A 57,671-nucleotide genomic window follows, 5' to 3' on the forward strand; every position below is an offset into this window, starting at 1 on the left:
CGATCCTCCGCAACTGGTTGCCCCCGGCCCTCGACGACCTCTCCCTCGATGACCTCACCAACGACGGCCTGTACGCCGTCCTCCGCGCCCGCGGCATCCGCCCGACGGTCGCCCGGCAGCGGATCGGCGCCCGCAACGCGACCGCCGAGGAACGCCGCACCCTGCACATGTCCAAGGCCGAACCCCTGGTCACGATGACCCGCGCCGCCTACGCCGCCGACGGAACCCCGGTCGAATACGGCAGCCACTGCTACCGAGCCGACCAGTACTCCGTCGACGTCGTCGTCTCCGAACGCTAGAGGGCGTCCGAGCACCCCGCCCCGTAGCGAGGAGGTGCCGTGCCGAGCGCCCCGCAGTAGGCACGGGGTGCTCGGACGGCCTCTAAGCCTGGTTCGCCAGCAACGTGCGGACCAGGCGGAGGCCTACTGAGAGGTGGGCCAGTTCGGGACCTTCGATTTCTACGATTTCCTCGAGCATGGTGGCGGCTCGGGAGAGGGCTGCGGCGTTGCGGTCCTGCCAGGTGATGACGCGGTCCTCGGGTTCGGCGGCGGCGTCGGTGGTGGCGAGGACCTGGCGGGTGAGGCGGGCGTGGACCGAGTGCAGGTCGTCGCGGAGGGCGGCGCGGGCCATCGTCTGCCAGCGGTCGGTGCGGGGCAGGCCGATGATGCGTTCGAGGAAGCGGCCGAGTTGCAGGCGTTCGCCGAGCGCGAAGTGCACCTTGGCGACCTCGAGGATGTCGAGGTCGTCGGTGGACGCGGTCTCGACGATGCCGAGACCGGCGTACGCCGGCGGCAGCACCGCGATCCGGGTCGCGAAGTCCTCCGCGACCCCCTTCTGCACCAGGGCTTCCCGGCGTTGCTCGAACAGCGCCAGCTCCCGGCCGCGCAGCACCTCGGGCAGCGCCGCGGTCAGCTTCGCGATGCCGGGACCGAAGTACTCGATCAGCTCCTCGATGTCCACCGGAGGCCGCCGGTTCGACACCAGCCAGCGGGTCGCGCGTTCGACCAGCGTGCGGGTCTCCAGCCGCATCCCGGTCTGCGTCTCGGCGTCGACCACGTTGTCGAGCTCGGCATTCGCCGCGAGCAGTTCGGGCTGCGAGAAGATCCGCGAGGCCGCGAGGTTCGCGCGGACCACGTCCTCCTCGTTGCCGCCGGTCTCCAGCGAGAGCCGGTGGTACGCCGTGATGCCGGACGTGTTCACGAACTCGTTCACGACCTGCGTGGTGATGATCTCGCGGCGCAGCTGGTGGCTCTGGATCTGGTCCGCGAACCGTTCCTGGATCGCCTTCGGGAAGTAGCTGGCGAGCTTGTGCTTCAGGAACGGGTCGTCCGGCAGCGACGTCTTGAGCAGCTCGGCTTCCATCACGATCTTGGTGTACGCGATCAGCACCGACAGCTCCGGCGACGTCAGCCCGCGGCCCTCGGCCTTGCGGCGCTTGAACTCCGGGATGCTCGGCAGGAACTCCAGCTGCCGGTCGAGCAGCCCCTGGCGCTCCAGCCGCCGCACCCAGTCCTGGTGGACGTGCAGCAACGCCGGCGCCTGCGCGGTCGCGTTGGCGAGCGCGATGTTCTGCCGGTAGTTGCTCTTCAGCACCAGCGCGCCGACCTCGTCGGTCATCGACGCGATGATGTCGTTGCGCTGCTTCTCGGTCAGGTCGCCGTCCGCGACCACCTTGTCCAGCAGGACCTTGATGTTCACCTCGTGGTCGGAGGTGTCCACGCCGGCCACGTTATCGATGAAGTCGGTGTTGATCCGGCCGCCGCGCGCGGCGTACTCGATCCGGCCGAGCTGGGTGCAGCCGAGGTTGCCGCCCTCGCCGACGGCCCGGGCGCGCAGGTCGGCGCCGTTGACCCGGATCGCGTCGTTGGCCTTGTCACCGACGTCCGCGTTCGTCTCGTTCGACGACTTCACGTAGGTGCCGATGCCGCCGTTCCAGAACAGGTCGACCGGCGCCTTCAGGATCGCGTTCATCAGCTCGGTCGGCGTCAGCGTCGGCGAACCGCTCTCGATCCCGAGCACTTCCCGAACCTGCGCGGAGATCGGGATCGCCTTGTCGGTCCGCGGGTACACCCCGCCGCCGGTCGAGATCAGCGACGCGTCGTAGTCGGCCCACGACGACCGTGGCAGGTCGAACAGCCGCCGGCGCTCGGCGAAGGAAGCCGCAGCCTCCGGCGCCGGGTCCAGGAAGATGTGCCGGTGGTCGAAGGCGGCGACCAGCCGGATGTGCTCGGACAGCAGCATCCCGTTGCCGAACACGTCACCGGACATGTCGCCGACGCCGACGACGGTGAAGTCCTCGTGCTGGCAGTCGTGGCCCATCTCGCGGAAGTGCCGCTTGACGGACTCCCAGGCGCCGCGGGCGGTGATCCCCATCGCCTTGTGGTCGTACCCGACCGAGCCGCCGGACGCGAACGCGTCGCCCAGCCAGAACCCGTAGTCCTTCGCGACCCCGTTCGCGATGTCGGAGAACGTCGCCGTGCCCTTGTCCGCGGCGACCACCAGGTAGGCGTCGTCCCCGTCGTACCGGACCACGGAAGCAGGCGGAACGATGTCACCGGCAACGATGTTGTCGGTGATGTCCAGCAGCCCGGAGATGAACGTCTTGTACGACGCGATGCCCTCGGCCAGCCAGGCGTCCCGGTCGACCGACGGATCCGGCAACTGCTTGGCGTAGAACCCGCCCTTCGCGCCGACCGGCACGATCACCGAGTTCTTCACCATCTGCGCCTTGACCAGGCCGAGCACCTCGGTCCGGAAGTCCTCGCGCCGGTCCGACCAGCGCAGGCCGCCGCGGGCGACCGCACCGAACCGCAGGTGCACACCTTCGACCTGCGGCGAGTAGACGAAGATCTCGTACGCCGGCCGCGGCTGCGGCAGGTCCGGGATCGCCTTCGGCTCCAGCTTCAGCGAGATATACGACCGCGGCTGCCCGTCCGGACCCGGCTGGTAGTAGTTCGTCCGCAGGGTTGCCTTCATCACGGTCAGGTACGACCGCAGGATCCGGTCCTCGTCCAGGCTCTGCACCGTGTCCAGCGCGGCCAGGATCTCCTTCTCCAGCTGATCCGTCCGCATCGTCCGGTCCGGGTCGTCGGCCGCACCGCGGGCCGGGTCGAAGCTGGTCTCGAACAGCTGCACCAGGAGGCTCGCGACGTCCACGTGGTTCAGGAAGGTGTTCTCGATGTAGTCCTGGCTGAACGGCGTACCGCCCTGGCGCATGTACCGCTGGTAGGCGCGCAGGATCGACACCTGCCGCCAGCTGAGGCTGCCGCGCAGGACGAGCGCGTTCAGCCGATCGGACTCGGCCCGGCCCTCCCAGACCGCCTGGAACGTGTCGGAGAACAGCGCGCGCAGTTCCTCGCGCTCCTCGCTGTCTTCCGGCGCCCGCAGCCCGAAATCGTAGATGTAGGCCATGCTCCCGTCGGCGCGACGGATCTCGTACGGGCGTTCGTCGACGACCTCGACGCCCATCGCGGACAGGTGCGGCAGGACGTGCGACAGCGACAGCGCCGACCCGGTGCGGTACACCTTGAAGCGGCGCTCGCCCTCCCACTCCTCCTCGATCGGGCTGTACAGCGACATGGCCAGCCCGTTCTCCGCGGGCAGCCCGTCGAGAACGTGGGCGTCGTTGACCGCGACGCGCGCGTCGAAGTCTTCCTTGTACGCCTCCGGGAACGCGTCGGAGTACCGCCGGAGGAGCTTGGTGACCGCGACGTCGCCGCCCTGCGCGTGCAGCGCCGCGGTGAAGTCGTCCTCCCAGGCCCGGGTCGCCTCGACGACCTGCTGCTCCAGGGTGTCCGCGTCGAACTCGCCGACCGTCTCGCCCTGCTTCATCCGGACGACGAAGTGCACGCGGGCCAGCACGGACTCGGTGACGTACGCCGCGTACGTGACGCTCTCGGCGCCGATGGCGTCCTTGAGGATCTGCTGCATGCGCAGCCGGACCGCCGTGGTGTAGCGGTCCCGCGGCAGGTACACCAGGCAGGACAGGTACCGGTTGTAGACGTCGCGGCGGATGAACAGCTTGACCGCGCGCCGCTCCTGCAGGTGCAGGACGGACTGCACGATCGGCAGCAGGTCCTCGACGGGCGCCTGCAGCAGCTCGTCGCGCGGGTAGGTCTCCAGGACGTCGAGCAGGCCCTTGCCGCTGTGGCTGTTCGGGTCGAAGCCGGTCAGCCGGAACAGCTCCAGCGCCTTGCGCCGCAGCACCGGCACCTGCATGACGCTCTCGGTGTACGCCGTCGACGACAGCAGCCCGATGAACCGGCACTCGCGGACCGGGTCGCCGTTCGCGTCGAACTCCTTGATGCCGACGTAGTCCAGGTAGGTCGAGCGGTGCACGGTGGAGCGCGAGTTCGCCTTGGTGAGGATCATCAGCTTGCGCTCGCGCGCCTTGGCGCTCACCTCGGGCGGGAGCTTGCCGGAGCCCGGCTTCGGGTCCGGCCGGAGGATGCCGAGGCCCGTCCCGGGCGTGCCGCGCAGGATGCCCTGGTCGCCCTCCATGGTGAAGTCGTACTCGCGGTAGCCGAGGAAGGTGAAGTGCTCGTCGGCCAGCCACTCCAGCAGCTCGCGCGCCTCCTCCACCTCGCTCTCCGGCACCGGCAGGTCCGCGGCGTGCAGGCCGGCCGCGATGCTGACCGCCTTCTCGTGCATCTTCGGCCAGTCCTCGACGGCCTCGCGGACGTCGTTCAGCACCTTGAGCAGCCCCTGCTCGAGCGCGCGGTGCTCCGCGACGTCGGCGATCCGCTCGATCTCCAGGTGCATCCAGCTCTCGCGGACCAGGTCGTGCTCGTCCGCGGCGGTGGTGTCGTCCAGGACCTCCTGCAGCGTGCCGGCGACGTCGCGCCGGACCACGAACTGCGGGTGGATCAGCAGCTGCAGCTCGAGGTTCCGCTCGGTGATCACCATCGACGCGGTGTCGACCAGGAACGGCATGTCGTCGACCACGATCTCGACCACGGTGCGGCCGTCCGCGGACCAGCCGTACTCCTCCGGGGTCGGGGTGAACACGTGCACCTTCGCGGTGCCCTGCGGCCGGGACATGGCCGACTTGTAATGGTGCCGCGCGGCCCCCAGGCAGTCGTTCGGCTGCCGCTCGGCGACGTCCTCGGCGGCGACGTGCCGGTAGTACTGCTCGAGGAAGGTCTTCAGCTTGACCGGGTCGACCACTTTGTCGTGCCCATGGGTCCCCGTGGCCACCGCCTTCGCGATCACATCGGCCTTCAGGACGTCCAGCTTGCTCTGCATTCCCCACCGTCTCCACACGTGACGTCGGCGTCGGCTCCCGCCGGACCGCACGACATTGTGCGGTCACTCAGAGATTAGTCCACCTTTGTCACTGGTGTGGTGTCGGGACGGGCCTGTCATCGTTTGGTCAGGCGCAGTGCCAGGGCCGGGCAGGCGAGGACTGCGCGGCGCGCGTCCGGCAGCTCACCGGCGGTGATCTCGCGCCCTCTCAGGACCGGGAAACCCCACTCGTCGAGGGCGATGTCGTCGGCCAGCAGCCCAGCACACAGGCCATGTCCGTCACAGCGGGTCCAGTCGATCTCGAGCTTGCTCATCGCGCACCCCCGAGCACCCCGAGCACGGGCCGGCCGCACCCCTGGTGGTTGAGATGCCGGCGTACGTCGTCCTCGAACACCTCGAGCGCCGATGTGAGGAACCTCGCAGTCCCGTCCGGGTGCGCACAGGCCCCGCGGCCCGGAACCAGCCCGAGATGCCGCTGCGCGTCGTACCAGCCCTCCGGGTCGCCGACGGTGATCCGGGCGAAGTCGTCGACCAGTGCGCCGAGGCCGAACACACACGGGCCGCACTGCCCGGCCGACTGACCTCTCAACCACTCGGCGACCCTGGTGACCTCTCCCAGCGGGCAGGTGTCGGAGCAGAGCGCCAGGACGATGCCCGCGGACACCTCCGGCCGTTGGAGCATCACGCCGTCGGTGTACGGCAGCCAGCGCCCGTGGTATCCGCCAAGAAGGACAGGGCCCCGTTCGGCACCGGCGTACTGCAGCACTGTGTCCAGCGGGACACCGTTCGGTGCCTCGAGTACGCCGGGGTGCTGGACGGCCCCGCCGATCGTCAGGAGCTGCGTACCGGGCTCCGTACTCACGCCGGTGCTGCTGTACCCACGAGACCCGAGCCGCGCGAGTACAGCGAGCTGTGCGAACGTCTCCACGTTCGAGAGGAACGTGGGGCGCCGGTGGTACCCCTTACGCGTCGGCAGCACCCGACGGCCCGGTGGTACGGCGGTACCGCCCTCCAGCACGCTCAACACCGCACGGGCCTCCCCCGCGACGAACCGGCCCGGTGTCTCGCGTACCTCGATCGCCAACCGGTCATCACGCTCCATCAGCGCCTCCCGGAGCGACCTGGCCGCCTGTTGGTCGTGAACGGCGATTAGTACGTGCGGTGCCCGCAGTGCGTGCGCCAGACCGACAGCACCGTCCAGGACGAGGTGTGGCGCGCGTGTGAGCAACAGGCGGTCCTTACGGCTCGCCGGCTCGCTCTCGGAACCGTTGACCACAACAGCTTCCACACCGCGCTTCGGGAGGTCCTGGAGCTTCAAAGCGACCGGAAACGCGGCACCACCGCGCCCTCTGAGCCCTACTGCTTCACACAGCCGCAGGTACTCGTCACGGGTCAGCTCAGGCTGCTGTCCGTGCGTCAGCAGGTGCCGCTGGAAGTCCAGACGTCCCTGCTCGAGTCCGGCAAGGACCCTGGCCTCACCAATCACTCTGACGTCGTCAACGGTGATCACTGGGTCCTCCAAACCCTTGTAGGTAGTGCATTGAGCCGGTAGGCACCCGCGGTTGCCACCGCAGCCAGGCAGCCGAGCGTGATGCCGAGCATCCACGGCGTACTGCGGTCCGTACCGGCCAGCAGTGCGTGACCGATGGACAGGAGCCACCCGACCGACGCAGCGATGTGCAGCTTGCGCCAGACCTTCGTGAACTTCTCGGACACCGCCAGCCGGCCACGTGCAGCTCCCACGAGTGACGCGAACACCAGGCTGTACAGAGCGAGCACTCCGACGACCATGGCGAACGGCCGGTAGCTGGAGCCGAACGGCCACACCAGGACGGACAGGCCGATACTCACGTAGCTGTCGGCGATCACCGCGAGCACGTGCGTCGCCAGCAGCACCAGGCCGGTAACAGCAGCCGAGCGGTGCACGTACTGCAGCCAGAACCGCCACCCTGCCGACCGCACGCGCGGCATCACCATGCCGAGCACGGCGGACAGCGTGAACATCACCATCGTGACCACGCCGGCAGCACGGGCCAGGTACCAGAGCGTCATCAGGCGGCCCTGCTCGCTGTCGGCCAGCCCGACAACTCGGTGACCTCGCCGTCCTCGTCGATCAACCGCGCCGGGTGCCCGGCCAGCTTCAGCCGGCCGAGCGCGGCATCCCCGGTCGCCACAAGTGCCGTACTGAAGGTGTTCGCCCGTACGGCGGTCGGCGCCCACACCGACGCGGTGCGGTACTTCCCTTCCGCCGGGCGGCCGGTCCGCGGGTCGATGACGTGGTGGCCGTACCCGGTCGGCGTCTGCCAGCGCCGTACCGTCCGGGTCGAGGTGGTCAGCCCGCCGTGCGCGAGCGACACGAGCACGCCGGGCGTCCCGGCGCGTTCGGCGACCGTGATCACCCAGGGCTTCTTCGGTGCACCGGCCGCGCGCAGGTCGCCGCCGATCTCGACCAGCACCCCGCAGCCGTACCGCTTGCTCAGCACGTTGGCGGCGCGGTCCGCGGTCCACGCCTTCGCGATCGCGCCGAGGTCGAGCGCACAGTCCTTCGGTACGCCGAGCATCGCGAGCTTCCGGTTCAACCGGACCTGCTGCCAGCCGGCGACCGGCTTGGGCTCGCCCGGCTGCTGCGGGAACCGGCGCCGTACCGTCTCGATGTCGGCGTCGTACCCGGCCGCGATCACGGCCTGCCCGACCGTGGGGTCGACCGCGCCGCCGCTGACCTGCGCCGCGACCAGGCTGACGTCGACCAGGTCGACCAGCAGCCGCGACACCGGTACGAGCGCACCGGCGCGGGTGTTGACGGCCGACAGCTCGGAGTCCGGGCGGAACCGGCTCGCGGCCTTGTCGACGCGGTCCATCAGCGTCTTGAGTTCACCGCAGGCAGCGCCGAGTACGGCCGGATCGTCCACGGTCAGGCGGACCGTGCAGCTCCAGGCGGACCACGTGCGGGTGGCGGTCATGAGCCGTTGCTCCCACCCTGCGAGGTCGAGTTCGAGCTCGTCGAGCCGAGACCGCTGCCGCTCGAACTGTTGTTGCCGGAACCAGAGCTAGAGCCTGAGCTCGAGCCGGAACTGGAGCTGGAACCTGAGCTCGACGAGCTGCTGTCGTCCGAGCTGCTCGACGACGTCGTCCCGGACGTACCGGTGCTGGTGCCGGAGTGCTTCGCCGAGACGACCGCGACCGAGACCCCGGTCGCGCCGACGCCGAGCACGGCGGTGGCGATCGCGGCGGCCGACGCGCGCCGCAGCCAGCGCGGACGGTTGGGCTGGGATTCATCTGTTCTGACCATGCCCCCAGAGTCGGCCGGGGCGCTTCAGCCGCACTCCAAGAGAAGATCAAGCCACCGTCAAGTTCTGCTGAAAGGTCTCTGAGAACAGTTCTCAGGAGCCCAGCGCGCAGTCGTTGTCGCAGTGCCGGCCGACCGCCGCGACGACCTCGTCCGCGGCCGCACCGAGCATCGCGAACCGCTCCGGCCCGAACACGTCGACGAAGAACTCCCGGACTCGCGCGGCATGTGCCGGCGCGCACGCCCGGATCGCCGCCAGGCCCTCCTCGGTGACGACGATCTCCGGGTATCGCGACTCGCACGCCTCCTTGCGGATCAGGCCGCGCTTCTCCATCCGGGACAGGTGGTGCGACAGCCGGCTCTTCTCCCACTGCGTCGACCGGCCGAGCTCGAAGGCACGCATCCGGCCGTGCTCGGACTCGGACAGGTTCACCAGGATCTCGAAGTCGGACTTGGACAGCCCGAAGTCCCGCTGGAGGTGCCGCTCCAGGTGCGTCTCCAGCGTCCGCTGCATCAGCAGATAGCTCCGCCACGCCTTCTGCTCGTCGTCGTCGAGCCACGGTCCCTTGCCCACGTCCCCCATCCTACCCGATGGGTTGACACATCAACCTGACGCGCTAGGGTTGACACATCAACCTAACTCGTCTGGGGAGTGAACGGATATGAGCACGAAGCTGATCGCCGTCGTCGGAGCGACCGGAGCACAGGGCGGTGCGGTGGCGCGGGCGATCCTGGCGGACCGGTCCGGCGAGTACGCCGTCCGGGCACTGACCCGGAACCCGGAGTCCGCGAAGGCGCGTGAGCTCGCGGCGGCCGGCGCCGAGGTGGTGGCCGCCGACCTCGACGACGAGGCGAGCGTGCGGGCCGCGTTCGACGGCGCGTACGGCGCTTACGTGGTGACGAACTACTGGGCCCCGCTGACCCCGGAGCAGGAGGCCGCGCGAACCCGGGCCGAGATGGAACTGGAGCAGGCCGAGGCCGCGGCGCGGGCCGCCCGGGACGCCGGCGTACAGCACCTGGTGTGGTCGACGCTCGAGGACACGCGCCCGTTCTTCGCGGGACGGGACGACGTACCGAGCCTGGACGACGGGCGGTACAGGGTCCCGCACTTCGACGCGAAGGGCGAGGCGGACGCGCTGTTCACGAAGTACGGCGTACCGACGACGTTCCTGCGGACCACGTTCTACTTCGACGCGTTCCTCGAGGGCATGCCGCCGACCCGCAACGCCGACGGCGTCCTCACGATCTCGTTCCCGATGGGCGACCGGCGCCTGTCCGGCGTAGCGTCCGACGACATCGGCCGCAGCGCCTTCGCGATCCTGCAACACCCCGAACTCATTGGCTCCACCATCAGCATCGCCGGCGACCACCTGACCGGCCGGCAGTACGCCGACACGTTGTCCGAGGCCCTCGGCGAACAGGTCCGGTACCACGCGCCGACGGTCGAGGAGTTCCGCGAGTACCCGTTCCCGATGGCGGTCGAGATGGCCAACATGTTCCAGTTCTACGCCGAAGACCACGACCGCTTCACCGGCGACCGCGACCTGGAGAAGGTGCGCGCGTTGAACCCGGAGCTGGAGTCCTTCAGCGACTGGGTTGCGAAGCACCGCGACGAGCTTCGGGTTGAGTAGTTGTACAGATACCGCGGCTGACGGGCGGCGGCAGGATGCCTGCCATGGCGAAGATCTGGGTGGTGGGCGGGGCGCTGGTGGTGACCGTGGTGGCGGTCGTACTGGTGGCGGTGGCCGGAGTGTCGTTGCAGGAGATCCTGACGTTGTTCCTCGGGGTGTTGTGCCTGCTCTGGCTCATCCTGCTGCTGACCGTGCCGTGGAACCTGTCGTTCCAGGCACGTGCGCTGATCGATGAGATCCGGACGAGCCGGGCGCGCGGGATCGACGTACCGGCCGAGCGGGAGCCGGAGGCGCGCCGGATCGCGGTCCGGATGCGCTGGTTCGCGATCGGGGCGCACCTGGTGTCGGCCGGGATCGTTGCCCTGATCACCTATCTGTCCGGTGGCGCCTTCGGGTACTACGTCGCCGGGCTGTACCTGGTCAGCACGTTCTTCCGCCCGGCCGGCGCGTACTTCGCTTACCTGCGGGACCGGATGACGAGCATGCTGCGCGAGGTCGAACACCCGCGCGACGACCTGATCGAAACCCTCCGCCGTCTCGACGCGCTGAAGGAAGACCTCGACGTACTGGACGCCCGATCCGACGAGCGCACCCGCCGCCTCGCCCGCCTCGAGCAGGGCCTGGCCGCGGCCGGCACCCTCGCCGACACCCGCGACCGGGCCCTGCACGCCAAGGTCGACGCCCACGCCCGCCAGTTCGAGCACTCCCTGACCCGCCTCACCGACAACCAGGAAGTCATCGCCGGCCTGAAAGCCTTCCTCCGCCTGGTCCGCGAGGACCCCGCCCCGCTCTAGAGCCGGTGACGGACGGGCCGCGGTTGCCGTTGGCACCTATCGGGACGAGGGTGAAGGTTCGGCCGTTGGTGAGGGCGACGGATTCGGCGAAGAAGACGTCGCGGTGGACGCGGCCCAGCCAGTAGTTGTTCTGGAGGATGTCGTACGCCGTGGCGTCGGGCTGGAGGCGCCAGGCGAACGTGAGATGGCGGGTGGTGCCGGCGCCTTGGCCGGCGTCGGCGACGGTGAAGGTTCGGGGGCGGGACGGGGCGGTGTCGGCGGTCCGGGCGTCGTCGAGGAAGAGCTTGCCGAGGTGGCCGGATCCGCTGGTGCGTAAGGAGATCCGGGCGATGCGGTCGGGGTCGCGGGGGATGTTCGCGTGGTACTCGATCCAGCCGGACGACCGACGGACAGGTTTGAGACGGGTCCAGGAGATCTCGTCCGGCGTCGAACGACGGGTCAGGCCGACCTCGAGGGTGGACAGACCCTGCGCGGTGACCCGCACCGTGGTGGCGCTGCGTTGGATGATGTCGGTCTTGAACAGGTGCATCACACCCGTCCCCGACAAGGCGAGGCTGTGCGCTCCTTCGTACGCCGTGCTCTCGTCGAGCGTCACCGTGACGCCGTCGGTCCAGTACTGCCAGGTCAGCGATCGGTCCGCGCAGCCCTGGTTGTCCCAGCCGCCGTCGCGGACCCGCTTGCCGTCGAGGTAGAACGTGCCGCCGACGCCGATGGTGAACGTCGTCACGATCGGCAGCGCGCCGTACGGCGACCGCTCGACGATGCCGTGTGCGATGCCGTCCCACTTCTTGTAGTTCAGGACGTCCGTGCGGTACGGCGGTTTGCGCGGCTCGATCCGGCCGGAGGTCGCCGGGTTGCCGGTCGGGCCGGACCAGAAACGCTGCTCGAGGTCGCGGTACTTCGCGCGCCCTTCCGGCGTCGTGGTGGCACCGGCGTTCGCGGCGGTCGCCCAGTACTGGTCCTCGACGAACAGCCCGACCGAGACCGGGCCGGGGTGGCCCGGGTACGCGTAGTCGGTGAAGCACTCCTCCGGGTTGAAGCCGCCCTGCTGGTGCTCGACGCCGGCGAACGCGACCGCCCGCGGATCGAACCCGGCCGCGGTCGCGGTCTTCGCGCTGCCGCTGAGGTCGGCGTCGACGTACGGCCAGCCGTAGTTGACGAAGATCGAGTCGACGGTCGGGTCGCCGGGGGTGCCGAGCCACGGGACGTTCCGGGCGTTCAGGGTGTTCTGGTAGTCGAGGTCGCCGTTCGGCAGGTCGGCGTCGTAGTACTGCAGATAGAACGCGGGGTCCTGGGCCTTGATGTAGCGGAACAGGTCGCGCAGCCCGGCGGCCTGGCCGGCGGTGATCGTGGCCTCCTGGTTGATGAACAGGCCGTCGAACCCGAAGTACCGGCGGATCTCGATCAGCTTGTCGCCGACCGGGAACGAGCCGTCCGCGGCCCGGACCAGGAACTCGCCGAAGTCGACCCCGGTCCGCGGCCAGAACCAGCCGCCGATGGTCTTCACGCCGTTCTTGTGCGCGGCCTCGGTCCAGCCCGGGTTCGGGAGGTCGATGACGCCGTACGTACGGCCGGGCGCGCCTGGGTTCGCAACCACGTCGCTCGGGACCGACGGGAGCACCTGCCCGTGCCAGGTTCCCCAGACGTCGATGTACGGCCAGAACCGTTGTGTATACGTATGCCCTTCCAGTCCGATCGGCTGGTTGCGGCCTTCGTAGATCGTGCCGGCGTCGTCCAGGCTGAGCGTCGACAGCCGGACGCCGGGGTCCAGGTCCGGATGCGCCTGCGTCGCCGCGAACGGCGCGATCCGCGGCGCCAGCGGGACCAGGCAGCGCAGATGCCTGCCCCACGGATGGGTGGCCGGGTCGAAGGCGAGCAGATCCGCCGGATCCCAGCCGTACGTCGACGGCCCCGGCGGAATCCCACCCGACCCCGGCTTCGGCGCCGCCTGCGCCGAACCCGCAGCGCCCGCAGTGACCGGTGCCGCCGACGCCACCCCAGTTCCTCCGGCCAGCGCCGCCGCCAGCCCGGCCCCGCCCACCGTGATCACAGTCCTCCGGGAAACCCGCTCCGGAGCTGACATCGCCTCACACTCCTCAGATATACCGGTTTAGCTGAGCCAGCATCATAGGAGCGGGATCCCCGCGTGAGAAGAGCTGAACTGGTTTTGTACGACGCCTACTTCTTAGGCGGTTCGGTCAGTTCCGCGCGGTACGAGCCGAACGCCGCGATGGTCGCCGTCAGGTACCGCCGGACGACCTCGAGCTCGGCCGCGGTGAAGTCGCCGGTGGCCGACCGATGGTGGACGCCGAGCGGCTCGAAGAACTGCGTCGCCAACTCGCGCCCCGGTTCGCCGTACCGGAGGATCACCCGTCGCCGGTCCGCCGGATCACGTTCACGGCGGACGTGACCGGCCCGCTCGAGCCGGTCGATGAGGGTGGTCACGGATCCGGTGGTCAGCCCGAGCTCGGTCGACAACTGCCCCGCGGTCAGCGGTTGACCCCGCTCGCCGGCGACCAGGATCCGCACCAACGCTTCGACGTCCGTACCGTGCACGCCGTGCCGCTGCGCGAAGACATGCGCGATCCGCTGGCCTTCGGCGACCAGCATCTGCACCAGACCCACCAGCTCGTCCTGGACGGACCGGGACTTGCGTTCCGGCACACCCTCCTCCTAATGTCTTGATTGTCAAGATACTCGATTGTCGAGATTTTCTTCCGAGGTTGGAGTCACTGTGCCAGGTCTGGTCCGGTCGATGCGAAGCCGGCGTTCGGCCGCCCTCGTCGTCCTCGCCGCCGTCGTGCTCGCGGCGGTCGCGCTGCTGCTGCCCGAACCGACCGCCGCCGGACCACGATCCAGCACCGGACTGTCGACGTCCGCGGAGTCGGCCGAGGTCGAGCAGCTCCGCAAGCAACTCCCCCAGGCGGACGCGTCCACCGCGCTGATCGTGTTCAACCGGACCGACGGCGGCCTCCTGACAGCCACCGATCAGACCGCGGCGCAGGCCAAGGCGACCTCGCTGGGAGTCCGGGTACCGCTGCAGGTCTCGGAGACCAAACGCGTCGCCCTCGCGGTGCTCACATTGCCGCAGCAGGACGATGCCGCGACCGCGAAGACGGTCGGCCAGCTGCGCGAGAAGCTGACCGACCTGCCCGTCGGCCTGCAGACCGCGGTCACCGGTCCCGCGGCGTTCACCACCGATCTGACCAAGGTCTTCGACGGCGCAGACACCAAGCTGATCATCGTGACGGCCGCCGTGGTCGCCCTCCTGCTTCTGCTCACCTATCGCAGCCCCGGCCTGGTCCTGCTGCCGCTGATCGTGGTGGGACTCACCGAGCAGGTCACGACCAGCCTGGCCGGTCAGGTGCTGTCACTGCTCGGCATCCCCGGCGGCGGACAGGTCACCGGCATCGTCAGCGTCCTGGTCTTCGGCGCCGCCACGGACTACGCGCTACTACTGATCGCGCGCTATCGCGAGACCCTTCGGCACGAGGAGCAACCGGTCGTCGCGATGCGCATCGCCGTACGCCGGGTCGCCGAACCGATCCTGGCCAGCGGCGGAACGGTCATCGCCGCGCTCGGACTCCTGCTGCTCGCCAGCACCGAGACGCTGATGGGGATCGCGATCGGCTGCATCATCGGCATCGCGCTGGCCATGCTCGCAGGGCTCGTCGTACTGCCGGCTGTGCTGGTGTTGTTCGGCCGGCGGGTCTTCTGGCCGTTCGTGCCCCGGGTCGGCGACGCGACCACCGAGGGCAAGGTGTGGGGACGCCTCGGCGCGATCGTCGCGCGGCGGCCGGCCATCGTCCTCGTGCTGTCCACCGTCGTCCTCGCCGGGCTCGCGGCCGGTACGTTCGGCGTTCGCACCGGGCTCGCGCAGAACGAGCAGTTCCGGGTGAAGCCCGAGGCGGTGCGGGGTGCCGAGATCCTGGCCGAGGCCTTCCCTGCCGGTTCGACCGAGCCGTTGACGGTGATCGGCCCGGCGCAGAAGGCGGCAGCCATCGCCGCGGCGGTCAAGCAGGCGCCCGGCGTGGCCGAGTTCCGGCCCGGCGCGAAGGACGCGCAGCTCGCGTCGTACGACGTGGTCCTGACCGCCGAGCCCGGCAGCGCCGCGTCGTTCGCGGTGGTCCGTGACCTCCGGCAGCGCCTCGACCAGGTCGGGACCGACGTCCTGGTCGGCGGCAGCCCGGCCGAGGACCTGGACACGAACAATGCCGATCAGCGCGACCGGCTGCTGATCATGCCGCTCATCCTGCTGCTGGTCGGGGCGGTCCTGGTCGCCGTACTGCGGTCCGTCCTCGCGCCGGTACTGCTGCTGCTCACCGTCATCGCGTCGTTCTTCGCGAGCTTCGGGGCCAGCTGGCTGCTGTTCGATCACGTGCTGGGCTTCCCGGCGCTCGACGGGCAGGTGATCCTGCTGTCGTTCCTGTTCCTGGTCGCGCTGGGCGTCGACTACAACATCTTCCTGACCACGCGGGCTCGCGAGGAAGCGCGGGCCGTGGGGACGAGGGACGGCATGATGATCGGGCTGCGGGTGACCGGCGGCGTCATCACCAGCGCCGGACTCCTCCTCGCCTCCGTGTTCGCGGTGCTCGGCGTACTCCCGCTGATCACGCTCACCCAGGTCGGCGTGATCGTCTGCGTCGGAGTTCTCCTGGACACGCTGCTCGTCCGTACGGTCGTCGTACCGGCGCTCGCCTTCCTGCTCGGCGAGCGGTTCTGGTGGCCGGGTCAGGGCCAGGACGTGTCGAACAGGAAGCTTGCCAACGGGTAGTCCCGGAGTGCGCGGGCCAGCTCGTCGCGCAGGCCGGGCGCCAAGGTGGGCGGCAGGCCGCGGAAGTCCAGCAGCGCGGCGATCCAGCGGGCGGTCTGCGAGATCGGCCGCGGATCGGTGGTGATCAGCGCTGCCCAGACAGCGTGCAGCAGTTGCTCGACGCAGTCCTTGGCCAGGCTCGGATCCAGCGCGTACTCCGGACCCGGCCAGCTGGCCGGCAGCTCCGCGATCAGCGCCGGGTGCGCGAGTTCGAGGGCTGCCTGTTCGGCGGCCGCGTCCTCGGGAAGCGGCTCGGCCGCCGCGACCACCGGCGGCAGGGTTCGCATCGCCGCGATCGCCTGCCGCGCGTCGGCGGCCCACGCGGTCGCGCCGAGGCTGCGCGCCCGCAGGTCGTCCGTACCGAACGCGGGCCCGCCGACCAGAACCGGAATCCCCGCAGCCCGGGCCGCCTCGATGAACCGTCGCGTCGTCGGCAGCGAGCCGAGCACCGAGCAGCTGACGGCCAACGCGTCCGGGCCGAGGTCCTGCAGGTACTGACTCAGCCGCAACGCCGGGGTGGAGGCGCCGAGCAGCGTGGTGTCCCAGCCGTCGGAGCGCAGCGCGCAGTCGATCATCATCGCCGCCAGCGCATGCCATTCGCGCTCGGCGCAGGCCACCACGACGCGGCCGCGTTCGGTCGGCGTACGGCGTACCTCACGGGCGATGGACTCGGTCGCCGACATCGCCACCGCGGTCGCGGCATGCTCCTCCGCCACCGACCACTCGCCGCGCTGCCACCTGTCGCCGACGGCCCGCTGGGCCGGGCCGACGACGTCGGTGAGCAACGCGATCGGGTCGGCGCCGGAGCCCAGCGCCGAGTCCACCACCGCGATCGCGCCCGCGGCATCGACGTTCGCCACCGCGTCCTGGAACGCCGTCAGCGCCGGGGCGAGATCCATCGCCGTCATCCGTCGGCTCGCGCACAGCCGACGGACAGTACGGCGATGTCGTCGTGCGCACGACCCGCGAGATGCTCGAGCACGTCCTGCTCGACCGCGGCGCACACGACGTCCGGGGCGGCACCGGGGTACCGGGACAGCAGCTCGACCAGACGTTCGTACCCGTAGAAGCCGGTCGCGCCGCGCGCCTCCTCGACGCCGTCGGTGGACAGCACGAGCTGATCGCCGGGCGCCAACCGGACCGTGCTCGTCTCGTACTGCGCGTCCGCGACGACCCCGAGCACCGCACCCTCCGCGTCGACAGGCTCGACCTGTCCGCCGGTACGAACAACCAACGGCGGAGCGTGACCGGCCGCGGCGACCTCGACGATCAGGTCGCCGTCTGCTGCTCGGACGCGGAGGCAGAGCAGCGTGACGAAGCGGTGCGAGGTGTCGTCGTGCAGGACCGTACTCAAGGCCGACAGCAAGGCCCCCGGATCATGCTCGAAGTGTGCGGCAGTCCGGAGGCTCTGGCGGGCCCGGCCGGTCAGCACGGCCGCGTCGACCCCTTTGCCACACACGTCCCCGAGGGCGACGAACCAGTCGTCGCCGGAACGGAAGACGTCGTAGAAGTCGCCGCCGATGTCGAGTTGCTCGGCGGACGGGCGGTAGCGCGCGCCGAGTGCTGCGCCGGGGAGGTCGGGCAGCGGCGGCGGGATCAGGCTGTCGCAGAGGGCGGACGCGGTCTCGGCGCGTTGCTCGTACAGGCGGGCGGAGTCGAGGGCCAGCGAGGCCCGGACGGCGATGCGTTCGGCCTGGGTGATGTCGTCGGGGCTGAAGCCGCGGCCTTGTCCGCGGACCAGGATGAGTGCGCCGAGCGTCGTACCGCGTGCGGTCAGGCCGACGGCCAGGACGTCGGCGGGGCGTAGGGCGGCGGCTTGTTGGCGGAGGGCCGTGTGTGGGACGAGTGCTGCGAGGCCGTCTTCTCCGCCGGCGGCGACGTGGAGGAGTTCGCTGCGGCCGGTTGCGAGGACGCGCTCCAGGGCTCGGCCGGTGAGCTGGCGTTGGCTGACCGTTGCCTCGGCGGTGAGGTCGGTACCGCCGAACAGGTGGAGGCCGGTGCCGCGGGTGGTGGTGAGCGCGACCACGGCCCAATCGGCGACCTCGGGTTGGACGCCGTCGAGCAGTTGGAGGACGGAGCGCCGCAGATTCAGCGAACCGGCCATCGCCAGCGCGATGTCCTCCGCAAGCTCCGAGCGAACCTGTACGGGCGTGAGGGCTGTGGGGATGTTCGGTGTCTCGGTCACCGGGAGGCCGGGAGGGTGGCTTCGGCTGCTGCGGCTGGGGTGTCGTAGACGGCGAACACCTTGTGCAGCTTGGTGATCTTGAGGATCCGGTGCACCCGCGGACCGGGTGCGGCCAGCAGCAGCGCGCCGCCCTGCGCGGCCGCGGACTTGTGCGCACCGACCAGCACCCCGAGCCCGCTGGAGTCCATGAACTCGATCCCGCTCAGGTCCAGGACGATCGGGCGTGGACCGAGCCGCGCCTTCAGCTCGGCGGTCAGCGCGGGAGCGCTGTCCAGATCGAGGTCACCGACCACGCGGACGAGGACGTACGACTCCAGCTCGGCGGTTTCGATGACGAGTTCGGCACCTTCGTCGACCATCACGGCAGCAACTTCCTGCCGGGCGCCCTGTTCAACCGGAGATCAGGCAACCCGACGGCTCATCGCGCGCGACGGCGCGAACCAGCGGTCGGCTGCTGTCTAAACCGATCGACCTCGGCTAGATCTATCACCACGGCGTCCGGCGAGCAAGCCGCCACCGCCGGGGAGGTCAGTTCGACGCGAGCAGGTCGCGGTCGTCGACGACCCGGCGGGCGATCTCGCGGAGCCGGACCTTGTGCTGCAGTGAGACGTCGCTGAGGACGTCATACGCCTGCCGGCTGTCGATGCCGTACCGCTCCATCAGGATCCCGAGGCTCGAGCTCACCAGCCGGTGCGCGTCCATCGACGTCTGCAGGCGGGTCTGGTACCACAGCGACTCCATCGCGACCGCGACGTGCGTGCAGAACGGCCCGAGGTACGCCGGATCCGCGATCTCCCGCGACCAGTACAGCGACAGCACCCCGACCGCCCGGCCGCGACCGGGCACCAGCGGGACGTGGGTCGTCCCACCCGCCTCCGCGCCGGTCGTCATGGCCTCGTTGGCCTCGACCGAGCGGCGCCAGGCGCTCGCCGGATCCGCAACCTCCGTCCGGACCAGCTCCGCCGCCGGGCCGGCCACGTCGAGCAGGACCGCCCGCGGTCCCAGCGAGGCGACTCCGACCCGCGGGCAGCCGAAGAAGCCCGCGGCGACACCGGCGGTCACGGCCAGCAGGTCAGGCAGCTGTTCGGCGGCATGCAACTGCAGCGCGACCTGCCCGAGCTCGGCGGCGCGGCCCCGGGCCTGTTCGTCTCTGCGCACGGCGCACTCCCGTCGAGGTGATGGATCGGCGGTGGTGTGCCCGCTCGTGGATCTCGCCGGGATCATAGGCGATCCATCGCACCACCCAAGTGGGAACGGCAGTCCGGAAGACGCACAATAAGTCCAGCAGTCGGCGCCGCCGGCTCTTCGAGTTGAGGTACTGCGATGGAACTACCCGAGTTGGCCGACCTGATGACCACGGTGGCCGACACGCTGCGCGCACCGATCACGCCGGAGGAGTCGCTGCAGCTGATCACCGCGAACGCGATCGCGACCATCCCCGGCATCACCCGGGCGAGCATCTCGGTGACCGGCAGCGACCACACGATCGAGACGCTGGCGCCGACCGATCCGATCGCCGGCGAGGCCGACAAGCTGCAGTACGACCTCGGCGAGGGCCCTTGCCTCGACGCGACGCTGGCCGAACCGGTCGTGCAGGTCGACGACCTCGCCACCGACGGCCGCTGGCCGCAGTACGGTCCGAAGGCCGCGGCGCTCGGGCTGCGCTCGCAGCTGGCGTTCCAGTTCCAGGCGCCGCCGCGCGTCCGCGGCGCCCTCAACCTGTACGCCGAGGAGCCGCGGGCGTTCGACGCCGACGCCCGGTACGTCGCCGGGATGTATGCCGACTGGGCCGCCGTCCTGCTCGGCTGGAGCCGGCACGAGTCGACGATGACCGAGGCGCTGGAGAGCCGGACCACGATCGGTACCGCGATCGGGATCCTGATGGAGCGCTACCAGCTGGACGAGAACCGGGCCTTCACGTTCCTGGTCCGTACGTCGCAGACCGGCAATGTCAAGCTCCGCGAGGTGGCGGCCGGGGTGGTCGCGGACGTCACAAGGAAGGCCCGGTAACCGGCTAGGCGAGGTACGTGGCTGCCGCAACTCTGGAACACCTCGGGCGCCCAGAGCAACGGCTTGGCGGGGCCGCTGCAATCTAACGCCGCGACCGGGCCACCTGAAGCTCCAAGACCTCCACCTCACCATCGGTCACGAACAGCCCGACACGTCCGGAGGACTCGGTGCGGAAGCTGAGAGCTACGCGGTCGTCGACTACTGCTTGGGCTGTTGGCCCGTCCAACAGGACCTGGAGGGTGTGGCGGCCGGGTGCGAGAGGGCAGGACCGTTCGAGGTCTACGGCGTGGGGGACGTCGCCGTGGATCTGCCATTGGGCTGGGCCGGTCCGCCCACGCGGCCACTGGTCCACGACGAGGCGGTCCCGCTGCGGTTCGAGGCGGAGGATGGTCGCCTGCTCGCCGTCCTCGGAGGCGTGCAGCAGCAACCCGAAGGACTGGGTGCCGGGCGCGACGTCGAGGGTCAGCGTGATCAGACAGTGCGGCGGTACGACGTCCCCGATCCAGCCGGCGTACCGGTCGAGCGCTCCCTGGCCCGGCTCGGCCGCCGCGCCGGCGAGCGGTACGAGCTTCCCGTCCGCGACCTCGTCGTACGCCGCGACGACCGCCGCCGGGAACCCGAACCCGAGCGTCCCGTCCGCTTCCTGGTGCGCCTCGAGTACGGCGAGATCGCCCGCCCACTGCCACGCATCCCCTTGTTTCGTGGGGATCCAGCCGACGAAGAACCGGCGCCCGTGGTACTCGACCGTCTTCGCCGCGTAGAACGCCCGTCCGTCGACGGTGTCCCGAGCCGGCGCGCGCCACGGGCCGTCGGGGTCGCGGGCGATCCGGTACCGGGTCTGGAACGCGTCGGTGAACTCGGAGTACACGAGGTACCACCAGTCGCCCCACTGGAAGACGTCCGGGCATTCCTGGGTGAGGTAGCGGCGCGGCTCCCAGAGGGGTGCCGCCAGGTCCCAGTGCCGCAGATCGGTGGACGTCAGTCGCGCGACCACACCGGAGCGCCGGTCGGGGGCATCGGCGTAGCGGGCGGCGAGCACCATCTGCCAGGGCTGCTCAGGAGCGGTGCGGTAGACGAACGGATCGCGCCAGTCCTGCGGGACGAAACCGTTGGGGGCACCAAAGGTGTCGTCGGGGAGCTTGGTCCAGCGCGTCGGATCGCCGTCGCTGACCGCGTGGCAGACGACCTGGTACGAGCCGTCCGCCGAGCCGCGGCGCGGGTTGTGGCCGGTGTAGAACAAGTGCAGCCGATCTCCGTCCGCCACCACGCTGCCGGTGTAGCAGTCGAAGTCCACGGCATCGGGTCCGCCGGACGGGAGTACGACGCCGTGGTCGGTGTAGTTGACGAAGTCCGTGGTCGACACGAGCGCCCAGGGCATGCCGGTGGGCTCGTCCGCGCGGGTGTCGAGCAGGTAGAACAGCCAGATCCGGTCGTCGTGGCAGAACGGGATGACGTCCCCGACGACACCCGCGGCCGGTCGCCAGTGCATCACGTCGGGCTCACCGGCCGGCGCCGGCGCGGCGGGTCGCCGACCGAATCGCGTTCGATCAGCGTGCAGTCGACGACGACACGATCGGGGGCGTCCTCGGGCGCGGCCAGGACCAGTTCGCCGGCGCGGCGGCCGAGCATCAGGTGTGGAAGCGCGGCGGTGGTGAGACCTGGGCGGACCTGGTCGGCGACGTCGGGCTGGTCGTCGAAGCCGACGATGCTGACGTCGTCCGGGCAGTTCAGGCCGAGCGCGTGCAGGGCGAGCAGGGCGCCGATCGCCATCCGGTCGTTGCCGCAGACAAGGGCTGTCGAGCCGTGTTCGACAACCACCTCGGTCGCGAGGTCGTACCCGTTCCCGATCTGGTAGTTGCCGTACCGGTGCACGAGGTCCGCGGGCCGCAGACCCGCCGCCCGGGCGGCGTCGTCGAACCCACGCCGCCGTTCCTTGCAGGCGTAGTCGTTCCGCATGCCGCCGAGGAATGCGACGTCGCGGTGCCCGCGGTCGAACACCGACGCCGCGGCGGCGCGCCCACCGGCGTACTCGTCGGCCAGCAGCACCGTGTCGGCGTGCCCCTCCTCCGGCCAGCAGTTCACGAAGATCGTCCGGATGCCGTCGAGCCGCGGGCTCCGGTGCAACGGCTTCGGCGAGAGCGAGGCGTACACGATCGCGGCGACGCCCTGCGCGACCAGGCTGGCCACCGCGTCGTCGCCCTGTCCGGGGTCGCCGGTGGTGTCGACGACCATGCAGACGTAGCCGGCCGGCTGGACGACCTGTTGCAGGCCGAGCACGATCAGACCGGCGTACGGCTGGGAGACGATCCCGCTGGTCACGACGCCGATCGTGAAGGACCGGTTCGAGCGGAGCAGCTGGGCGGCTCGATTCGGCACGAAGTCGAGCTCGGCCGCGGCCTGGAGCACCCGGCGCCGGGTCTCCTCGGCGACCGCGACGTCGCGGCGGTCGTTCAGCACGAACGACACGGTCGGCTGCGAGACCCCCGCACGCCGCGCGACATCGGTCATCGTGACGCGTTTCGGCCCACCGGCTGCCTTCTTCGCCATCGGTCCCCCTTTACGAATCTCAGGCTCGTCGCTGCCGCTAACTAACTATCACAGATCGGGCCAATACGTATTGACCCCACTCTAGGCCGCTGCTACGGTCCCGAGTCAATACGTATTGGGTGCAAGGAGGAAACCCCATGTCAGGTATTCATCCGCCCGCCGGAACACTCGGCCGCCGGACTCTCCTGAAGGCCGGCGCCGGCGGTCTCAGCCTCGCCGCGCTCGCCGATCTGGCTGCCTGCAGCAAAGACGGCGGCAGCTCGTCGAAGTCGCTGAAGATGCTGTACTTCGGCGAGCAGGCGGCCGCCACCCAGCTGCAGAACCGGCTGCAGCCCCAGATCGCCAAGCTGGACGCGAGCATCAAGTTCGAGATCTCCGCGATCAACGGCACCGACTGGAACGACTTCCTGGCCAAGGTGCTGACCCAGATCGCCGCCGGCACCCCGCCGGACATCATCAGCGTCGCGACCGAGGGCCTGCAGCTGATGGCGTCGAAGGAGCTCGCGATCCCGCTCGACGACTACGTCACCAAGGACCTGTCGGCACTCAAGGAGTACTTCGCCGACATCCACCCCGCGCTGGTCGAGTCGATGATGTACCAAGGCCACCTGTGGGAGCTGCCGGACAGCTTCAACGCCGGGAACATGTTCTACAGCACCGAGCTGTTCCAGCGGGCCGGCGTCGCACCGCCGAGCGAGACCTGGACGCTCGGCGACTTCGAGTCCGCGGCCACCAAGATCGCCAAGTTCAAGGGCATCAACGCCTTCGGCTGGGTGGTCCGGCTGTGGGGCAGCTGGACGTCGTTCATGTACGCGAACAACGCCAACCTGCTCGAGGAGGGCAAGTACGACGGCGGCGACTGGCTGTGGAACAAGGCGTACGCCGGTGACGCTGCCGCCGCCGGGCGGAAGGGCGGCTGGAAGTGGGGCGCGCCGACGGCGAACTCCGACGCCACGGTCGAGGCGCTGAACTACATGATCGAGCTGACCAAGAAGGGCCTGTCGCCGTCGCCGGACGTCGGCGGTGGTGGCACGCTGCAGGGCCTGTTCGCGTCGAACCGGATCGGGATGTCGATCGGCGGCGGGTTCTGGGCCGGCGGCCTGGCGAACGCCGGGATGAAGAACGGCAGTTTCGACGTGACGATGTTCCCGAAGTGGCAGAGCCAGCGGCACCTGTTCGGCGCCGGCGGGTACGCGATCTTCAAGTCGTCGAAGAAGAAGGACCTGGCCTGGGAGGTCCTGAAGCTGCTGGTGCAGCCGGAGACGTTCGACCTGGTGTTCCCCGGCAACGTGACGACGCCCGGCCGGAAGTCCCTGGTGACGGCCGCTCGGTACGCGAAGACCGGGCCGAAGCACTGGCCGGTCTTCTACGACACGCTGACCAAGCATCCGGACACCGCGCCGATCCCGGCTCCGCCGTACTACAACGCGCTCGCGACCGCGCTGAACCAGCGGACCACCCAGGCGATCTCGTCGGGGAACGCGAAGGTGGCCCTCGACGGGCTGCAGGCCGATCTCGAGAAGGCCGCGGGGGCGAGCTGATGTCCGCCGCGACCGCCGCCGTGGCGAAGCCGGCGGTGAAACGCCGGAGCCACCCGGCCGCGCACGGCGAGGGGCGGTTCGGGTTCGCGATGATCGCGTTGTCGGTGCTGTTCGTCGCGGTCTTCACCGCGATCCCGATCCTCGCCTCGCTCGGCCTGTCGTTCTTCTCCTGGGACGTGATCTCGACCCCGCAGTACGTCGGGCTGAAGAACTACCAGCAGCTGTTCCACGACGGGCCGGTGCTGAAGTCGTTCGGCGTCACGCTCGGGATGGCGGTCGCGATCGTCGTCCTGCAGCTCACCATCGGCCTCGCGCTCGCGGTCCTGGTCAACCAGCGCAAGCTCGTCTGGGTCCGGACGCTGTTCCGGACCGTGTTCTACCTGCCGCTGCTGGCCTCGACCGCGGCCGTGTCGATCTTCATGGGCTACCTGTTCGACTACAAGTTCGGGGTCGTGAACTACTACCTCGGACTGCTCGGGATCCCGAACGTGCCGTGGCTGACCAGTGGCTTCGCGGCAGCGTCGACGATCGTGCTGATCGCGGTCTGGCAGCAGGTCGGGTTCACGTTCGTGCTGTTCGTCGCCTCGCTGATGTCGGTGCCGACCGACGTACTCGAGGCAGCCCAGATCGACGGGGCCGGGCCGCTGCGGACGCTGTTCCGGATCAAGATCCCGTTGATCAGCCCAACGATCCTGTTCGCCGCGGTCGTTGCCCTGATCAACGCGATGCAGCTGTTCGACCAGCCGTACATCATGACCAAGGGCGGCCCGGGATCGGCGACCACGACGGTGACGATCTCGATGTACCAGAAGGGCTTCCAGAACCTGCAGTTCGGGTACGGGTCGGCGATCGCGATCGTGCTGCTGGCGGCGATCCTGGTGATCACCGGGCTGCAGTTCCTCGCGGCACGAAAGCTGGTGTTCTACCAATGAGCCTCGCACGGATCGGCCGGATCACCGGCATCGTCGTCCTCGTCCTCGCCGCGATGGTTGCCCTCGGCCCGTTGCTGTGGACGGTCACCACCTCGCTCCGGACGCCCGCGGAGGCGTTCAGCAACCCGCCGCAGTGGTTGCCGCTGCACCCCGATTTCTCCAACTACAGCGCGGTCTTCGACCGGATCCCGATCGGCCGGTTCTTCGTGAACAGCGTGCTCGTCACCGGGCTGATCGTGGCCGGGCAGACGATCACCTGCACGCTGTCCGGGTACGCGTTCGCGATGGTCAGCTTCCCGGGCCGCTCGGTGATCTTCGGGATCTTTCTGGCCACGATGATGGTGCCGCTGCAGACGATCATCATCCCGGTGTTCGTGATCATCCGGTACCTCGGGCTCTCGGACAGCCCGCTGTCGCTGGTCGTTTCCGCGCTGGGTAGCGCTTTCGGAACGTTCCTGATGCGGCAGTACTTCCTGCAGATGCCTCGCGAACTGGGCGAGGCCGCACGGATCGACGGCGCCGGGCACTTCCAGACGTTCCTGATGATCTACGCCAAGATGGCCGGCCCGGCAATCGCGACGCTGGCGATCCTGAACTTCTCCGGCTTCTGGGCGGAGTTCTACCGGCCGCTGATCTTCCTGCAGTCGCAGGACAACTTCACCCTGCCGCTCGGACTGGTCGGCCTGCAGGGGAACCTCGGCACCGGGTCGATCTCGGTCGTACTGGCCGGCGTCGTGCTGGCGATCCTGCCGAGCGTAGTGCTGTTCGTCTTCGCCCAGAGGTACTTCATCGCAGGCATCACGGCAGGAGCATCCCGTTGACCCAGATCCACACCGGCCCCCGGACGGCCGCCCATCTCCGCCCCGCGTTCCACGTCCGGCCGCCGCGCGGATACCTGAACGACCCGAACGGCCCGATCGAGGTCGGTGACGACGTCCACCTGTACTTCCAGTCGCGCTCCACGCTCGACATGCACGTACCGGTCGAGTGGGGCCACGCGACGTCGACCGACTACGTCCGCTGGACGCTGCACCGCCCGGCGATGGCGCCGCAGCCGGGCGGGCCGGATACCGACGGCTGCTGGTCCGGCAACACGGTCCTCGACAACGGGCGGATCCGCGCGTTCTACTCCGGCCGGATCGACGAACGCCCGTACCAGTCCGTGCTGACGGCGGTGTCGGACGACGGCGGCGCGTCGTTCGGACCGGCCCGGCAGGTGGTCCCGGATCCGGTCGACGACGCGCTGATGTTCCGCGATCCCTTCGTCTGGCGGGAGAACGGCACCTGGTGGCTCGCCGTCGGCGCCGGGTACGCCGACCGCGGCGCGAGCATCACGCTCTACCGGTCCAGCAACCTGCAGGAGTGGGCGTACGTCGGACCGCTCGCCGAGCTGCCCCGCCGGGTCGCGGACGGCGAGGACACCGGCGCCGCGTGGGAGTGCCCGCAGGTGTTGACGCTCGACGGCCGCCGGATCGCGGTGGTCGCGTCCTGGTCGCCGGAGTCGGGCCCCGCGGAGGTGCTGTCGTTCGACGTCGACGGGCCGGTGACGCCGCGGCGGGTCGATCACGGGACGAACTTCTACGCCGCGTCGGCGATGCGCGACAGCCGGTTCGGGCCCATGCTCTTCGGGTGGCTGACCGAAGGGCGGGACCGCGGCGGCTGGGACGACTGGGCCGGGATCATCGCACTGCCCCGGGTCGTCCGGCTCGGCGCGGACGGGTCGGTGCGGAGCGCGCCGGTCCCGACAGTCGACACGCTGCGCACCGGCCCCGGCGTACCGGCCGATGGCTGTACGACGGGGCCGCAGTGCGAGATCGCCGTACCGGACGGATCCGGGCAGGTGGTGATCCGCTTCGGCGAGCAGGAGCGGGTGCTGATCGAACTGGACGCGGACACGCTGACGATCGACCGGACCGAGGCCAGCCTCTCGCCGTACGCCCATCGCGACCGGATGCGGGTGTCCGGCGCGTTCGACCCGTCGTCCGGCCGTCCCGCGGCGCGGATCTTCCTCGATGGGTCGGTGCTCGAGGTGTTCACCAGCGCGGGGCGGGTGCTCAGTACGCGCGTGTACCCGACCACGCCGCCGACCTGGCACGTCGAAGCACCGCCCAACGCCCGCTTCTGGACCCTCGACCGCTAGACCGGCAAGTCCACGACGGCTGCTCCTCGGGTGGTTGGGTCGATGTGGTTGAAGACGACGGAGCGGCCGTCCGGGGTGATGGACGGGTGCGGGTGGTAGGGGTGGTTCTCGTGGGTGGTGGTGGTCAGGACGGTGCGTTCGCCGGTTCGGGTGTCGATGGCAACGATCGAGCTGTTGTGCTCGGCATCCTCCCAGCCGCGACCGGGGGTGTCGGCGCGGCCGCTGGTGTCCACGACGGCCCAGCGGCCGTCCCGGCTGATCCCGCAGTGCCAGTCCCGCTCCCCCGCACTGACCAGACGGGCCGCGCCGTCGGGCAGTACCTCCCACAACCCGCGCGGCCCGACCGGGCTCACGCCGTACGCGACCACCAGCAGCCCGGGACGGTGGAACATCCACCGCTCGTGCCCGACCGCGACCGGCAGCCCGGGCTCCGCGGACATCGCGAACTGGTCGGCGACGGCAATCCCCTTCGGGGCGTGGACCGGGTGGTACGCCCAGACCCGGTCGGGGACCGTCGTCGTCGAACCCTCGTGGGAGAAGGCGATCCACTGCTCGTCGGCCGGGCAGTAGTGGGCGTGGTTGGCCCACCAGTCCACGGTGACCAGCGCTTCCGCCGTACCTGACGTGAGGTCGATCTCGATCAGCGTCCGCTCCTCGCCGGCGGTCAGGACCGTGACGGCGCGCCGGCCGTCCGCGGACACGCCGACCAGCCCGTCCATCGTCGAACCCTCCGGTGGCGTGTACGCGATCCGCGCCGGACCGTCGTCCCGCAACTCCTTCAGGACAAGCCGGTTCTGCCACGGGACGATCAGCGTCTCCGCGTCCAGCGCGATGTCGATCCACGGCGGCGTTCCATCGCCGTCGAGCTCCAGCAGGACGACCTCGTTGGTGCCGTCGAGCCCGATGCCGACGACCTCGAACCCGCGGTCGTTCTCCCGCACCAACGCGACACCGCCGTGCCAGTAGCCGTTGTTGTGCGGGTACGTCGCATACGCCCGTTCGACCAGTACGTTCATGATGCGGCTCCGACGATCTGTGCGGTGCGGAAGAGAGCGGGGTTCTTCGGGGCGCTCCCGACGCCCGCGCCCCATTCGAGCCAGCCCTTGCGGGCGTCGCCGTTCAGCCCGGAGTCGTCGTCGTTCACCAGGAACGACAGCCCGAAGACCCCGGGCGGCGGACCGGCGAAACCGAGCGACTTCCACGGGATCGTCAGGCGGTACGTCGTGACGCCGGTGCCGCGGGTGATGTCGGCGGTCGCACCGGGGGTCGGGCCAACGGTCTGACCCGTCGGCGCGGCGAACGTGTAGACCGCCGGACCGCTGTCGAGCAACGCCGCACCGATCTCGACCCGCTGGCCACCGAGCACCGTCGGCAGCCGGTCGTACGTGTCGAACTGAATCGAATCCGTCTGCCAGAGCAGGTCGTTGCTGCGGGCGCCGTGATGGACGTCGTCGGTGATCCGCGCGTCGACGACCAGCGCGTCCGTGGTGTGCGTGAACCGGACCGTGCCGCCGAGGTCGGCCGGGCCGGTCCGGGTACCGCCGCGGATCGCAACGAACTTGCTCTGCTTGTCGAGGTCGATCGGCGGAAGCGTCTGCGCCGCGTTCGGCTCGATCGGCGAGTACGCGACCGTACCGCTGATCGTCTTCGCGTCGACGGTGACCCGGTAGGCGAGGTTGTCGAAAAGGCTCACCGTGCTGACCGGCAGCGTGACGGCCGCCGTTCCGTTCGCCGGGACCTCGGGTGCGGCGGCCGATCCGCCGGCGGCGCCGACGGCGTACCGGATCGCGGTCGGGGTGACGGCGCGGGCACGGTTGTTGGTCAGGGTCACCCTCAGACCGTAGCCGTTGCCGATGACAGGTTCGGCGTTCACCAGGAGTGGTTCGACGACGGTGGTCGACGAGCGCAGGCCGGCGACGAGCTGGCGATCCTTGGTGCTCACGGCAACGGCCACCGGGCGGTCGCCCAGGACGGTTGTGGCCGGCAACTGCACGGTGACGGAGGTCTTCTGACCGGGCGCGGTCACCAGTTCCGCACCGCCCACCACGAGCTTGGCCGGCAAACCTGTGCCCGGCTTGGTCCGGTCCGCGGTGACAGTGACCGGTACGTTGTCACCGGCAACTGTGCTCGCACCGACCGAGACACTGAGCGGGGACGGCGCAACGGCGGCGTGTTGCACCGCGCCGGTCACGAACACCGGGCTGGCGTCGAGCGTCAGCGTCACCTTGCCGTCGTGCGGCGTGATCGTCCTGGCGGCGCCGAACTGGTCTGTCAGTCGCAGCGGGTTTGCCGCGGTCAGCTGCACCTGCTCGGATCCGGTCGACCACAGCACACGCGTCGTCTCACCGCCGCCGGCGTACGGATAGCTGTACGCGGTCGGCGAGCCGAGGTTCTCGCGGGACTGCAGCGTCTTGCCGGACACCATCCGGATCAGCGCCGCGTTCGAGATCGCACCCGGGCTTCGGCGCCACCCCGAGAACACCGTCGGTCGGCCGCCGGAACAGCCCGAACCGGTGCTCGCGCTCGCCCGGGTCGTCGCCGTCGTCCATCGCGTCGTACCAGATGTACTTGTCGACGCCGGCGGCCTTCGCGAGGACCTGGGCGCGGATCAGGTCGTCGGCCTGCTGCGGTTCGGTCGAGCCGGCGGTGTGGGTCGGCCAGCCGTTCTCGGTGATCCAGACCGGGAGGTTCCGGCCGCCATCGAGGCTGTGGATCTGCTGCACCAGTGCGGGAAGTTCCTTGGTCAGCACGGTCTGCTCGGGGACCGTGTTCGGGCCGAGGCTCGAGTAGCCGTACATGTTGGCCGCGAACGAGTCGACGTACTTCAGCCCGCCGAGCGCGAAGAACTGGTCGAGCCAGGTCTTGTCGATGCCCGCGGTCACCGGCCCGATCACGTTCGCGTTCGGGTTGCCTTCGTGGATCGGGGCGTAGACGGCCTTGAGCATGTCGAGGTAGCAGGCCGGCGTGATGCCGCAGGCGCCGTTGTTGAAGCCGGTGCCGTTGAACTCGTTGTAGATGCCGAAGTCGTTGGTCACCGGGGCGTAGAACTGCGCCGCCGCCTTCGCGTACCGGCCGAACGCGGCCAGGCCCTCCGGTGTACTCGGCGTCCGGCCGCCGTCGTAGAACTTGTTGTTGTAGGCAAGGTTCCCCATCGGGGAGATACCCAGGGCCTTGGCCTGACGGGCACGCGCGTCGAACGAGTACGCCGGGAAGTCGTACGTCCCGGGCGCGGTCTCGACCGCCGACCAGCTGATGTCCGAGCGCGTCTGCGCCCAGCCGACGTCGGCCATCGCCTGCGCGAGCCCGTCCTCGAAGCCGGTGTAGTGCCCGAAGTGCGTGTCGACACCGAAGAACGGGTCCCGGCTCGTCGGCGCGGGTGTGACGACGCCGAACGAGGTCGACCGGGTCAGCGTCTCACCGCCGACCGTGCCCGAGAACTTGAGCGTGTAGTACCCCGGCGCCAGATCGTGTGCCGCTACCGACACGTGCCCGGTCGCGTCGGGCGTCACGTGCCCGGTCCGCAGCGGTACGCCGTTCTCGTCGCCGATCGTGTAGTCCACCGTCGGCGCGAGCGTCGCGAACTGCAGGTCCGTCGTGCCCTGGAGGAACACCAGGTCCGAGTTCGTGATCGCCAACTGCGGGAGGTCCGTGAACGTGACCGCGACCCGGCTGATGCACACGTCCGGCATCGATCCCGCGGCGGACTTCACGTCCAGCCGGAAGTCGGCACCGTTCGACCGGTTCGCGAACTTGATCTTCGACAGCTCGAACGTGTGCGACAGCCACGTCCGCGTCCCCGTCAGCGGCTGGTTGGACGAGCCGGTCCACGGGTTGCTCACGCTGTCGTACTGGACGTCCATGTTCGTCGCGCCGGCGTCGTAGTAGTCGACGGTCACCAGCGCGCGGTCCGCGCCGGCCGGGATCGCGGCGTCCGCGACATCGACGTACAGGTAGCGGACGTACGGGTCGTTGGACAGCTGCCAGCACGGGCGGCCGTCCTTCTCGGTACTGGCGTGCGCCGGATCCTTGTCGGCGTCTCCCGGCCAGGCGCGGACGACACCGGAGTACGACGGGGTGCTGCCGAGGACTGCGACCGCGTCCGGTTCGACGGCGGTCGCGGTGAGTGGGGTGAGCGAGGCGGCGAGTAGGGCGGCGGCGACGATCGGGCCGGCCAGCCGGCGGAACGGGCGTGGATTCATCGAAACTCCTGACCGTGCGTGGGAGCGAGGGTTCCGGAACCTGAGGGCCCGGACGCTAGCCGATCCGAGTGGTTGTGGGCAAGCGCTTGCCGTCCGTTATTTTCGAAGTTCCCGATTAGCGCAGGGATTCGGGGTTGCGGAGGCTCCGGCAAGCTGGGACAGCGCTGTCCCAGGCGTGCGGATATCATGTCGGCGTGCCGAACGAACCGAAGGTGACCACCCGACTGGCCGATGTCGCCCGCGAGGCCGGGGTGTCGCCGTCGACCGCGTCCCGGGTGCTGAACGGCAGCGCCCGGCAGGTCGCCGACGAGTACCGCGAGCGGGTGCTGGCCGCCGCTGAGCGGGTCGGGTACACCACGAACCTCGCCGCCCAGGCGACCGCCCGCGGCCGGTATCCGGCGATCGCGCTGGTGGTCGGGGACATCCGCGACCAGTTCTTCGCGCGGATCGCGTTCGGCGCGATCCGGGAGGCGGCGCGCCGCGGGTACGTGCTGAACCTGCTGTCCACCGAGGGCGACGCGGACCGCGAGCGCAGCCTCGTGCACGACCTGCGCCGGCAGCGGCCGGAGGCGCTGATCCTGGTGCGAAAGCGCGACACCACGCCGACCGCGGGCTCGAAGCTGCTGCAGGAGCTGATGGAGTTCGAGCGCGAGAGCGGGCGGGTGGTGATCGTCGGCGAGCCGTCCGAGCCGGTGCTCGCGATCCGGCCGCCGGACTTCGACGGCGCGAAGGACCTCGCCACCGCACTGCTCGGGCTCGGGTACCGCGACTTCGCGGTATTCAAGGCCGATCCGCTCGTTCCGTCCGCGCAGGACCGGCTGGACGGATTCCGCGCCGGGTTGTCGGCCGGCGGCGTCGCGTTGCCGGACAGCCGGGTCTACCCCGTCGAGCGGAGCTTCCCCGGCGGGGCTGCGGCGGCCGCGGCGTACCTCGCCGACGGCCGCGACACCGAGCTGATCTTCTGCACCGAGGACGAGGTCGCGCTCGGCGCGATCCAGCACCTGCGCGCCGCGGGGTACGCCGTCCCCGAGCAGCTCGCCTTCGCCGGGTACGGGCGCCGCCGGGTGAACCCGTTCGGCGAGGAGGACTGGCTGACCACGGTCCGCTCCCCCTTCGAGGAAATGGGCGCCGCCGCCGTCGACGCCGCCCTCGGCCCCGCCGTCACCGGCATCCCCCGCTCCACCCCCGAGGTCCACCTGGGCCCCAGCACCCCACCCCGCACCCCCGCCTGAGCGTCAACCGCGCCGGAAACGGCGGGAATGCATCCGGGAATGTGTCCCAGTAGTTGGTTGTGGGTGAGCGACAGCATGCGCATTTCGTAGCGCTACAACCCGATCCTCGGTCTTGACAGCGTCGTTCGGCGGACCGTAGCTTTCGGGAAAGCGCGTTCCCGGTGTGGTTTCCCGAGGCGCGCACGATCTTCCAGCCACGGAGCACCTCGATGACGATGACCGTTCAGCGGGCGGACCAGGGATCGCCGCCGGCCGCATCCGCCGGTCCACCGGCACGCGCACAGCGCCTGAGCCTGGCCGCCCGGATCAAGCGGGACCGGCTGCTGCTGCTGTTCGCCGCGCCCGGCATGCTGCTGCTGGTCCTGTTCCACTACCTGCCGCTGCTCGGGAACGTGATCGCCTTCCAGGACTATCTGCCGTTCCTCGGGTTCCGCGGCAGCGAGTGGGCAGGGCTGCACAACTTCTCGGTGCTGTTCACCGGCGACAGCGACTTCCTGACCGCGCTGCGGAACACGCTGGTGCTGTCACTGATCCAGACCGTGTTCGTGTTCCCGATCCCGATCCTGCTCGCCCTCGCGCTGAACAGCCTGCTCTCGGAGCGGGTGAAGAAGCTGGTCCAGTCGATCCTGTACCTGCCGCACTTCCTGTCCTGGGTGATCGTGGTCTCGCTGTTCCAGCAGATCCTCGGCGGCAGCGGGATGGTCAACCAGTTCCTCCGCCAGCAGGGCTGGGGCGTACTGAACGTGATCGGCAACCCGGACGCGTTCTTCGCCGTACTGACCAGCCAGGTGGTCTGGAAGGACAGCGGCTGGGCGACGATCCTGTTCCTCGCGGCGCTGTCCCGGATCGACGTCGAGCAGTACGAGGCGGCGGCGGTCGACGGCGCGTCCCGTTGGCGCCAGCTGTGGCACGTCACGCTGCCCGGTCTGCGCGGGATCGTCGTACTGCTGCTGATCCTGAAGCTCGGGGACTCGCTCACCGTCGGGTTCGAGCAGATCATCCTGCAGCAGCCGGCCGTCGGTCAGCAGGCCAGCGAGGTCCTCGACACGTACGTCTACAACAACGGAATCGTCAACGGGGACTGGGGTACGGCGGCCGCTGTCGGCCTGGTGAAGGGACTCGTCGGCGCCGCGCTGGTCTTCGGTGCGAACAAGATCGCCCACCTGTTCGGCGAGGCGGGGGTGTACCAGCGATGAGAAACGGTCAGCCCCTGCCGGGCATGCTGTCCCGCAGCTTCCGCGGGGTCGCGCTGGCGGTCTGCTGCTTCCTCGTACTGTTCCCGTTCGTCGGCGTACTGACCACCAGCTTCGCCGGGCAGGACGACGTGAACCGCACCGGCGGCCTGGTGATGCTGCCGCGGGAGTGGACGCTCGAGGCGTACCGCGCGATCTTCTCCGGCGGGGTGGTGACGCGCGCGTTGCTGGTCAGCGTGTTCGTCACCGCGGTCGGGACGCTGTGCTCGATGGCCGTCAGTACGCTGCTCGGTTATGCGTTGGCGTCGCAGGAGATGGTCGGCCGGAGCTGGATGCTGATGCTGGTCCTGCTCAGCCTGTTGTTCTCGCCCGGCCTGATCCCGAGCTACCTGATGGTCAAGCAGCTCGGGCTGATCGACAGCCTGTGGGCGCTGATCGTGCCGACGATGCTCAGCGGGTTCAACGTGATCGTCGTCCGGGCGTTCTTCATGGGGATCCCGGACGAGCTGCTGCAGAGCGCCCGGATCGACGGCGCGAGCGAGTGGGCGATCTTTCGGCTGATCGTGCTGCCGCTGTCGAAGGCTGTCCTCGCGGTGGTCGGCCTGTTCTACGCGGTCGGCTACTGGAACGCGTTCTTCAACGTGATGCTCTACATCAACGACCAGTCCAAGTGGACCTTGCAGTACGTGCTGCGGACGTACGTCGTGAACAACACCCGGATCGGCAGCGACCAGGTCAACGTCGACGCGCTGCCGCCGCAACCCGCACTCCAGATGGCCGTCCTGGTGGTGTCCATCGTGCCCGTGCTGCTGGTCTACCCGTTCCTCCAGCGACACTTCGCCAAGGGCGCCCTGACCGGCGCCGTCAAGGGCTGAACCGCCTTCATCTCAAGGAGAAATCATGACGTCAGGTCTGTCCCGACGGGACCTGTTGAAGCTCGGCGCCGGCGTCGGCGCGATGGCGGCGCTGGGCGGTTGCGGCGGTGGCTCGTCGCCGCAGGCCAATTCGCCGCGGAGCAAGGCCGGCGCGTTGCCGAAGTACATCCGGTTCCCCGGGTTGCCGGCGCCGGACCTGCCCGGAAACGACCAGGGACTGCTCGACGCGTTCACGAAGTACCCGACGACGCTGGTGGACGCGTGGAAGGGGCGGACGCCGGGTGACGGGAAGCCGGTCACCGGGCTCGCGCAGCTGAACGGCGCGGCGCCGCCCGGGCTGCCGGGCAACGTGTTCTGGAAGACCGTGAACGAGCGGCTCGGATCGCCGGTGCAGATGCAGCTGGTGAATGCGGGCGACGATTTCAACACCAAGATCGCCACCATGAGCGCCGGCAACGACTTTCCGGACATGATGCAGATCAACAACTCGATCCCGTCGCTGGACCGGTTCCTGGCCGCGAAGATGCTGGACCTGACGCCGTACCTGTCCGGCGAGAACGTGCAGAAGTACCCGGCGCTGGCGAACGTCCCGACGCGGTACTGGGAGGCGTGTGTCTTCGACGGCAAGCTGTACGGGCTGCCGATCGCGCGCGGGCTGCTGTCCGCGTGGGGCCTGTACTACCGGACCGACCTGATCGAGGAGGCCGGCGCGCAGCCGAAGATCGAGAACTTCGACGACCTGTACCAGTTGGCCAAGGCAACGACCAACCCGAAGGCCGGCGTCTGGGCGTTCGCGAACAGCCCGCTCGACTACGTCCGGATGATGCTCGCGATCCCGGCCGGCTGGCAGGAGTCCGGCGGGTCGATGGTGAACTCGATCGAGCACGAGCACCAGCAGCAGGCGCTCGAGTCGACCCGGAAGATCGTCGCCGACGGCCTGGTGAACCCGGACATGGCGGCCGCGCCGCCGTCGCAGTGGCAGCAGTGGTTCGGCAGCAAGAAGGCCGCGCTGGTCGGCGGGACGTACAGTGCCTGGGTGAGCCTGACCCAGCAGGGCGTGCCGGCGGACAAGATCGGGATGTTCCCGGTCGTCGGGTACGACGGCGGCAGCGCACCGGGCTGGAAGGGCGGGCTGAACAACAACATCGCGGTGATCCCGGCGAAGAACAAGGACCGCGCCGAGACTCTGCTGAAGATCGCCGACTTCCTCGCCGCCCCGTTCGGTACGTCGGAGAACCGGCTGCTGAGCACCGGCGTCGAGGGCCACAACTACACGCTCGACGGCGGCAAGATCGTGCTGAACCAGGACCTCACGAACGAGCGCAGCCTCGGCCTGAACTATCTGGCCGCGCCGCCGCCGGTGGTCGCGTCCTCGACCGACCCGCGGTACGTGCAGCTCGAGTACGCCGCGCAGCAGAAGCTCGCCGCCGATGGCACGATGGACCTCGCGCAGACGCTGTTCTCGGACACCAACTCGCGCAAGGGCCCGCAGTTGGACAAGGAACGGCAGAACATGGAGTTCGACATCATTCTCGGCCGCAAGCCGGTGTCGGCCTGGAAGGAGTACGTCGAGCACTGGAAGAGCTCCGCCGGCGACAAGATCCGCCAGGAGCTGCAGAAGGCGTCCGAGGTCGCGGGGGGCTGATGATGAACGAGAACGAGTCCTACGAACAGTTCGATACCGAGCTGATCCGGCTGGCGCGGGTCGCCGGTGACCAGGCGTACGACGCGGCGGCCGGGCTGGTCGCCCAGGAGGCGAAGTACAACCCGATCCACACCCGGATCTGGACCGGCGTCCGGCACCCGCACCGGGAGAGCGTGGTGTACGCGCTGGTACTGCTCGAGTCCGGGGCGGCCGCGGACGTGCCGCTCGCCGAGGAGATCCTGCGGCGGGTGCTCGCGGAGCAGGACGTCGACGACGCGTCCCCGACGTACGGGATCTGGAGCTACTACCACGAAGAGCCGCTGGACCAGATGGTGCCGCCGGACTGGAACTGGGCGGACTTCATCGGGCGGGAGCTGGCGTTCGTACTGTTCCGGCACGAGGCGCGGCTGTCCGAACCGACCCGGACGGTGGTGCGGACCGCGCTCGGGCATGCGGCCCGGTCGATCATCCGGCGCAACGTGACGATGAGCTACACGAACATCGCCGCCAAGGGCACGTTCGTGACACTGGCCGCCGGTCAGCTGCTGAAGGACGCGGAGCTGACCGAGTACGCCGTCCGCCGGGTCGGCCGGCTGCGGGAGCAGATCGAGGCGGCCGGGAGTTTCGCGGAGTACAACAGCGCCGGGTACTGGACGATCACGATGGAGGCGATCGCCGCGATCGTCCAGTACGTCGACGAGCCGGAGGCGGTGGCCGGGGCGCGGTGGATCGTCGAGCGGCTGTGGGAGCACCTGGCCGGGCGATGGCATGCGCGGACCGGGCAGCTCAGCGGGCCGATGGCGCGCGTGTACACCGACGAGCCGGCGCGGACGCCGGATCTGCTGGCGTTGCTCGCGAAGGCGACCGGTTTCCGCGGGCTGTTCGCGGACCTGCCGGAACTGACGCCGACGCTCGGGCTGGCCGGTCCGGCCCTGGTCGACGTACAGGCTCCGGCCGCGGTGGTCGAGCGGTTGTTGGACACGCCAACGGGTGTGGTCCGGGAGCGGTTCAGCTACCTCGAAGGTGAGGTGCCGGTGGTCGGGACCACCTGGCACGGGATGGACGCGACGCTCGGCAGCGTGAGCGTCGGGGAGTACTGGCTGCAGCGCCGGCCGTTGATGGGGTACTGGCGGGAGGCGGGCGACCCGGCCTGGGGACCGTCGCGGTTCGTCAAGCTGCATCTGATGAAGGACGACCACGACTTCTCGTCGGCCGTGTTCGCGTCGGTGCAGTCCGGGAGCCAGGTGCTGTGGTCGGTGAGCTTCGTGTCGCCGGGTGGTGACGAGCACATCGGGCTGCATCAGATCGAGGCCGGGCAGGCGTTCGCCGTGTCGTCACTCCGGTTGGTGCTGGAGATCGCGGGCGCCGAGGGCGGTTCGGTTTCGGCGATCGGCCGGCAGTTCCGGGTGAGTACGCCGGGCGTCGATCTCGTCGGGAGTATGGACTCGATCAGCTTCGGCGAGCACCAGCCGCAGGTTCGGGTCGAGCAGACGGACGACCGGATCCTCGTGATCGCGGAACTACTGGACGGCCCGACCTCGTTGACGATGCAGGACATCGCGCCAGTCGAGCTGACCGGTACGTTCTCGCTCTTCGAGGGCGCCGACCGGCCGGACGTCGCCGCGCCGTCGATCACCGTGTACGACGGGGACGTGCAGGCGCACTGGGTCACCGCGGACGGCACCCAGCTCCGGCTGGTCGCGCCGGCCCGGGTCACCACCAAGACCGGCCACCCGCAGGCCGTCCGTACGTCAATCGACGGCCAGGCATGACCGGGACGCTGCTGCTGACGTTCGACGATCGCCACATCGCCGGGTGGGAGGAGGCGCTGCCGCTGTTCGAGGCGGTCGGTGCGCGCGTGACGTTCTTCGTGGTCGAGGCGGATCTGCTGGACGCGGCCGAGCAGGCGGGTGTCCGGCGGTTGCTGTCCGCCGGGCATACGGTCGGGTCGCACGGGGCGCGGCATCGGAACGCGGACGAGGCGATCGCTGAGGTCGGCGCGGCGGAGTACCTGCGGACCGAGATCGCGGGAAGTGTGGAGGCGCTGCGGTCGCTCGGGGCGACGGCGCGCAGCTTCGCGTACCCGAACAGCCGCCGCAACGAGACGACGGACGCCGTACTGCTGGAGGTGTTCGATCAGCTGCGCGGCGGGAGCCCGCGTCCGACCGATCTGGAGACGGCGCGGGCAGCCGTGGTGCACGGGGACACTCGGGTGTTTCCCGGGCGGGGCTTCGACAGCGCACGGGGCGACGTACCGCGCACGGACGACGTCGCCACCCTCAGCGAGCTGCTGTATGAGCTCGCCGAGGGCGACGGAACGCTGGCGCTGTACGCCCACGAGATCGCCCCGGTTGCCCGGGGCAACCACATCCACCCGGAACGCCTGACCGCCGTACTGGAAGAAGCACGACGGCTAGGCCTCCGAATGGTCGGCTTCGACGACTACTCGCCGACCAGCTGGTTGTAGTGGTCGGTGAGCGACACGGCGCTGACGCCGTTGAACGTCCCCGGGATCTTGCCGTAGTTGAGGAAGGCGGTCTTGGAGCCGTTCGCCTTGCTCATGCCGTACAGGTAGCCGGACTTGGTGTCGTTGTCCACGCCGACGACCAGCGACCCGCCACGGTCGCCGCAGCTCTGGACGACCAGCGACTCGTACGCGCCCCAGCCCGAGGAGCGGACGAGCTTCATGACCGGCTTCGCACCAGCGGCCACCGGGATGTGCGCAGTCCAGAGCGCACCGGCGTTGGTGGTCATCAGCAGCGTGTCGTACGTCGCGTTCTCGCTGAGGACCGTCATCGTCTTGAAGCCGCGGAAGCCCGGGATCGGGCCGAGCGACTTGAAGCCGGCGCCGACCATCGAGTACCGGTACAGGCTGCCGTTGCTGTTCAGGCCGTACAGGTACGAGTGCCGCGGCGTGCCGACACTGTAGTTCGAGGTCGCGATGGTCTTGAAGCTGGTCCAGCCCGAGCCGACCTTCTTGAAGGTCGCCACCGGCGGCTTGTTGTCCGGCAGGTAGGTCGTGTGCCGGTACAGGTTCCCGCCCTGCAGGAACAGGCCGTAGAAGTAGAACTGGGTCAGGGACGCGTTCGCCGCCGCGTACCAGCTGGCGCTCGCGCGGGTCCCGACGAACTTGATCGCGTCCGGGAACTGATCGGCCAGGACCGGCCGCTGGGCCGTCACGTCCACGCCGTCGACCATTCCGGCGGCGGTGGGCGATGCGATCGACGTGACACACGCCTCGGCGGAGGCGGCCAGCGCCTTCGGCGCCGCCTTGCCCGCCCAGGAGTGGCTGTCGCCGGGAGTGGCCGCGGTGGCCGGCGCCGCCGCAACCGCCGCCGAGGTCAGGCCGACGGCAGCCAAGGCGAGCGCAAAACGCTGCAACTTCATGGGTGTTCCCCTCTGGAAAGATCTCACTAGCCCCCGAGATCGCGCTGACTATAGCGGACCTCGGGGACTGGTGCTGAGGGAATTGCAGCTAGTTGCAGGTCAGCCGCGGCGGCGGCGGGTGAAGGCGATGGCGCCGAGGCCGGTGGTGAGGAGGGCGAGGGCCGCCAGGAGGATGGCGGGGCTCACATCGCTACCCGTGTTGGGGAGGTTCGGCTTCGGGCGGCCGGGCTGGGGTGGGGTGACTCGGACCGTGACAGTGCTGGTGTTGTTGTTCGGGTCCGGGTCGGCGGTGGGTGACTCGGCCTTGGCTGTATTGGCGACTGTGGTGGCCGTTGTGTTCACCAAGACGGTGAGCGTGACCTTTGCCGTCACACCGGGGTCGACGCGCCCTACTGCGCACGTGACCTTCTGCCCGGTCGTAGCGCATCCCTTGGGCGTGCTGGTGAGGCTCAGGCCGTTCGGGAGTACGTCGGTGATCGTGACGGCGGTTGCTGACGACGGGCCGGCGTTGTGGACGGCGATCGTGTAGTCCAGGGTGTGCCCGGCGATCACGGTCGGCGCGGACGCGGTCTTCTGGACGCTGAGGTTCGCGGACTGCGTCGTACGGCCGCTGACCTTCGCCTCGTTGTTGGCGATCACCGGGTCCGGGGTGGCTGCGCCTACCCGAGCCAGGTTCTCCAGCGAGCCGGTGAACCCGGGTACGACGGTTGCGGTGACTGTCACCGTGACCGTGGCCCCAACGGCGAGCTCCGGCGTAGTACAGCGGACCGTGCCGGCTGCCGGAGTGTCCGGAGCGCCAGGGGCCTCCGGCGGGAGCAGGATGCAGGCGTTGCCGGTCATGGTGACGTTGCTGAGGCCACGGGGCAGTTCGTCGGTGATGGTCACCGTACGGGCGTGTGACGGGCCGTTGTTCTTCACGGTCAGCACGTACTTCACGGACTGGCCGGCGACCGGTGCGGCCGGGGACATGGTCTTCGTGATCGCCAGGTCGGCCAACGCGGTGACCGGAGACTCCGCAGTGTCGGTGTCGTTGGACGGATCCGGGTCGGTGGTCCGTGAGGTCTCGCTTGCGGTATTGACGACGCTGGCGCCTTCGTACCCGGCCGCCAGGCGCACGTGGAGCACGAGGACGACCTGACCGATGGGTAGGTCACCCAGCTGACAGGACACCGCACGGCCCTTCACAGTGCAGCCCTTGGACGCAGACGTGACCGTGAGTCCGGCCGGGACTGTGTCGGACAGCACTACTGCTCGTGCGGTCGACGGACCGGCGTTGTTGACGACGATCGTGTAGTCGAACGCACTACCCGGCGTCACTCCGGTCGGGTCGGACGTTTTGACGACGCTGACGTCGGCCAGCGTCTCAACCGGCGTAGTGATCGTGGAGCTGTTGTTGCTCTCGTCCGGGTCCGGCACCGGCGAGGTGGCGGTGGCCGTGTTCGCCAGCGACGTCCCTTGGTACGCCGGGTCGAGCGTTGCTGTGATGACCACGGTCACGGCCTTGCCCGCGGCGAGCGTGCCGAGCGCACAGCGGACCGTTTGACCGGTCGCGGTGCACTGCGGGTCCACCGAGACGATCTTCAACGGAGTCGGCAGGCTGTCGGCCGCGGTGACAGCGGTCGCGTCGGACGGCCCGTGGTTGACCACGGTCAGGCGGTAGGTCACTCCCCCGCCGGCGATCACGGTCGGTTCGTCGCTGCTCTTGATGACCTCGACGTCCGCGGCCTGCTCGACCTCGGTCGTCACCTCGGTCTTGTTGTTCGACGGGTCCGGGTCGGTCGTCGGGCTGTCCACCGAAGCACCGTTGGTGACGGCAGCAGTCTGCGACGCGGCGACGGCTACCCGGATGACAACAACGGCGTCACCGTTGGGTGCCACCTCACCGAGCTCACAGGTCACCGCGGCGTTGGCCGTCGTACAGGTCCCGTCGGCGCTCGTTGCTTCCAGAACGGTCAGACCGCTCGGTACGGCGTCCTTTACCGAGGCCTGCTGCGCTGTGGACGGCCCGTCGTTGTGCACGGTGAGCGTGTAGACGGCCTCGCCGCCGGCCACGAGCGGCGACGGCTTGACGGTCTTGGCGATCGACAGGTCCGCGGCTGTGGTCAGCGTGGTCTCGGCCGTACTGCTGTTGTTGCTGTCGTTGGGGTCCGGTGTCTGCGAGCTGACAGTCGCCTTGTTGGTCAGAGTCCCGGCCGGCTGGTCAGGCGAGACCTTGACGACCACGGTGATCGTCGTACCGTCGCCGGGCGCCAGGCGTCCGACGGAGCAGCTGACGACCTCGTTCTCGTGCGTACAGCCCGCAGCGCGGACGAACGTCGTACCGGCAGGCAATGGGTCTGTCACGATGGTGCCGACGGCGTCCGACGGGCCTGCGTTGCGTACGGCGAGTGTATACGTCAGCTCGTCGCCCGCGACGGCTGTTGCGGGCGCGGTCTTGACGATGGATAGGTCAGCCTCAGTACGGACCGAGGGCGTGGTGGTGGACGTGTTGTCCGACGTGGTCGGGTCCGTGGGCGTCTCAGAGGTCGCGGTCGCGGTGTTGGCGAGCTCCCCCGCCGGGGTCTTCGCGGCAACAGTTCCTGTCACCGTTACGACGAAGCTGTCGCCGGCGGCGAGTGTTGCGGCCAGACAGCGCACCTGCCCGTTGACCGCGGTACAGGTCGCTCCACCGTCCCCGGACGCCTGTACACCGGTGATCGCGTCCGGTACGTCGTCTACGACCCGGATGCCCTGCGCGTCCGACGGACCGGTGTTGCGGACCGTCAGCTTGTAGGTGATCGGCTTGCCCGCAACCACGGGGTCCGGTGAGGCGGTCTTGGTGATCGTGATGTTCGCCTGCGTGCCCGTGGTGATCGTGTGGGTCGCGGTGTTGTTGCCTGTGACGGGGTCGGGCGTGGGCGACGAGACGGTGGCCGTGTTCTTCACGTCGTTCGGCTCGGTGCCGGACGGGACGTCTGCGACCACGGTCACCGTGACGGTGTCTCCCGGCGCCACGGTGCCGACGGCACACGTCACAGTGCCGCTGGCCTCGGTACAGGTGCCGGCGGAGCTCTTGGCGGACACGTACTGCAGCGGCGACGGTACCGGGTCGGTCACCTTGACGGACTGCGCCGCGGACGGCCCGTTGTTCGTCACGGTCAGCGTGTACGTGACCGGCTGCCCCGCGTGTACGGGGACAGGCTGGGCGGTCTTCGTGATCGCCAGGTCGGCGCTTGCCTTGACGGTGTCCGTCGTACGTCCGGTGTTGTTGCTGGTGTCCGGGTCGGGCGTGGAGCTCTCGGCGGTCGCGGAGTTCGTCAGGTCACCGACCGCCTTGGGCGAGACGGTCCCGGTGACGGTGACGATCGCGGTCTCACCGACCGGCAGGTCACCCATCGGACAGGCGACCCGGCCGGAGCTGACGGTGCAGGAGCCGGCTGAGGTGTCCGCGGTGACGTCGGTGAGCGCGGACGGTACGACGTCGCTCAGGTTGACGTTCTTCGCGGTCGACGGCCCGGTGTTGTGGACCTTGATCTGGTAGGTGATCGGCTCGCCGGCGACGACCGGCTTGGTCACCGTCGTCTTCGTCACGACCACGTCCGCCTTTGGTGCCGCCGGGGTGATCGTCACGGTGTCGGTGTTGTTCGAATCGTCCGGGTCCGGAGTGTCGCTGACGGTCTTCGCGGTGTTGGTCAGCGCGCCGCCCTGGTAGCCGGCGTCGAGCGTCGCCGCGATCCGCACGGAGACGCTCGCCCCGGCCGCGAGCCGGGCCAGGGTGCAGTTCACGTCGCGCCCCGCCGTCGTACAGGTCGCCGTCGACTGCACACCGGTGATCGTGAAGCCGGCCGGGACCGCGTCGGCGATCCGCACCTGCTCGGCGTCGGACGGCCCGTTGTTCTTGACGGCGAGCGTGAACACCACGGACTCACCCGGAGCCGGGTGGGCCGGGGCGACGGTCTTCACGATCTGGAGGTCGGCGGTCCGCGTGACGTCGGTGGTCACGGAGGACGTGTTGTTGTCGAGGTTCGGGTCCGAGGTGGAACTGGTGACTGTTGCCACGTTCGTGAGGCTGGTCACGGTCGTTGCCGCCGACACCCGTACCACCACCGTGATCGTTGCCGTCGACCCCGAGTTGATCGTGCCGAGCTCGCACGTCGTCGCGGTGCAGGATCCCTGCGTGGGCTTGGCGGACACGAGCGTGACGCCATCCGGGAGGGTGTCGGTGACCTTCACGTCCTCGGCAGCGGAAGGACCGTTGTTGCGGGCAACCAGCGTGTAGGTGAGTTCGCCGCCTGCGGCGACCGGGTCCGGCTTGGCCGTCTTCGTGATCGACACGTCCGCCTCGGCCGCGACCGGGGTGAGCACCTCGTCGGTGCGGTAGGTGTACTGCTTGTTCAGGGTCTCGGCGGTGTAGTCGAGCAGGCCCACGTTGTTCAGCGTCGTACCGGCGGCCGCCTTGTCCACGGTCACCCGGAAGCGGACCGTCGTACTCTGGTCCTTCGCCAGCCGGCCGCCGGTGGTGGCGTTCGCGCCGGTGCCGATCCGGAAGCGGACCGTCCGCCCGCCGTAGTCCGCCTGGTCGTCGCCCGATCCGTCCGTCTTCGACCCGGCGCCCGCCCCCGAGACGATTGCCAACGACCCTGGCACGAACGTCGTGTTCGCCGGCAGCTCGTCGCGGACCGCGGACCGCAGCGCGTCGTCGTCGCCGGTGTTGCTGAAGCTCAGCGTGTATTCGAGGGTGTCGCCAACCTTCGCCGGGGTGTTGCCCTCGAGGTTGCGGACCGTCTTGGTGCCGACGATGGTCGGCGCGTACAGGTCGATCTGGGTGGTCAGGGCGGCCGGGTAGTAGACGTCACCGGTGCTCGCGAAGGTCAGCTCGGCGCTGGTCGCGTTGTTCGGCAGGACACCGGCCGCGTCGACGACCTTGGCGTCCACGCCCAGGTTGTTCACACTCGCCGGGGTCCGATCGGCGAGGTTCTCGCCGCCGTCGGTGACGCGGCTGCCGTAGAAGTTCGCCGACGGGTTCTGCGCGTCGGCGAGCCGGGTGCCGTTCACCGCGAAGTAGTCGCCGGTGATGCCCGCGTCGCCTTCGTACGTGACGCTGCCGAACCGGGCGTTGACCGCACCGCTCGGCGGCGCGAGGAAGCCGGAGATGTTGGTGCGGACCGGTTCGCCGCTGGACACCTTGGCGTAGCCGTTGAAGACGCTGAGGTCGCGGAGCGGCTCGTCGGCCTGCTGGTACGCGATCACCAGGCTCCAGCCGGCGTAGCGGTCGGCGCCGGTGCCGGTGGGGACGTCGGCACCCCAGTACTCACCGTTGCCTCCGGCCCGTACCAGGTCGGTGACGTCGAGGTAGGAGGAGTAGTCGTTCTTCGAGCCGGTGTTCAGGTAGTCGGTGCGGTCCGCGGTGACGGTTTGGTAGGAGGACGTGCCGGGTAGCCGGAGGCGCATCGTCGTACCGTCGTCGCTGGTGCTCGTACCACCGCGACCGGCGCCACGGGCCGCGCCCCAGAAGAGGCCGGCGTACAGGACCTGGGCGCCGTTCGGGAGGGCCACGGTCGCGCCGGAGGAGGACTTCGTGGAGGGGTCGGAGTCCAGGTCGAGGAGCTCCATGTTCCAGTCGTTGTTGTTCGCCTTGGTGCGCCCGCCGGCCAGGGAGTCGCGGCAGCCCGCGTCGGAGCGGTCGCAGGTCAGGAGACTGTTCCCGGTGATACGGACGGCGCCGTTCGTCTGGGCGCCGAACACCTTGCCGAAGTCCCGGACGGTGTCCGCCCGGGCGGTTGCCGGTAGCACCAATCCGCTCGTGATCACGAGTAGGAGCCCGAGCAAGATCCGCAAGCCACGGCCAGGAACGGCCATCCGAAGTCCCCGTTCTGTTCGGTGGTGCGCCTGGCAGGCATACCACACGGCGGACTCAATGTAGCTGATCAACTACGTAGCGTGGGGGATGGTGGTGGTGGTCACACTTGGGTGGAGGGGATTGTTGGTCGCTCAGTGGTTGGGTGGGCCAACCACCGGGTGGGCGGTTGCACCGTAGGCGGGGGGGTGGGAGGGGCAACCCCCTCCGGGTGGTTGGGAGGGCAACCACCTCCGAGTGGTTGGACGAGGCAACCGGATCCGGGTGGTTGGACGGAGCAACCACCTCCCGGCGGTTGGACGGAGCAACCACCTCTGACTCCGGCGACGACGGCCCACCCCACAAGCCTCCGGGTGGGTGGGCGGGACAACCACCTCCCACCCCAGCCATCACCTTCATGCGCCACCACCCTCCTGGGGTGGGTGGGCGGGAAGACCACCTTCGCGCTTATACGGAGCGGTGGTTCAGCTGTCGGCGGCCTTGAGGGTCAACTCAACCTCGTTGCGGTGCAGGGTGAGCGCGCCGCCGGCGGCTTCGGCGCAGCGGCGGGCTATGTCCAGGCCGAGACCGGTGGAGCCTCGGTCGCTGCGGCCGCGTTCGCCGGCGCCGAGGGGAATGCCGGGGCCTTTGTCGGCGACGACGATGTGGACGATGTTGTCGGCGCGGGTGAGGGTGATGCGGGCAGGGGTTCCGTCAGGCGTATGGGCGACGACGTTTTCGACGAGGGCGTCGAGGGCCGCGCCCAGGTCTTCGGCGGAAGACCGGACGGTGGCCGGCTTCTGAGGCAGGTCGAGGGCGAGCTCGCGGCCTTGGTCTTCGAAGAGCGGTTCCCAGAACGCGGCGCGTTGGCGGGTGACTTCGACGGCGTCGGAGTGTGGGACGCGGCCTTCGCGTTGGGGCCGGCGGGCGGCGCTGATGACGGCGGTGAGGGTTCGTTCGAGGCTGGTGACCTGCGTGTTGAGCTCTTCGGCGCTTTCGCGGTCGGTGAGGGCTTCGACTTGGAGGCGGAGTGCGGTGAGCGGGGTGCGGAGCCGGTGGGAGAGGTCGGCGACGGCTTCGCGTTCGACGGCGATGACTTCGTCGATGCGGTCGGCGAGGCCGTTGAGGGCGGCGCCGACTTTGGCGACTTCGGCGGGGCCGGTGGTGGGGGCGCGGGCGTCCATGTCGCCGCGGGCGAGGCGTTCGGCGGTACTCGCGGTTTCTTCGAGGGGGCGGGCGAGGCGCCGGGAGACGAGTTCGGCGCCGACGATGCTGAGCAGGAGGACGAGCAGGCTGCCGCCGATGAGGATCCACAGCCGCGGCATCAGGCCGGCGTACAGCTCGTCGCTGGTGAGGTAGAGGCAGACGGTGGCGGGACCGTTGGGGGTACCGACGGCGACGTCGACGGCGAGGCCGCCGTTGATGTCGCGGTAGTCGGCGTCGCCGACTTTCGGCGGGCCTTTCTGGTCGTCGTCGCCGTCGTACCCGGCAGGCAGTTCTTTGGGGGTGGGGACGCCGCCGGGCGGCGGGTCGCCGAGCGTCGTACCGTCGGCGAGCCGTACGGAGATCTTGCCGGGTCCGGGCGGGAGGCCGTTGATGTAGGCGGTGACGTCGTCGGCGGTGTGGTCCTTGTCGCCGACGTAGTACGCGACGGTTTCGGCCCGGTTGCGGGCTTTGTCCTGGGCTTCGCTGGCGGTGGTACTGCGGAGCAGCAGCACGAGCGGAATAGCGAACGCGAGCACGACCAGGGTGGTCATGCCGACCGAGAGGAGCAGGATCCGGCGGCGCATGCTCAGCCGTCCGCGGCGAGTTTGACGCCGACGCCGCGGACGCTGTGCAGGAAGCGCGGTTCGGCGGCTGTTTCGCCGAGCTTCCGGCGCAGCCAGGACAGGTGGACATCGACGGTCCGGTCGCCGCCGCCCCACGGCAGGCCCCAGACCTCGGCGAGCAGTTCGCGCTTGCTGACGACGGCTCCGGGGCGCCGGGAAAGCGCGAGGAGCAGGTCGAATTCTTTGCGGGTGAGGTCGACGGGTGTGCCGTCGACGGTGACCTCGCGGCTGCGTGGGTCGATCCGCAGCCCGCCGATCTCGACGGTCGACTCGCCTTGCTGGTCGGTGCCGAGGCGCCGCAGTACGGCGCGGATCCGGGCATCCATCTGGGCGGCGCTGAACGGCTTGATCACGTAGTCGTCGGCGCCCGCGTCGAGCAGCCGTACCACGCTGGCGTCGTCGTCCCGGGCGGTGGCGACGATCACGGGTACGTCGCTGACGGCCCGCACCATCGCGAGTACGTCGCGGCCGTCGAGGTCGGGGAGGCCGAGGTCGAGCAGCAGTACTTCGGGCTTCTCGCGAGCCACGGCGGCGACGCCGTCGGCACCGGCGGCGACGGAGGACACGACGTGGCCGGCCGCCGTCAGGGACTTCCCCAGCGACAGCCGGATCGCGTCGTCGTCCTCGATCAGCAGCACCCGTGCCATGTCCCCGAGGGTAGCTGTCGTCCCGTTATCGGACCCTCAAGCGCCCGTTAAGCGCTCCTCTCCGGAACTTTTTCGTCACCAGACGACGGTTTGTTTCCGGAAAGCGGTGGTTTCAGGCCGGTGGCGCGCAGTTCGAGGGTGGCGAGGCGGGTGATGACGTCGGTGTCGCCGGTGCGCCAGGCGGCGACGGGGTCGTCGGAGATCTTGGCGAGTTTGTGCATGGGTTGGTTCGCCATCGCGCGGAGGGCGAACAGGTCGAGGTCGGCGGCGCTGTCGATGAACTTCTGCGCCGCGGTGGCCCGCCGGGAGAACCGGATCCGCCGCGGCACCCAGATCAGTACGGCGAACAGCACCGGCAGCCCGATGGTCACCGCGGCGAGCACGTACGCGAGCTGATCGACCGCGTGCGCCTGGTCCCGCCCTGCCTGTGCGAGTTTGCCCGCGGCTCCGGCCGCTCCGTCGATCGGCGAGCGCAGCTCGTCCCCCACCGCGGGCACTTTCCCGATCGGCGTCGAGAGTTTCCGCAATTCGCCGGCCAACCCGTCGCCGGCTTCGGCGGCCTTGCGCCCGGGCATGTCGAGGGCCTCGACCATCCGGTGCACGAGCAACCCCAGCTCCACGCAGAGCCAGATCCACGCGAGTAGTACCAGGTCCCCGATCAGTTGCCCTGCCCGCTGTGCGCCTACCTCGGAGTAGAGCTTCACGGGCGGACCCTTCTGTCAGAGGGTGGAGCGGAGGTCCCAGAGCAGCGGGTAGTAGCGGAGATCGAGGCGACTGCGGAGGTAGTTGGCGCCGGACGACCCTCCGGTACCCGGTTTGGTACCGATCATCCGCTCGACCATCACGACGTGCCGGGCGCGCCACGCCGCGGCGAGTTCGTCGTGCTGGAGGAGTGCCTCGGCGAGCTCCCAGATGGCAGCGTAGTGCGAGCGGTCGCCGGCCACCTTCCGGAGCGCGTCCCGGATCGAGTCCTCGGAGTCGGTCTCGAACCCGCCCTTGCGCAGTACGCCGAGGAACGCGTCCCAGAGCGTCGGCTCCTCGAGGCGGCGGCGCAGGCGGTCCTTCTCGGCGTCGGTGAGGCCGCGGAACCGGCGGACGAACGACGGGTCCTTGGCGCCGGACAGGAACTCGATCTCGCGGAACTGCACGGACTGGAACCCGGAGGCCGGCGACAGCCGGTGCCGGAACTCGCCGAAGTCCTGCGGGGTCATGGTCTCGAGGATGTCGACCTGCTGGGTGAGGACCCGTTCGATCGTGTGTACCCGGCGGAGCAGGTGCTCGGCGAGCCACAGCTCGCCGGCGAGCATGGCGTCCCGGGACGCGGTCAGCTCGTGCAGATTCTGCTTGAACCACAGCTCGTACACCTGGTGGATCGTGATGAACAGCAGCTCGTCGTGGGCCGGCGGCTCGGACTCCAGCCGCTGCTGGTCGAGCAGCTCGGTGAGTCGCAGGTAGCTGCCGTACGTGAGCCGGCCGCCCTCCTCCCCGAAGTGCACGTCGACCCCGCCCCACTGCCCTGTCACCCCGTCACCAGCGCTCATGTGACGGAGACTAGCCGACGGTTCCGTGACTGGTCAGTGATTCGTTCGTTGGTCCTTCCGTACGCCGAGTCGAGGAGTCGCATGTCCGCCACGGTCGAATCACCGATCGTTCCCGGTCCGGTCCAGGGGCCGACCCGGGAGGAACCGCTGGTCGAGGCGTTGCTGCTCGACGACTACCGGTCGCTCGTCCACCTTGCCTACCTGATCCTCCCGCCTGCGATCAGCCGGGCGAGGCGGGTGGCGGCCGCGCATGCGGTGGTCCAGCGGGCGCTCCCGCCGGGGCTGCCGCTGCCGACCGAACTGGCGCTGCCGTCGAGCCTGGTCGGGCCGCCGGACCTGCGGGTTCCGGCGACGCGGCACCGGGAGTTCATGCGCCGCCGGGTGGTCGACGAGGCGACCCGGCAGGCCGAGCGGCGCTCGTTCGCGGCACGCCTCGGCAGTGTGCTGGCGCCGGCCGACGCGCTCGGCTTCGACCCGTGCAGCACCCGCCCGGACCGTACGGCGCTGACCCGCCGCCGGGCCCGCGGCCGCCGGGTCGCGATCGCCGCCACGGTGCTCGTGGCCGCCACCGTGCTCGCGGCGCTGCTCAGCTTCTGACCCCGGACCTGCACGCCATCACAATCGGGCGCCTGCGGCGGATCCCGGCGGGCGGCCGCCCGAAGGCGGCGATTGTGATGGCCTGGCGGTCCGCCCTTGACGGGCCGAAGTGCTCCGCCTACCGTCGGTGACACCGCTCTCTTCCTACCGCCCCAGGGAGATCTGTGATGTCCGTTGGAATCGTTTCCAGTGTTGCCCTCCTGCTCGCTCCCCTCGGCGCACCGCTGCCCGCGCCGGCCGAGACCCCACCGGTGAACATGACGACCCAGGCAACGATCTGCAACAAGTACTGCGACGCCCGCGACCCCGCTCTCGCACCCAAGGAACGCACGCCGGTCTCGGCCACCCTCTTCGGCCGCACGATCACGCTGCACCTCGACGACGACGACGCGATGGGCTGGGCCTCGATCGACAACGGCAACCCCGGTGACGAGGTGTGGCTGGACCGTTCGATGGACGGCGGTCGCACCTGGTCGGCCGGCAGCCGGCTCGGCAACACCGCGATCCCGTCCGGCCAACGCGGCTGGCGCACGCAGATGTACAACGTCGACGACTGGAACAACCTCGGCGTCGGCGCCCTCCGCGCCTGCGGCAAGGCCGGCGACCGCGCGGACATCGCCTGTACGCCGTGGGCGCGGGTCACCTGGAACTCCTGGGACCGGCGTACGGCGGCCGCGACCGCGTTGATGCAGGACTACAACCTCTCCAGCGGGCTGTTCGACACCACCGGCTGGTGGAACTCCGCAAACGCGCTGAACGCGTTGATCGACAACATCCGGGTCAGCGGGATGGCCAGCTACAAGTACGCGATCGGCACGACGTACGACCTGAACCTGAACAAGTTCGAGGGCCAGTTCCGCAACGACTACATCGACGACACCGGGTGGTGGGGGCTGGCGTGGGTCGCGGCGTACGACCTGACCGGTGAGGCGCGGTACCTGCAGACGGCGCGCGCGGACGCGGACCACATGGCGGCGTACTGGGACAACACGTGCGGCGGCGGGGTGTGGTGGAGCGAGGCGAAGACGTACAAGAACGCGATCTCGAACTCGCTGTACATCCAGCTGAACGCGCAGCTGCACACGCGGATCGCCGGCGACACGACGTACCTGCAGCGAGCGCAGAACGGCTGGACGTGGTTCCAGCAGACCGGGATGATCAACGGCTCGCACCTGGTGAACGACGGGATCGACCTGGCCACCTGCAAGAACAACGGCCAGACCGCGTGGACGTACAACCAGGGCGTGCTGATCGGCGCGCTCACCGAGTTGTCGAAGGCAACGAACAACTCGGCGTACCTGACCAGCGCGCGGCAGCTCGCGGACGCGTCGACGACCGCGGCGTCGCTGCACACCTCCGACGGCATCCTCCGCGAACCGTGCGAGGACGGCGACTGCGGCGGCGACGGCCCGTCCTTCAAGGGCGCCCACGTCCGCGGCCTCGGCAAACTGAACGCGGCGCTGTCCGACCACCCGTACACGGCGTACCTGCAGAAACAGGCCGACCGCGCGTACGCCGCCGACCGAACCCCGATGGACCAGTACGGCCTACGTTGGTCCGGCCCGGTCGACAAGCTCGACGCGGCCCGCCAACAGTCGGTGGTCGATCTGCTCAACACCGTGTGAAATGCAGGTTCGGTCCAGGGGCTGTCCACAGGGGATCCAGGGCGGGTCCAGACCGGTCCGAACGGCGCTCACACGGCCGGATTCGGATGCCAGGGTGAGATGACGGGCCGGCAGCACGGCCGGCCCGGGACCCTGGGGGTGAGCCGGTGCCGGACCCGATCGCCGACGAGTTGCGCAGACTCGCCGGACCGGACCTCTACCGCCGGAACGCGTTCCGGATCAGCGGCCTGCTCGCGGACGCGGACGCCCGCACCGCGCGGCAGGTGGCGCAGCGGCTGCGGGCCGCGCTCGCCGTCGGCGCCGACGTCGACCTCGGTACGGCGACCTCCCGCGACCCGCACGAGATCCAGGCCGCCTGCGACCTGATCCTCGGCGATCCGCGCCGCCGGCTGGTCCACGAGATGTTCGCGCCGTGGGGCGACGACGTGTCCAGCTGCGGCTGCTCGCCGACGCTGCACCGCAACCACGACGCTGCGGTCGCCGCACACAGCTCCGCGATCAGCAAGGAGCAGGACGGCGGGCGCCCGGACGTCGACTGGAACAGCGCCTGGCAGTCCTGGTCGAAGGTCGTCGGCGCATCCACCGCACATCTGGAGTCCCGGGTGCGGGACCTGGACGACCGCCAGCTCGACCGTACGGCGGTCACCGGGCTCGAGCGCGAACTGCCGCGCACGCTCGTGCAGCCCGCCGTGGATCTGGCGGTCGCCGCTCCGCTCAAGCGTGCCGGAGTACTGGTCAAACTCGCCCGGAAGTTCCCGCAGGCCGAGCAGCTGCACCGGCGGCTGCTCGAGTCCGCGGCCGCGCCGTTCTACGAGGACCTCGAGGACCGCCGGACCCGGATCGCGCAGCGGATCGGGATCGACCCCGCCGACGGCATCGTCGACGAGATCGAGAAGGAACTGCTGCCCAAGCTGCGCCGCCTGGACGCGCTGCTGCCGTCGAAGGAGAACCACCGGACCTCGGGACTGCACGATCAGGTGGCGATCCTGCTGAACAACTGCGCCGTCGACCTGATGAACCGCGGCGAGGACGCCGACGGCCGCGCCGAACGCTGGCTGGACCTGGCCAGCCGGATCGCGATCGACCAGCGCGAACACGATCTGATCAACGAGAACCGGCAGGGCATCGGCGAGACCCAACGCGCGATCAGGGACTTCCGGGACCGCGTCTACGCGATCCAGCGGGCGCAGGGCAAGAGCGCCGCGACCCGGGTCCTGCGCAGCATCAGGCACAGCACAACCTCGCCGACCGTGATCGCCGAGATCGACCGGATGCTCGCGGAGTTCGGCCGCGGTACGACGACTCGCAAACGGCAGCCGGTCCGCGGCCCCGTCCGGCGGCCGGTCTACGTCCGCCGGCGACCGTGGCGGCGGGTCTGGGTCGTGCTCATCATTGCCCTCGCGCTGATCGCACTCAGCCTGTGGCGTTGGTGGCCGCGGCACGTGGACGTGTTCAACCAGAAGATCGCCGACAACCCGCCCGCCGGGGTCTGCCTCGGCAAGCCGGGCGACGATCCGACCGCGCTACGCAAGGGCAACTGCGACGCGGACCACTGGGGTGAGGTGATCGCGTACGTCCCGATCACCAAGGTCCCGTCGGCGTACCCGGGTGACGTGCAGGCGAACGCCCTCGCGTACTTCGCCTGCGGCGAGGCGGTCGCCCAGCAGCACCTCGACCACTCCGGGTTCACCGTCCAGGCGTTCTATGCCGGCGCGAAGGACTGGAACGACGGGAAACACGCGACCTCGTACGAGAACTACGCGACCTGCGTGATCCACCACGAGGACGGCGAGCCGATGGTCGCGGGCGCGGCGGCCCGGCCCGATGCGCCGAAGACGTCGCAGCCGGTGCTGATGTCGTTGTTCGCCAGGGATCGCGCACAGAACGCGCCGGTCGGTACGTGCGTACAGAAGCTGCCGGCCGGGGACGCCTCGGTCGATGTCGGGATCGTCCGCTGCACCGAATGGCACTGGGCGCAGATCGTTTCCTACCCGACGATCTATCCGGCCGGTACGCCGTGGCCGGGGGACGACGCGGTGGTCGCGCGGGCCCGGAAAACGTGTTCGCGCGGGATTCCGGGCCGGCCCGGGTTCGCGACCACGCCGGGATCGCCCGATCACAGCTGGTGGTCCGAGCCGAAGCAGGTCATGTACGCGTACTGCCTCGTGCATCGCGCCGACGACAAGCCGTTCAAGGGAGCGCTGACATGAGTTGGGCAGGATTCCGCCAGTGGCGGCAGCACAAGGCGTTCCGGATCGCGGCGCCGAGCTTGTCCGGCGCGGAGTACGACGAGCTCGACGCGTGTCTGGCCGAACTCGGGTCGGCCGTGGCCGAGGATCCCGCGGACGACGCGCTGGCGGAGGCGGCGACCAATCTGTGGCGGGCCCGCCGGAAGCTTGCTCAGGGCAAGGAAAGTCAGGGGCGGCAGGCGGCGCGGTACCTGCGGACGTGTGCGGATGCGCTGGCCGCGGCCGGGTTGACGGTGCAGGACCACGACGGAGAGCCGTTCCGGGCGGGGCGTTCGGTCGACGTACTGCTGTACTCCGACGATCCGGCGGCGACCGAGGAGACGGTCGTGGAGACGGTGCGGCCGGCGGTCTACCACCGCGACCGGCAGCTGCAGACCGCTCAGGTGATTGTTGCCGTGCCGCCCCATTCGACCAAGAACAGCGAGGACAGTCATGCGTGACACCATCGACATCGGGATCGATCTCGGCACCACCAACAGCGCGATCGCCCTGGCGGTGGGCGGCGACGCGACCGTGATCAAGAACATCGAGCAGCACGACACCACGCCGTCGGCGGTCTGGTTGCCGCGCGCCGGTGAGGTCCGCGTCGGCGCCAAGGCCAGGACCCGGGTCGAGTCGGATCCGCGGAACACGGCGTCCGAGTTCAAGCTGGAGATGGGCCTGTCGGACGCGGTGCGGTCGTTCGAGAAGGCCGGCGTACAGCTGACGCCGCCGCAGTTGTCGGCGGAGGTGCTGAAGTCGCTGCGCGGGGACGCGTCGCGGTACCTGAACAACGAGGTGCTGACGGCGGCGGTGATCACGGTCCCGGCGGCGTTCGCGCTGAACCAGAACAAGGCGACCGTGGAGGCGGCGACCCTGGCCGGGTTCGTGCCCGGGTCGCCGTTGCTGCAGGAGCCGACCGCGGCCGCGTTCGCGTACGGGTTGCAGGACACCAGCGATCGCGCGTACTGGATGGTGTTCGACTTCGGCGGCGGCACGTTCGACGCCGCGGTGGTCAACAAGCGGGACGGCGAACTGCGGGTGCTGCACCACGCCGGCGACCCGTACCTCGGCGGCAAGCTGATCGACTGGGCTCTGGTCGAACGGGTGCTCGCACCGGCCGCTGCGTCGGAGTTCGGGATGACCGAGTTCCGCCGCGAGAACCCACGCCACGGGCGGAACTTCGCCCGGTTGAAGGCCGCCGCGGAGGAGGCGAAGATCGCGCTGTCGAGCATCGACGCGACGTCCGTACTGGTCGAGCTGGACACTCCGGACGGGTCCTCCGAGACGTTCGACTTCACGCTCACCCGGGACGCGCTCGACCAGGTCGCCGAGCCGTACTACGTCCGCGCGATCAACCTGTGCCGGCAGGCGATGCGGGAGAACGGGCTCGCCCCGGACGCGATCGACAAGCTGCTGCTGGTCGGCGGCGTGACGCTCTCCCCCGGGCTGCGGGCACGGCTCGCGGACCCGGCCGACGGGATCGGCATCGAGCTGGAGACGCGGCTGGATCCGTCGACCGTGGTCGCGCGCGGCGCCGCGGTGTTCGCGAGCACGATCCGGCACCCGGCGCCGGTGACCACCGCCCCGGCGGCGGGCGAGTTCGGGATCGAGCTGTCGTACGAGCCGGCCGTCACCACCACGACCACCACGGTCGCCGGGCGGGTCAGCGCCGGCCGCGACCAGGACTGGACGGGGTACTCCGTCGTCCTCGCGAACCCGGAAGGACGGCCGCCGTTCCGGACCGCGAACATCGCGCTGAACCGGGTCGGTGCGTTCGCGACCGAGGTCGAGCTGGACGAGAAGCGGACGTCGCGGTTCGTGGTCGAGCTGATCGATCCAGCCGGAACACCGCGGAAACTTGTTCCGAACACGTTTTCCGTCAGGCATCGGACCGAGACGTTCGGCGGCGCGCGGCTCGCGCACTCGCTCGGCATTCAGCTCGCCGACAAGACGTTCTCGCCGCTGCTGCGCAAGGGCGCCGGGGTACCGACCACGGCCCGCGAGACCTTCCGCACGTCGAACACGCTGCTGCGGCGCGACGACGAGGCGATGCTCCGGATCCCTGTGGTGCAAGGCGAACGGCGGCGCGCGAACCGGAACCGCCCGGTCGGGCAGCTGACGATCACGCCGGTCGACCTGCGGATGGACCTGCCGGCTGGTACCGAGGTCGAGGTCACGTTCGAGGTCGACGCGTCGAACCTGGTGACGGTGGTGGCCGACGTACCGCTGATCGGTGCGCAGTTCGAGGCGGAGATCGACCTCGGGTCGGTGCGGACGCCGTCGGCCGACGTACTCGAACAGCAGCTGGCGGAGGCGGAGGAACGGTACGACGTACTGCAGCGGTCGTCGGATCTGCCGGACGTGGACGAGCAGCTGCGACGGCTGGAGGCGGAGGAGACGCTTCCGACCGTACGTGAGCAGGTACGGGCGGCCGCGACCGATGCCGGTGCGGCGGCGACGGCCGAGGACCGGTTGCGGGATCTGCAGGCGGATCTGGACGACATCGACGATCTGGTCGCGCTGCCTCGGCGTACGCGGGAGCTGCTTGATCTGCTGGCAGAGGCGGCGGAACTGGTCGAGCGCGCGGGCGCGGTACGGGACGAGCAGGAGCTGACCGCGTTGCGGGAAGCGGGCCAGCAGGCGATCGACGAGCAGGACCTGGCCGCGATCGACGCGGTCACGGACCGGACCGAGCTCTTCATGGCACGGCTGTACCGGCGGCAGCCCGGGTGGTACGAGGCCGTGTACTGGGACGTCGTCCGTCAGCCGGGTCTGCTGCCGCCGACCACCGAGGCGGACCGGCTGGTGCGGGAGGGCCGCACGGCGATCGACAAGCGGGACGAGCGCGAGCTGGAACACGTTGTCCAGCAGATGATCCGGCTGCTGCCCCGGGACGAGCGCGACACGATCATCGGACTCACCAGATGAGCGCTCTCCGCCAGCACGTCACCACCACTCGCGCGGCCGACCTGGCCCGCCAGGGTGACCTGTCCGGCGCGGCCGCCCTCCTGACCGGGCTGGATGATCCGTCGGTGGAAGCGTTGGACCTGCTGGCCCGCATCCGAGCCCAGCAGAAGCAGTGGGTGGAAGCAGACGCCCTGTGGGCCAAAGTCGAGCAGACCGCAGGCTCACCTGCCGTGCAGGCGGCTGCCGCTGACGGGCGGCGGATGGTTGCCGCCATTCGAGGCCGGCGACGGGCGGCGCGGCCTGTACTTCCGGTGGTCGCGGGCGTGGTGTTGGTAGGCGCCGTGGTTGCCGGTGGGGCGCTACTAGATGGGCGAAGTACGCCCGTGGCTGAGCCTGTGCCGCCGACTGTAACGGCTTCGGTGGATACGGAGGCTGAGGAGCGAGCGGCCGAGCTGCAGCGCCAGTTGGCCGTGTTGGAGGCTCAAAAGCGGGCGGCTGCGGCTGCGGTGGCCAGCCAGCTGGATGTGATCCAGAAGTGGGCAGCCGGACCCGGTGTGGTCGTTCAGCGTGGGCAGGGAGCTGTACGGGTGGTGTTCGTCGACGCAGTGTTCACGTCCGGCACAGACTTGAGTCCTACCGGGCAAACAGCTCTCACAGCTCTCGGCAAACGCCTAACGGGGCTCAACGCGACCACGACCGTCACCGGCTACTCCGTCGTTGTCCCCGGGAGTCCAAAGGCCGGTGGGTCGCGGATGGGCCTGCTGAGGGCTCGCGTGGCGACGCAGCAGCTCAGTGCCGCGTCAGGGCTGCCGTTGACCGCGTTCG

The 57,671-nt window shown here is 69.7% G+C and carries 45 protein-coding genes (2 of these 45 cut by a window edge); 22 read left to right on the forward strand and 23 right to left on the reverse strand.

Annotation, left to right across the window (positions count from 1 at the left end; translation table 11 throughout):
* On the forward strand, window positions 1-299 hold the 3' portion of the coding sequence (locus ACXJJ3_RS13965) for a GntR family transcriptional regulator (RefSeq protein WP_458170452.1). The gene continues 436 nt to the left of window position 1, outside the view; only the last 299 of its 735 coding nucleotides appear in the window; its start codon lies off the left edge, out of view; its stop codon occupies window positions 297-299.
* Between the two features lie 82 nt (window positions 300-381).
* On the opposite strand, the gene ACXJJ3_RS13970 is transcribed toward ACXJJ3_RS13965, so the two are convergent.
* The 5 genes from ACXJJ3_RS13970 to ACXJJ3_RS13990 form a co-directional block, all read right to left on the reverse strand.
* Complete coding sequence (locus tag ACXJJ3_RS13970) at window positions 382-5,244, reverse strand: NAD-glutamate dehydrogenase (protein WP_458170453.1); 4,863 nt, start codon at window positions 5,242-5,244, stop codon at window positions 382-384.
* A 116-nt stretch (window positions 5,245-5,360) separates the two neighbouring features.
* The gene (locus ACXJJ3_RS13975) at window positions 5,361-5,558 is read right to left on the reverse strand and encodes a ferredoxin (RefSeq protein WP_458170454.1); all 198 of its coding nucleotides are present in this window, start codon (window positions 5,556-5,558) and stop codon (window positions 5,361-5,363) included.
* Entirely contained in the window at window positions 5,555-6,754 is a 1,200-nt protein-coding gene (locus tag ACXJJ3_RS13980; protein WP_458170455.1) for an NADH-ubiquinone oxidoreductase-F iron-sulfur binding region domain-containing protein, read from the reverse strand. The genes ACXJJ3_RS13975 and ACXJJ3_RS13980 overlap by 4 nt, the downstream gene beginning before the upstream one ends.
* Window positions 6,751-7,296, reverse strand: coding sequence for a hypothetical protein (locus ACXJJ3_RS13985; protein ID WP_458170456.1), 546 nt, complete (start codon window positions 7,294-7,296; stop codon window positions 6,751-6,753). The genes ACXJJ3_RS13980 and ACXJJ3_RS13985 overlap by 4 nt, the downstream gene beginning before the upstream one ends.
* Complete coding sequence (locus tag ACXJJ3_RS13990) at window positions 7,296-8,204, reverse strand: FAD:protein FMN transferase (RefSeq protein ID WP_458170457.1); 909 nt, start codon at window positions 8,202-8,204, stop codon at window positions 7,296-7,298. Before ACXJJ3_RS13990 ends, ACXJJ3_RS13985 begins: the two co-directional genes overlap by 1 nt.
* Before the next feature lie 6 nt (window positions 8,205-8,210).
* Between ACXJJ3_RS13990 and ACXJJ3_RS13995 the strand changes: the two genes are divergently transcribed.
* Window positions 8,211-8,615, forward strand: coding sequence for a hypothetical protein (locus tag ACXJJ3_RS13995; protein WP_458170458.1), 405 nt, complete (start codon window positions 8,211-8,213; stop codon window positions 8,613-8,615).
* 9 nt (window positions 8,616-8,624) lie between these two features.
* On the opposite strand, the gene ACXJJ3_RS14000 is transcribed toward ACXJJ3_RS13995, so the two are convergent.
* A complete protein-coding gene (locus ACXJJ3_RS14000; RefSeq protein WP_458170459.1) occupies window positions 8,625-9,113 on the reverse strand; it encodes a MarR family winged helix-turn-helix transcriptional regulator in 489 nt (162 codons plus the stop codon).
* Between the two features lie 79 nt (window positions 9,114-9,192).
* Here ACXJJ3_RS14000 and ACXJJ3_RS14005 point away from each other — a divergent pair, with 79 nt between their 5' ends.
* Window positions 9,193-10,161, forward strand: a complete 969-nt coding sequence (locus ACXJJ3_RS14005) for an NmrA/HSCARG family protein (RefSeq protein ID WP_458170460.1) — start codon at window positions 9,193-9,195, stop codon at window positions 10,159-10,161.
* Between the two features lie 44 nt (window positions 10,162-10,205).
* Window positions 10,206-10,955 carry a hypothetical protein gene (locus ACXJJ3_RS14010; protein WP_458170461.1) on the forward strand — a complete coding sequence of 250 codons (750 nt, stop codon included), beginning with the start codon at window positions 10,206-10,208 and terminating at the stop codon, window positions 10,953-10,955.
* Here the strand turns inward: ACXJJ3_RS14010 and ACXJJ3_RS14015 are convergent.
* A complete protein-coding gene (locus tag ACXJJ3_RS14015; protein WP_458170462.1) occupies window positions 10,897-13,038 on the reverse strand; it encodes an endo-beta-N-acetylglucosaminidase in 2,142 nt (713 codons plus the stop codon). The genes ACXJJ3_RS14010 and ACXJJ3_RS14015 overlap by 59 nt on opposite strands.
* Window positions 13,039-13,133: 95 nt before the next feature.
* Window positions 13,134-13,619 carry a MarR family winged helix-turn-helix transcriptional regulator gene (locus tag ACXJJ3_RS14020; RefSeq protein ID WP_458170463.1) on the reverse strand — a complete coding sequence of 162 codons (486 nt, stop codon included), beginning with the start codon at window positions 13,617-13,619 and terminating at the stop codon, window positions 13,134-13,136.
* A 91-nt stretch (window positions 13,620-13,710) separates the two neighbouring features.
* Between ACXJJ3_RS14020 and ACXJJ3_RS14025 the strand changes: the two genes are divergently transcribed.
* The gene (locus ACXJJ3_RS14025; RefSeq protein WP_458170464.1) at window positions 13,711-15,729 is read left to right on the forward strand and encodes an MMPL family transporter; all 2,019 of its coding nucleotides are present in this window, start codon (window positions 13,711-13,713) and stop codon (window positions 15,727-15,729) included.
* Here ACXJJ3_RS14025 and ACXJJ3_RS14030 read toward each other — a convergent pair.
* The 4 genes from ACXJJ3_RS14030 to ACXJJ3_RS14045 form a co-directional block, all read right to left on the reverse strand.
* Complete coding sequence (locus ACXJJ3_RS14030; RefSeq protein ID WP_458170465.1) at window positions 15,687-16,667, reverse strand: cobalamin B12-binding domain-containing protein; 981 nt, start codon at window positions 16,665-16,667, stop codon at window positions 15,687-15,689. The two genes, ACXJJ3_RS14025 and ACXJJ3_RS14030, sit on opposite strands and share 43 nt — an antisense overlap.
* A gap of 5 nt (window positions 16,668-16,672) precedes the next feature.
* Window positions 16,673-17,953, reverse strand: a complete 1,281-nt coding sequence (locus ACXJJ3_RS14035) for a PP2C family protein-serine/threonine phosphatase (protein ID WP_458170466.1) — start codon at window positions 17,951-17,953, stop codon at window positions 16,673-16,675.
* A complete protein-coding gene (locus ACXJJ3_RS14040) occupies window positions 17,950-18,312 on the reverse strand; it encodes an STAS domain-containing protein (protein WP_458171888.1) in 363 nt (120 codons plus the stop codon). The genes ACXJJ3_RS14035 and ACXJJ3_RS14040 overlap by 4 nt, the downstream gene beginning before the upstream one ends.
* A 169-nt stretch (window positions 18,313-18,481) precedes the next feature.
* Window positions 18,482-19,111, reverse strand: a complete 630-nt coding sequence (locus tag ACXJJ3_RS14045) for an ANTAR domain-containing protein (RefSeq protein WP_458170467.1) — start codon at window positions 19,109-19,111, stop codon at window positions 18,482-18,484.
* 165 nt (window positions 19,112-19,276) lie between these two features.
* On the opposite strand from ACXJJ3_RS14045, the gene ACXJJ3_RS14050 reads away from it, so the two are divergent.
* The gene (locus ACXJJ3_RS14050; RefSeq protein ID WP_458170468.1) at window positions 19,277-19,963 is read left to right on the forward strand and encodes a GAF and ANTAR domain-containing protein; all 687 of its coding nucleotides are present in this window, start codon (window positions 19,277-19,279) and stop codon (window positions 19,961-19,963) included.
* 82 nt (window positions 19,964-20,045) lie between these two features.
* Here ACXJJ3_RS14050 and ACXJJ3_RS14055 read toward each other — a convergent pair whose 3' ends face one another.
* Together ACXJJ3_RS14055 and ACXJJ3_RS14060 are read right to left on the reverse strand one after the other, a co-directional pair.
* Complete coding sequence (locus ACXJJ3_RS14055; RefSeq protein WP_458171889.1) at window positions 20,046-21,452, reverse strand: GH32 C-terminal domain-containing protein; 1,407 nt, start codon at window positions 21,450-21,452, stop codon at window positions 20,046-20,048.
* Window positions 21,452-22,510: a LacI family DNA-binding transcriptional regulator gene (locus ACXJJ3_RS14060; RefSeq protein ID WP_458170469.1), complete on the reverse strand. Its 1,059-nt coding sequence runs from the start codon at window positions 22,508-22,510 to the stop codon at window positions 21,452-21,454. Before ACXJJ3_RS14060 ends, ACXJJ3_RS14055 begins: the two co-directional genes overlap by 1 nt.
* Before the next feature lie 137 nt (window positions 22,511-22,647).
* On the opposite strand from ACXJJ3_RS14060, the gene ACXJJ3_RS14065 reads away from it, so the two are divergent.
* Genes ACXJJ3_RS14065 through ACXJJ3_RS14080 form a run of 4 tightly spaced genes read left to right on the forward strand, consistent with a single transcriptional unit; the run spans window position 22,648 to window position 27,123 of the window.
* Window positions 22,648-24,051: an ABC transporter substrate-binding protein gene (locus tag ACXJJ3_RS14065; protein ID WP_458170470.1), complete on the forward strand. Its 1,404-nt coding sequence runs from the start codon at window positions 22,648-22,650 to the stop codon at window positions 24,049-24,051.
* Entirely contained in the window at window positions 24,051-24,983 is a 933-nt protein-coding gene (locus ACXJJ3_RS14070; protein WP_458170471.1) for a carbohydrate ABC transporter permease, read from the forward strand. The genes ACXJJ3_RS14065 and ACXJJ3_RS14070 overlap by 1 nt, the downstream gene beginning before the upstream one ends.
* Window positions 24,980-25,804, forward strand: coding sequence for a carbohydrate ABC transporter permease (locus ACXJJ3_RS14075; RefSeq protein ID WP_458170472.1), 825 nt, complete (start codon window positions 24,980-24,982; stop codon window positions 25,802-25,804). Before ACXJJ3_RS14070 ends, ACXJJ3_RS14075 begins: the two co-directional genes overlap by 4 nt.
* Complete coding sequence (locus tag ACXJJ3_RS14080) at window positions 25,801-27,123, forward strand: glycoside hydrolase family 32 protein (protein ID WP_458170473.1); 1,323 nt, start codon at window positions 25,801-25,803, stop codon at window positions 27,121-27,123. The genes ACXJJ3_RS14075 and ACXJJ3_RS14080 overlap by 4 nt, the downstream gene beginning before the upstream one ends.
* On the opposite strand, the gene ACXJJ3_RS14085 is transcribed toward ACXJJ3_RS14080, so the two are convergent.
* Genes ACXJJ3_RS14085 through ACXJJ3_RS14095 form a run of 3 tightly spaced genes read right to left on the reverse strand, consistent with a single transcriptional unit; the run spans window position 27,120 to window position 31,322 of the window.
* Window positions 27,120-28,139, reverse strand: a complete 1,020-nt coding sequence (locus tag ACXJJ3_RS14085; protein WP_458170474.1) for a hypothetical protein — start codon at window positions 28,137-28,139, stop codon at window positions 27,120-27,122. The two genes, ACXJJ3_RS14080 and ACXJJ3_RS14085, sit on opposite strands and share 4 nt — an antisense overlap.
* The gene (locus ACXJJ3_RS14090) at window positions 28,136-29,548 is read right to left on the reverse strand and encodes a hypothetical protein (protein WP_458170475.1); all 1,413 of its coding nucleotides are present in this window, start codon (window positions 29,546-29,548) and stop codon (window positions 28,136-28,138) included. The genes ACXJJ3_RS14085 and ACXJJ3_RS14090 overlap by 4 nt, the downstream gene beginning before the upstream one ends.
* Window positions 29,466-31,322: a hypothetical protein gene (locus tag ACXJJ3_RS14095; RefSeq protein WP_458170476.1), complete on the reverse strand. Its 1,857-nt coding sequence runs from the start codon at window positions 31,320-31,322 to the stop codon at window positions 29,466-29,468. The genes ACXJJ3_RS14090 and ACXJJ3_RS14095 overlap by 83 nt, the downstream gene beginning before the upstream one ends.
* A 194-nt stretch (window positions 31,323-31,516) precedes the next feature.
* On the opposite strand from ACXJJ3_RS14095, the gene ACXJJ3_RS14100 reads away from it, so the two are divergent.
* From ACXJJ3_RS14100 to ACXJJ3_RS14125, 6 genes are all read left to right on the forward strand, one after another.
* Complete coding sequence (locus ACXJJ3_RS14100) at window positions 31,517-32,554, forward strand: LacI family DNA-binding transcriptional regulator (protein WP_458170477.1); 1,038 nt, start codon at window positions 31,517-31,519, stop codon at window positions 32,552-32,554.
* Between the two features lie 209 nt (window positions 32,555-32,763).
* Window positions 32,764-33,750, forward strand: coding sequence for an ABC transporter permease (locus ACXJJ3_RS14105; RefSeq protein WP_458170478.1), 987 nt, complete (start codon window positions 32,764-32,766; stop codon window positions 33,748-33,750).
* Window positions 33,747-34,622 (forward strand): carbohydrate ABC transporter permease, encoded by an 876-nt coding sequence (locus ACXJJ3_RS14110; protein ID WP_458170479.1) that lies wholly within the window; start codon window positions 33,747-33,749, stop codon window positions 34,620-34,622. Before ACXJJ3_RS14105 ends, ACXJJ3_RS14110 begins: the two co-directional genes overlap by 4 nt.
* A gap of 25 nt (window positions 34,623-34,647) precedes the next feature.
* Complete coding sequence (locus ACXJJ3_RS14115) at window positions 34,648-36,267, forward strand: substrate-binding domain-containing protein (RefSeq protein ID WP_458170480.1); 1,620 nt, start codon at window positions 34,648-34,650, stop codon at window positions 36,265-36,267.
* Entirely contained in the window at window positions 36,267-38,039 is a 1,773-nt protein-coding gene (locus ACXJJ3_RS14120) for a hypothetical protein (RefSeq protein WP_458170481.1), read from the forward strand. The genes ACXJJ3_RS14115 and ACXJJ3_RS14120 overlap by 1 nt, the downstream gene beginning before the upstream one ends.
* Window positions 38,036-38,734, forward strand: a complete 699-nt coding sequence (locus ACXJJ3_RS14125; protein WP_458170482.1) for a polysaccharide deacetylase family protein — start codon at window positions 38,036-38,038, stop codon at window positions 38,732-38,734. Before ACXJJ3_RS14120 ends, ACXJJ3_RS14125 begins: the two co-directional genes overlap by 4 nt.
* Here ACXJJ3_RS14125 and ACXJJ3_RS14130 read toward each other — a convergent pair.
* From ACXJJ3_RS14130 to ACXJJ3_RS14155, 6 genes are all read right to left on the reverse strand, one after another.
* Window positions 38,710-39,654, reverse strand: coding sequence for a hypothetical protein (locus ACXJJ3_RS14130; protein ID WP_458170483.1), 945 nt, complete (start codon window positions 39,652-39,654; stop codon window positions 38,710-38,712). The genes ACXJJ3_RS14125 and ACXJJ3_RS14130 overlap by 25 nt on opposite strands.
* 99 nt (window positions 39,655-39,753) lie before the next feature.
* Window positions 39,754-45,444, reverse strand: coding sequence for a COG1361 S-layer family protein (locus tag ACXJJ3_RS14135; RefSeq protein ID WP_458170484.1), 5,691 nt, complete (start codon window positions 45,442-45,444; stop codon window positions 39,754-39,756).
* Window positions 45,445-45,954: 510 nt separating this feature from the next.
* Entirely contained in the window at window positions 45,955-47,259 is a 1,305-nt protein-coding gene (locus ACXJJ3_RS14140; protein WP_458170485.1) for a sensor histidine kinase, read from the reverse strand.
* Window positions 47,260-47,261: 2 nt separating this feature from the next.
* Window positions 47,262-47,945, reverse strand: a complete 684-nt coding sequence (locus ACXJJ3_RS14145) for a response regulator transcription factor (protein ID WP_458170486.1) — start codon at window positions 47,943-47,945, stop codon at window positions 47,262-47,264.
* A gap of 47 nt (window positions 47,946-47,992) precedes the next feature.
* On the reverse strand, window positions 47,993-48,649 hold the full coding sequence (locus ACXJJ3_RS14150; protein ID WP_458170487.1) for a hypothetical protein: 657 nt from the start codon (window positions 48,647-48,649) through the stop codon (window positions 47,993-47,995).
* Between the two features lie 15 nt (window positions 48,650-48,664).
* Window positions 48,665-49,486: a tryptophan 2,3-dioxygenase gene (locus ACXJJ3_RS14155; protein WP_458170488.1), complete on the reverse strand. Its 822-nt coding sequence runs from the start codon at window positions 49,484-49,486 to the stop codon at window positions 48,665-48,667.
* 81 nt (window positions 49,487-49,567) lie between these two features.
* Here ACXJJ3_RS14155 and ACXJJ3_RS14160 point away from each other — a divergent pair, with 81 nt between their 5' ends.
* The 6 genes from ACXJJ3_RS14160 to ACXJJ3_RS14185 all read left to right on the forward strand — a co-directional run.
* Window positions 49,568-50,083, forward strand: coding sequence for a hypothetical protein (locus tag ACXJJ3_RS14160; RefSeq protein WP_458170489.1), 516 nt, complete (start codon window positions 49,568-49,570; stop codon window positions 50,081-50,083).
* A gap of 167 nt (window positions 50,084-50,250) precedes the next feature.
* Window positions 50,251-51,708 carry a glycoside hydrolase family 76 protein gene (locus tag ACXJJ3_RS14165; protein ID WP_458170490.1) on the forward strand — a complete coding sequence of 486 codons (1,458 nt, stop codon included), beginning with the start codon at window positions 50,251-50,253 and terminating at the stop codon, window positions 51,706-51,708.
* A 146-nt stretch (window positions 51,709-51,854) separates the two neighbouring features.
* Window positions 51,855-53,918 carry a hypothetical protein gene (locus ACXJJ3_RS14170; protein ID WP_458170491.1) on the forward strand — a complete coding sequence of 688 codons (2,064 nt, stop codon included), beginning with the start codon at window positions 51,855-51,857 and terminating at the stop codon, window positions 53,916-53,918.
* Window positions 53,915-54,397 carry a hypothetical protein gene (locus ACXJJ3_RS14175; RefSeq protein WP_458170492.1) on the forward strand — a complete coding sequence of 161 codons (483 nt, stop codon included), beginning with the start codon at window positions 53,915-53,917 and terminating at the stop codon, window positions 54,395-54,397. The genes ACXJJ3_RS14170 and ACXJJ3_RS14175 overlap by 4 nt, the downstream gene beginning before the upstream one ends.
* Complete coding sequence (locus ACXJJ3_RS14180) at window positions 54,390-56,867, forward strand: Hsp70 family protein (protein WP_458170493.1); 2,478 nt, start codon at window positions 54,390-54,392, stop codon at window positions 56,865-56,867. Before ACXJJ3_RS14175 ends, ACXJJ3_RS14180 begins: the two co-directional genes overlap by 8 nt.
* A protein-coding gene (locus ACXJJ3_RS14185; RefSeq protein WP_458170494.1) for a hypothetical protein crosses the window boundary here: on the forward strand, window positions 56,864-57,671 show its 5' portion. 95 nt of this gene lie beyond the right edge of the window; only the first 808 of its 903 coding nucleotides appear in the window; its start codon is at window positions 56,864-56,866; its stop codon lies beyond the right edge, outside the window. The genes ACXJJ3_RS14180 and ACXJJ3_RS14185 overlap by 4 nt, the downstream gene beginning before the upstream one ends.

The sequence above is a fragment of the Kribbella sp. WER1 genome, from assembly GCF_054189145.1.

Bases quoted from the DNA above. Each gene is read 5' to 3' on its own strand.
- ACXJJ3_RS14060 (WP_458170469.1), bottom strand. From the start codon at position 22,510: ATGGCGAAGAAGGCAGCCGGTGGGCCGAAACGCGTCACGATGACCGAT.
- ACXJJ3_RS14130 (WP_458170483.1), bottom strand. From the start codon at position 39,654: ATGAAGTTGCAGCGTTTTGCGCTCGCCTTGGCTGCCGTCGGCCTGACC.
- ACXJJ3_RS14095 (WP_458170476.1), bottom strand. From the start codon at position 31,322: ATGAATCCACGCCCGTTCCGCCGGCTGGCCGGCCCGATCGTCGCCGCC.
- ACXJJ3_RS14010 (WP_458170461.1), top strand. From the start codon at position 10,206: ATGGCGAAGATCTGGGTGGTGGGCGGGGCGCTGGTGGTGACCGTGGTG.
- ACXJJ3_RS14025 (WP_458170464.1), top strand. From the start codon at position 13,711: ATGCGAAGCCGGCGTTCGGCCGCCCTCGTCGTCCTCGCCGCCGTCGTG.
- ACXJJ3_RS14005 (WP_458170460.1), top strand. From the start codon at position 9,193: ATGAGCACGAAGCTGATCGCCGTCGTCGGAGCGACCGGAGCACAGGGC.
- ACXJJ3_RS14105 (WP_458170478.1), top strand. From the start codon at position 32,764: ATGACGATGACCGTTCAGCGGGCGGACCAGGGATCGCCGCCGGCCGCA.
- ACXJJ3_RS13970 (WP_458170453.1), bottom strand. From the start codon at position 5,244: ATGCAGAGCAAGCTGGACGTCCTGAAGGCCGATGTGATCGCGAAGGCG.
- ACXJJ3_RS13990 (WP_458170457.1), bottom strand. From the start codon at position 8,204: ATGACCGCCACCCGCACGTGGTCCGCCTGGAGCTGCACGGTCCGCCTG.
- ACXJJ3_RS14065 (WP_458170470.1), top strand. From the start codon at position 22,648: ATGTCAGGTATTCATCCGCCCGCCGGAACACTCGGCCGCCGGACTCTC.
- ACXJJ3_RS14120 (WP_458170481.1), top strand. From the start codon at position 36,267: ATGATGAACGAGAACGAGTCCTACGAACAGTTCGATACCGAGCTGATC.
- ACXJJ3_RS14075 (WP_458170472.1), top strand. From the start codon at position 24,980: ATGAGCCTCGCACGGATCGGCCGGATCACCGGCATCGTCGTCCTCGTC.
- ACXJJ3_RS14050 (WP_458170468.1), top strand. From the start codon at position 19,277: ATGGAACTACCCGAGTTGGCCGACCTGATGACCACGGTGGCCGACACG.
- ACXJJ3_RS14015 (WP_458170462.1), bottom strand. From the start codon at position 13,038: ATGTCAGCTCCGGAGCGGGTTTCCCGGAGGACTGTGATCACGGTGGGC.
- ACXJJ3_RS13985 (WP_458170456.1), bottom strand. From the start codon at position 7,296: ATGACGCTCTGGTACCTGGCCCGTGCTGCCGGCGTGGTCACGATGGTG.
- ACXJJ3_RS14070 (WP_458170471.1), top strand. From the start codon at position 24,051: ATGTCCGCCGCGACCGCCGCCGTGGCGAAGCCGGCGGTGAAACGCCGG.
- ACXJJ3_RS14040 (WP_458171888.1), bottom strand. From the start codon at position 18,312: ATGGTCGACGAAGGTGCCGAACTCGTCATCGAAACCGCCGAGCTGGAG.
- ACXJJ3_RS14155 (WP_458170488.1), bottom strand. From the start codon at position 49,486: ATGAGCGCTGGTGACGGGGTGACAGGGCAGTGGGGCGGGGTCGACGTG.
- ACXJJ3_RS14165 (WP_458170490.1), top strand. From the start codon at position 50,251: ATGTCCGTTGGAATCGTTTCCAGTGTTGCCCTCCTGCTCGCTCCCCTC.
- ACXJJ3_RS14125 (WP_458170482.1), top strand. From the start codon at position 38,036: ATGACCGGGACGCTGCTGCTGACGTTCGACGATCGCCACATCGCCGGG.
- ACXJJ3_RS14085 (WP_458170474.1), bottom strand. From the start codon at position 28,139: ATGAACGTACTGGTCGAACGGGCGTATGCGACGTACCCGCACAACAAC.
- ACXJJ3_RS14110 (WP_458170479.1), top strand. From the start codon at position 33,747: ATGAGAAACGGTCAGCCCCTGCCGGGCATGCTGTCCCGCAGCTTCCGC.
- ACXJJ3_RS14145 (WP_458170486.1), bottom strand. From the start codon at position 47,945: ATGGCACGGGTGCTGCTGATCGAGGACGACGACGCGATCCGGCTGTCG.
- ACXJJ3_RS14030 (WP_458170465.1), bottom strand. From the start codon at position 16,667: ATGGATCTCGCCCCGGCGCTGACGGCGTTCCAGGACGCGGTGGCGAAC.
- ACXJJ3_RS14055 (WP_458171889.1), bottom strand. From the start codon at position 21,452: ATGCACTGGCGACCGGCCGCGGGTGTCGTCGGGGACGTCATCCCGTTC.
- ACXJJ3_RS14115 (WP_458170480.1), top strand. From the start codon at position 34,648: ATGACGTCAGGTCTGTCCCGACGGGACCTGTTGAAGCTCGGCGCCGGC.
- ACXJJ3_RS14180 (WP_458170493.1), top strand. From the start codon at position 54,390: ATGCGTGACACCATCGACATCGGGATCGATCTCGGCACCACCAACAGC.
- ACXJJ3_RS13975 (WP_458170454.1), bottom strand. From the start codon at position 5,558: ATGAGCAAGCTCGAGATCGACTGGACCCGCTGTGACGGACATGGCCTG.
- ACXJJ3_RS14175 (WP_458170492.1), top strand. From the start codon at position 53,915: ATGAGTTGGGCAGGATTCCGCCAGTGGCGGCAGCACAAGGCGTTCCGG.
- ACXJJ3_RS14160 (WP_458170489.1), top strand. From the start codon at position 49,568: ATGTCCGCCACGGTCGAATCACCGATCGTTCCCGGTCCGGTCCAGGGG.
- ACXJJ3_RS14000 (WP_458170459.1), bottom strand. From the start codon at position 9,113: ATGGGGGACGTGGGCAAGGGACCGTGGCTCGACGACGACGAGCAGAAG.
- ACXJJ3_RS14090 (WP_458170475.1), bottom strand. From the start codon at position 29,548: ATGGTGTCCGGCAAGACGCTGCAGTCCCGCGAGAACCTCGGCTCGCCG.
- ACXJJ3_RS14140 (WP_458170485.1), bottom strand. From the start codon at position 47,259: ATGCGCCGCCGGATCCTGCTCCTCTCGGTCGGCATGACCACCCTGGTC.